Below are 53,284 nucleotides of genomic sequence, written 5' to 3'. Positions count from 1 at the left end.
TAAGCTGCTGGACGAAGGTCGTGCAGGTGAGAACATTGGTGCGCTGCTGCGTGGTACTAAGCGTGATGAAGTTGAGCGTGGTCAGGTACTGTGTAAGCCTGGTTCAATCAAGCCACACACCAAGTTCGAAGCAGAAGTATATGTACTGAGCAAAGACGAAGGTGGCCGTCACACGCCATTCTTCAAAGGCTACCGTCCTCAGTTCTACTTCCGTACCACTGACGTAACTGGTTCTGTCCAGTTGCCAGAAGGTGTTGAAATGGTTATGCCAGGCGACAACCTGAAGTTTGTTGTTGAGCTGATTTGCCCAATCGCCATGGACGAAGGTCTGCGTTTCGCCATCCGTGAAGGTGGTCGTACTGTAGGTGCTGGCGTAGTATCTAAAATCGTTGAGTAATTCTGATTGCTTAAATGATTGAAAAGGCTCCTTCGGGAGCCTTTTTTTTGTGATGGCTAAAAGCGCTAATAGATAAAATAAGCTTTTATGCCGGTTCAAACTTTCGCTGCTGTTGCTCTGCCTTATATTGATGCTCGTGCTGATACCGAAAGTATGTGAATATCAATAACAGCATAGAGCAGAACGACCTGATAAAACAAATGAAAATTGAGCTTTGGTTCCCAACCGCCATCTATCACCATGATCCTGAATTGCAGGAAATTGCTGCGATTCGGGATGAATTGCAGGCCGTGGTTGATAAGGAATACACAGAAATTCTGAGCAGAAGTGACAGCCTGGAAAGATCGTATATTCAATCCAGGCAACCGGAACATCGTCAGGTTATCCAAAAGTATCAGTTACAGCAGTTCCATGATTATCTGGTGAAACATGCTGGCGCATTTCTGAGTAAACTCTATCCGCAGGCGCAGGGGGTAGAAGTGCGCGAGAGCTGGTTTAACTTCTATGCTCCTGGTGATAGCCAGGAAGTGCACAATCATGTGCATGCTATTCATCCCTCTTTCCTTAGCGGCGTGTTTTATTTGTCCGCCCCGCCAGGTTGCGGAGATATCAAGTTCTATCATCCCAATATGCAGACCGCTGTCCCCAACCCTCAGGGCAGTATTGAAAATTATGAAACCAGCTACGCACCGATAGAAAATCGGCTGATGCTGTTCAGGTCGCATGTATCTCATGCTGTGATGCCTAATCGCAGCCAGGCGACCCGCATTTCCGTCAGTTTCAATATCTATGTGAGGTGATCGCCACTATAGCTTCATAATTGCCTGCTAAGCTGTAGCGGGTTGCGTTTTGGAGCCGCTAATGAAGTTAAATTCCATAAAGTATCGCTTGCTGCTGATTATTCTGGTTTGTGTGCTGGGTATGCTGTTGCTGATGATAAGCCAGTTCCATTCAACGCAAAGACTGATTGAACTGAACCAACAACGCCTGCAATTGGTGCAACTCAATAATGAGTTATTGCAAATGCGCCGACATGAGAAGGACTTCTTGTTGCGTTTTGACATGCGCTATGCGGAGCAACTTAATGAACGGGCGGCCAGTCTGGCTGCGCAGCTTGCTGCGCTATCAGAGCAGATGAATTCGCTGACGTTGCCCGTACAACAAGTGCAGGGCATGTTGGACGCTCTGTTTGTCTATCAAAGGCGTTTTGACAAATTGGTAGAACTGCAATCACGTATTGGCTTTGATGAGCAACAAGGTGAGCAGGGACGCTTTCGCCAGGCCATTCATGCACTGGAAACACAATTGAGTGATCAGGCACAGTGGCAGATATTGCTATTGCAAATGCGGCGCAGCGAAAAAGACTTTATGTTACGTAAGCGCATGGAGTATGCCCAGCGGCAGCAGGCTGTTTATGAACAGCTTGAATCTGCCGTCAGCCAAAGCGCCGCGCGTGACACTTTAGTGCCTCTTTTACAACGCTATCAGCAAGGCTTTTTACAATTGGTGGAGTCTAACCGGCAAATTGGTTTAAACCATGAACTAGGTTTAAAAGGGCAGTTTCGTGCTCAGGCTCATTTGCTGGAACAACGACTAACACGTCTGGAATTGGCTTTGCAGCCCATACTGGCAGAGCAGCAACGCGAGGTTGAACGAAACGGCATGCTAATTATGAGCATGACATTGTTCGCTTTACTACTGTTATTAATACAGAGTTTTGTTACCTTTCAGCGGGCTTTCTCGGCATTCATTCAGTTTTTTTATCGATGTAAGCGGGAATATCAACGCCTGGATGAGAGAAAGCTGGGATTTGCTGAATTTCGATCCCTGGCGGCAGTTGCCAATGAGATGGTGGAATCTCGCCTGGAGATGGAGAGAGAGCTTAAAGAAATCAAACAGGAGCTAGCGCGCTTGCGAGAGCAGCAGCATGTCTCAGCGCATTAGTTGAACATCCGCTCGCTGCCCCCAGAGTTGGCTAATGATGGCTGCCGTGTGTGCTGTCAGACTGCTGGAGTAGAAGTGGGTTTGTCCTGAACTACCGCTCACATTCAGCAAGTTGTTGTCATGCAAACGACGCTGCAATTGTCTGGCAACTGCTGGCGCCGGATTAATAATATTCAGCCGACCATTGCTGAGGTCTGTAAGTAATGGGATCAAGAAAGGGTAATGTGTGCAACCCAGCACCAGGGTATCAACTCCCTGGCACAGCATGTCCTGAATAACTGGGCTGGCCAGTGCACGTACTTGCGGACCGTTAAGGTCGCCTCGCTCAATGCACTCAACAAAACCCGGACAGGGAACAGCGAAGACTTTGCATTGGCCAGCCCAAGCCTGTAAAAGCGATTGGAATCTATTACTTTCCAATGTCGCCTGGGTGGCCAGCAGACCTATTTTGCCGCTGCTGCTGGCTAAAGCCGCTGGCTTAATAGCTGGCTCAATACCAATGACCGGGAAGGGACTGGTGGCTCTCAAGGTGTCAATACAGATGGCAGTGGCGGAATTGCAGGCCACCACCATGGCCTTACAGGATTGATGATAAAGAAAATCCCGAATGACAATACAGCGCTTGAGAATGTCCTGTGTGGATCGCCGTCCATAAGGAGCATGGGCGGAATCAGCTACATAAATCAGGTGCTCGGCGGGCAAATGATGCCTGATTTCCTGCAATACCGACAGGCCTCCCAGGCCGGAGTCGAAAACGCCGATGGGGAGATGATTAAGGTCCGGAGCTGGATCTTCGGGCATAGGGTTGAAAGCAAACAAACAAACACAAATGTTATATCCTTCAGGGCTTCAATGCTATCCCTGCCATTGGTCTGTAAATTCACGACATTAATAGATTTACCCTTGGATTTTATTCGAATTGCCACAGAGTAAAGCGGTGGCTAAGCAAAGAGGAAAACAATGCAATTCACCAGATTAGGCAGCAGCAACCTTCAGGTATCCAGAGTGTGTCTGGGAACCATGACCTGGGGGAAACAGAATAATCAGGCTGATGCTGATGAGCAGTTAGACTATGCCGTGGCACAGGGCATCAACTTTATTGATACTGCTGAGATGTATGCGGTACCGCCGACAGCAGAAACCTATGGCAGCACAGAACGTATATTGGGTAACTGGCTGAAGCGACATTCGGCAAAGCGCCAGGAGCTGGTGATTGCCACCAAAATAGCAGGTAACGGCCTGTCTTATATTCGCGGCGGTGGCGATATCAGCGGACGAGCCATTATAGAAGCTGTGGATGCGTCATTGTTAAGACTGCAGACAGACTACATCGACCTATATCAGCTACACTGGCCAAATCGTACGACCCCGCATTTTGGCAAACAATGGCCTGGAAAACTGAAATTTTCAGAAGTGAATGCTGAACAACATAGTGACCAAATGCTGGACATTCTGCAGGCACTGGCGAGCTGTATCCAAGCCGGAAAAATTCGTCACTGTGGTTTGTCAGACGATACCACCTGGGGCATAAGCGAATATCTGCGTCTTAGCGAAAAACATGACTTACCGCGCATGGTCTCCATCCAGAATGAATTCAATTTATTGCACACTAAGGACTGGCCTTACCTGATTGAACACTGCGTGCACGCAGACGTGGCATATCTGCCCTGGTCACCATTGGGTGGGGGTATGTTAAGTGGTAAGTATCTCAAGGGACAGCGCCCACCAGGAAGTCGCTGGACCTTGATGCAGCGAAACGGCTTATTCAGGGACACTGAGCAGTCCAGAGCTGCGATTGCAGAATATGTAGAGCTGGCAGCCTCTTTTGCCATCACCCCAAGTCAGTTGGCGCTGGCCTGGTGTCATCAGGTGGATGGTGTGACATCGACCATCATTGGCGCTACCAGCCTGGCGCAATTACAGGAAGATATCCAGGCGTTTTCGATTCCCCTCAGTGATGAACAAATGGCGGCTATTGATAAAGTACAGAAGCGCTATCCCATGCCTTTTTAACGTCCCTCTAAACAAAAATGCCGTTCACTATGAACGGCATTGGTCTTGTATCTGTAACTGTTACCCGCCGCTTGTGCTCAGCGTATCTGGAGATACGGCCGCTGTAGGGCCCTGGATTAAGTTTTCCAACTGAGTGATACGCAAACCCAGATCCTGAATATGCTGCTGACTGTCACGCAGTTTACCTTTTAGCTCATCCAGTTGACTGTTGAATTTAGGCTGTGCCGAGCTCAGCTTCATCAGACTGGTATGCAAGGTATCATGACTGTTTTGCAGTTTACTGAATTGTTCCTCAATGGCTGCCAATCTGGTGGTACCCAGAGAAATGTCCGACTCCAACAAGCGGGTCTTTTCAAGCGTGCCTTGCTGCTGCTTTTCCAACGCGCTCAGGCTGGTGGACAAGTCTTTGATTTCCGATTGGTTTTTACGCCAGGCTGAGGCCCAGAGTTTATCCATTTGCTGCCAGAGTTCGTCGGTTTTTTCAGTCACGGCTTTCAGCTTGGCCTGCAACGCCACAGTCGATTCGCCCATTTCCTCGCCCGTCGCCGAAAGTTTGCCTTCCAGGTCTTCAATGCGGGCACTGGCACTTTGCAAATGCTGTTTCTCAAGCTGAAGTTGCTGATACAGCCAGCCATTGCCTGCCAATGCTGCTAATGCCAGCAGCAGTACGAAAAATACCAGGCCACGCCCTGCAGCGCTTTTGCCCGCCGGTGCAGCAACCTCCACCGTATTGGCTTTTTCATCTTTGGGCTGCTTGCTGCGTTTATGCAGGTAAGCCTCTCTGTCTTCCTGTTCCAGCTGGATGCTGGGCATATCATCTGTTTTGGACATGGCTCCCCTCTAAGGCAAATCTAGGCACGAATGCCTTATCATACCAATTTTGCTTAAATAGGTAATTGCTTCCCTGCACTTAGCTATTATCCCCGTTTAAAAAGGGCTCCATTACCGCCAGTTTACATCTGGCTCCGGGTAATATTGTATTTGCAGGCGGTCAAGATGCCCCTGCAAGGCTGAAAGGCGTTTGGTAAAAGCCGTATAATTGCGCTGTTGTTTTGGTGTCCAGGTCACTTCAGCAATGGCGGTCAGGCGTGGCCACATACGGTTATCGGCCGTGGCACTGTCCCTGACCAGTTCTGACCACATCGGACCTTCCACCCCGACGGCCTGAGGATAATCCTCCGGGGTCAGACTGTATACTCTCGCCAGAGGAATGCCCTGCTTGGCACACCAGGTATAAGTATTGGGCTGACCGTCGTAATTGCCGTGATCCAGATAGGTATAACTACAAGGCGACAGAACCAGATGAATGCCTTTATCCAGGGCGGGTTGGATGTTGTATTGATCGTTCCACAGTTGCAATAGAGAGGACGCGCGTATATCCCCAACAGAAGCTTCTTCCCAGGCCAATAGTTCCCGGTCCAGAGAGGCAACGATACGGTCTACTTCGGTGATAAAGCCGGCAAAACTGGCCTTTTCTTCGTTTAATACTTCGTCCCCGCCAATATGCAGATATTTAGTCGGAAAGATGGCAGCCACTTCTGTCAGCACATCCCGCACAAACTGGTATGTCAGGTCGGGTTTTTCGCTGGTACATAAGGCGCTGAAGCCCACGCATGTGCCTTCATAAAGCGCCAAACGGGCTGCACCGGTCACATCTGTGCACTGATTCTGTGCCGGGCTGTTAACCACATAGTCGCAGGCCAGTTCGTTGTAAGATGCAATAGCTGCCTGAGTGTGACCGGGAAGATCGATTTCCGGGATAATTTCAACCTGTCTGCGCGCGGCATAATCCACCAGTTCCCGCATTTGTTCCTGTGTGTAGTAACCACCCGGGCCACCGCCCGCCTGCGTTGACCCTCCAACTGTAGCGAGCTTCGGCCAGCTCTTAATCTCCAATCGCCAGCCCTGATCATCGGTAAGATGCAGGTGCAGTTTATTCAGTTTGAAGGCGGCCATGCGATCCACATGCTGTTTCAGGTAGTCCAGGCTAAAGAAATTGCGCGCTACATCCAGCATGCTGCCACGCCAGGCATACTGTGGCTGGTCACTAATAAAAACCTGAGGAAGTGTGTAGCTTGCCTGTGGCACGGCCGGCAGTAACTGGCGCAGGCTCTGTACTCCATAAAAAAGCCCGGTATCTGTGGCCGCTTTAATGGTTACATTTTCTTCAATTGCCAATTGATAGCCTTCTTCACCCAGACTGAGGTTGGGATCAATCACCAGCCGGATGATAGCGTTGTCATTTGGGCTTTGACTTACCCCTAGTTGAGCCAGCAGCTCACCGAGGGCAGCTAGGCTGTCCGGAGCATCAGGCGAGGCACTGACAGAGACGGTGCTGGGCAGAGTGAGTTGACCGGAACCGGGCTTTACCATGGCAGGGTTGGGAACCAATTGTACTTGTTTACCCTGGCTGCCGGTGGAGTGAGAGCCGGTATCCTGTTGTTTTATCTGCTCTGGCTGACAAGCCAGCAGCAGAAAAGCGGCAAAAAAAGTGATAGTGGTTTTTAACATAGGGCTCATCTGCCTCCGGTTCTTTGTATAAGGTCTTGAAATTATTACCCTTCACTACACAAATTACAGCAGCAGACAAACCAGTCAAGGCCAACGGTCGCTTAGCCTGACAGAACCAACGACAACCGGTGGTGTTTAATTGTGATTGCTGGGTCGGTCACTGACTCGCTGGTAAGCACGCAGACCGAAAGCCGGCAGCATGGCCAGGAAGTGATCGAAAATATCCGATTGAATTCCCTCATAACTCACCCAGTTCTTATCTGCGCTAAAACAGTAGACTTCCAGCGGCAGGCCCAGCTCAGTAGGGGCAAGTTGGCGCACCATCAGGGTCATATCCTGATTAAGTTTGGGATGATGTTGCAAATACCTGACCATGTAAGCGCGAAAGGTGCCTATATTGGTTAAACGTCTGGCATTCAGCAGGTCTTGTTCGGTGATACTGTTGTCCTGATTGTACTTGGCCAGCTCGCGCTTTTTCTCGCTGATATAATCTTTGATAAAACGAATTTTTTCCCAGTTATCCAGCATCTCCTGATCACAGAATTTAATGCTTTGTATATCAATATTGATGGCGCGCTTAATTCTGCGCCCACCAGACTCCTGCATGCCACGCCAGTTTTTTACTGAATCGCCAATCAGGGCATAAGTGGGGACAGTGGAGATGGTGTTGTCCCAGTTGCGAACTTTAACCGTGGTCAGCCCCAACTCCAGTACCGTGCCGTCGGCGCCGTACTTAGGCAATTCAATCCAGTCGCCGTTGTTCACCATACGGTTGGCAACAATCTGCACACCAGCCACAAAGCCTAATATGGTATCGCGAAAGACCAACAGCAGAATGGCTGCGGCGGCACCCAGGCCGGAAATAATTAATACCGGTGACTTTTCCAGCAGGTTGGACACGATCAGAATCACAGCGATTAACGCCAGTACCAGCTTGCCCACCTGGATAAAACCGGTAATGGGTACCCGTTGAGACAGTCTGGATGCTTCATAGATATCTTCAATGGTATTCAGAATGGCGCTCAGCAGCATCACCGCTGTCAGCAGGATATAAATGAATGCCAATTTCTGCAGCAGCACCAACAGCATCGGGGTATGGGCAAACAGCAACGGACTGAGCAAATAGAGCAGTACGCCCGGCACCAGATGCGCACCGCGCTTAAAGAAGTTATGCCGCTGCAGCTCATCATCCCAGGTGGCCTTGGTTGCCAGGATAAAACGGGTCAGCTTGCCGCTGAACAAGCGCCGGGTCACCTTGAACGCCAACCAGCAAAGCCCCAGCAGAATCAGCAGAGAGAACAAGGTAAACAAGGGGGAGGCAGAACTGAGATCCAGCCCCCACTCACTAATGCTGTCCAGGATAAGCTGGCTGATTTGCGTTGGTTTTTCTGTCACTTAATTAGCATCCATTAGTTTTTGTATAAGACGGTCCTTGCTTTGCCAAAGACCATTTAGCCAAAGCTGAAAGTTCTCGCGGAATTGCTGATCCGCCTGGTAGTCGCCAAGCAATGCAGACTGCAAGGGAATGGCCCTGGCGCGCAATACCACTTTTGTCAGACGGCCGCTGAGCATATCCATCATGACATGTCGCCGGTTCTGGGGGTAGAGCAGGGTCACATCAATAATATGACTGAATAATTCCCCCATGCTGGCCAGGGTAAAGGCCACGCCGCCAGCCTTAGGGGTGAGTAAATGGTGGTAGGGGCTGTTTTTAGCTCGCTGCTTTTGCTCTGTAAAGCGGGTGCCTTCCACAAAGTTGATCACCGTGGTGGGGATAGTACGGAACTTTTCACAGGAGCGTCGTGTTGCTTCCAAATCTTTGCCTTTTAGATGTGGGTGCCGGCTTAAAAAGTCAGCACTGTAACGTCGCATAAAGGGCATATCCAGCGCCCAGGCACCAAGGCCAATAAAAGGCATCCAAATCAGTTCCTGCTTAATAAAAAACTTGGAGGCAGGAATACGCCCGCAGGAAAAGTGCATCAGCAAAATAATATCCAGCCAACTGATATGATTGGCCATCACCAGATACCAGCTGTGCTTTTGTAATTCACCTTCGATCTGGTAATCCCATTCTACATTGTTGAACAGGTTGATCAGGCCCACCGCACAAAGGGCGAAGCCACTCAAGGCACTATTCAGCATCCTGTTGAGGCTAAAGGTCAACCAACTGAAGGGGCTGATAAGCTTAAGCAGGCCGAGTAAAATGATCAGGGAACCCCACCACCCCAGGTTCAGAATCTGCAGCACAGCATGGATTGGTAAAATCACAAAACCAGGCAGGCGGCTCAGCATTGGCGCTCCATAACAAGTTGCTTGATGGTATCGTCTTTAAGTTGCCAACGGCTGTTCAGCCATTGCTGAAATTGCTGACGTTGTTCAGGGTTGTCAAAATAGCTGGCTGACATCAGATTATCCAGCGACATAATACTCACCCTGACTTGAATCTGTTTGACCTTACCGCAAACAAAGTCCCAGAAACTGGGCACACCTTGTGGATAGTGAATAGTCACATCCAATAACTGATGCAGCTTGTCGCCCATCGCGTTCAGCACAAAAGCAATGCCACCGGCTCTTGGCGTAAGCAAGTGCTGAAATGGACTTTGCTGGGCTTGCTGTTTATTTCTTGTCAGCCGGGTACCTTCAACAAAGTTCATGATGCTCACAGGCTTGTGGCGAAACTTTTCGCAGGCGCGTTTGGTGGTTTCCAAATCTTTGCCTTTTAAATGCGGGTGCTTTTCCAAAAAGGCTTTCTTGTACCTTTGCATAAACGGAAAGTCTAACGCCCACCACGCCAGTCCCAGCACGGGAACCCAAATCAGCTCTTTTTTGAGGAAAAATTTGAGAAAAGGGATGCGCCCACTGAAAATGCGTTGCAATACCAGAATGTCTACCCAGGACTGGTGGTTGGCAATCACCAGATACCATTCCCTGCGCTTGAGGTTGTCCAGTCCCTGAACATCCCAATCAACCTTACTGCACAGATTCTGGTTCAGGCTGTTGACTCTGACCCAGGCCGATGCACAACCGTCCAGAATGCGACTGACCAGGCGCTGCCAACTGGCCAAGGGTATAAGTTTCAGCACAGAAAACAGCATGATGGGAATAAACCACACCAAGGTGTTGACGGTATAACCAATTATCGACAACAAACCTATGAAAATTCGCCACATTTGATATTGCCTTTGACCGAATAAGCAACGTATTTTATGCGCACCCTCGTTATATCTCAAAGTTAATCCGGACAGACCTATGAGTCACAGTATCGAGCAACCCAATTCTTTCACCTGGCAGCGTGCGGTTATCAAGGTTGGCAGTGCACTGATCGCACCGGATGGACAGGGTTGTCGTACCGAGCATTTACTGGCGCTGGCACAGTTTATTAATGCCAGTCGCCGTCAGGGCAAAGAAGTGGTTCTGGTGTCATCCGGTGCGGTGGCCGCTGGCCGCAATGCTATGCCAATTGATGGAAAGCCGACCCTGGCGCAAAAGCAGGCGATGGCGGCGGTGGGGCAAACCCGAATGATGGCTAACTGGGCACGCTTGTTTGACTTTCCTACCGCGCAGATTCTTCTGACTCATGGCGATATTCGCGATCGCGACAGATATCTGAATATCAAAAGCACATTACGCGAGCTACTGGCCCATCAGATAATACCCATTGTTAATGAGAATGACTCGGTGGCCACCGAGGAGTTGAAGTTTGGCGATAATGATAACTTAGGTGCACTGGTAGCACTGGTGGCAGAAGCCGACACCCTGATGATCTGTACTGATGTGGATGGGCTTTACGATGCTGACCCACGTAAAAATCCTGGTGCCCAACTGCTTACATCGGTGAGTGACGTTAGCCGGGATATTATGGCACTGGCCGGTGGCAGTGGTTCCACTGTCGGAACCGGCGGTATGCTGACTAAACTCCAGGCAGCTAAAAAAGCCAGTGCCAATGGTATTCAGACTCTGATTGTTAATGGCCATAAGACCAGCTCTTATGCCGCCTTAGGTCAGGGGCAAGTGCCAGGCACCTTATTTCACCCTGCATTGTCGCGCAGTAAGGCCAAGAAACAATGGCTACGCCACAGCCTCAAAGCGAAAGGCAAATTGCAGATAGATTCAGGCGCGAGGCAAGCCCTGGTGACCCGGGGCGCCTCGTTGTTGCCGGTAGGGATCCTGTCGGTGGAAGGTCATTTTGCAGCAGGTGATGCCCTGGAAATTTGGCATGATTCGGAATTGCTTGCTATCGGCCTGAGCCTGTTTGACGCTGATGATTTAACTAGCATCAAAGGTGCCCAGAGCCAGCAGGTGGAAGCCTTGCTGGGGTATGCCAGCCACGATGTGGCAATACATAGGGACGATCTGGTGCTACTTTGATTACAGCAAGGAATACAGTTTGTAGCCGCTTAAACAAAACAGAAACACCACCACGGCGCCAGCCAAAATGTTAGTACCAGGCCCGTTGGTGTGTTCGCCCAATAAACTGCTGCGGTTCATCAACCATAGCAGGTACAGGGCAATTATTGGTAACAGCAGGCCATTGGTGGCCTGAGCAAACAGAATCAATGCCAATGGGCTAAGCGACAGGCTGGCACCCAATACACCACATAATAAAATCGTCAGCCACACCAGGCGAAAGGGTTTTGAATCCAATGCGGTTGACCAACCCAACATGCCGCACACCGCAAAAGCACCCGCCAGAGGCGCGGTAATGGCGCTGGTCAAGCCTGCTGCAAACAGACCGGTGGCAAAAAAGTACTGGGCTGCCGGCCCCAGAAGCGGCTCCAGTTGGTTTGCCATACTGGCGGCATTGAGTGGGCCTTTGGCCATTTCCTGACCAAAAAAAGCGGCGCTGGCCGTTGCTACAATGGCCAGCGTGACCAGTCCACCCAGACCAATTGACAGGCCACTGTCCAGCTTCATGGCCGGTAACGCCTGTTGCCAGTCTGGTGTGCTGCGCTTGGCCATCAGACTGGCATGTAAAAACAGGTTATAAGGCACAATCGTCGTGCCAACCAGTGCCAGCAATGTGGTCAATGAACCGTCGGGAATCCTTGGCTGCAATAACCCACTAAACATTGCGACAGGATCGGGTTTGGACAACAGCATGGTAGTAATAAAGACCAGGCTCATAATTGCCACTAACAGAATCAACGCTCTTTCCAGCACAACATACTTGCCGCTGTATAGCAGCAATCCCGCCAACAGGGCCAGCAACACCGCCCAAGTCTTTAACGGGCCAGCAAACATCGCGTTCATGCCCAGGGCGGCGCCAGTCAGGTTACCGGCCTCATAGGCAGCACTACCGACACCAATGGCGCTGATCACCAGAACGGTGCTGATTACTCGCGCGGGTCTGAACGGAAGCTGCTCGCGCAGGGATTCGGCCAGACCTTTACCTGTCGCCAGCCCCAGCTTGGCGGCCATGTTTTGCAAAATCAGGGTGGCAAATATGGCAAACAATAACACCCATAACAGACTGAAGCCGTAATTCGCCCCGGCTAAACTGGCCGTGGTAATAGTACCCGGGCCGATAAAGGCTGCGGTGACCAGTAATCCTGCACCAAATCGCATGCAGTCAACCTTGTGATAGAAAAAGACAGAAAGTCAGGATAACAGGGTAAGCAGGGAAGGAAAGTCTGCCGGACAATAACGTCCGGCAGAATCAAAACTTAAAACAACGAATCACCCATCCGCAGGGGTTTCTTTTTCAGTGACACCTCAGTACTCAGTGCGTCATCCGTGTTGCGGAAGTACTTGGTGTTCTTGCCCTTGTCCTGGGCCAGAGAATACAACAACAAAAATATAACAACTGCAAAAAGTAACGTGAGCACTAGCATATACAAATCCTTTCAATACTGTATGCTGTTTCATCAACAGCGGCACTAAGCCTACCTGCGCAGTATTTAACGAGTGTGAAAGTATAGTGAAATTTTCACTAAAGGGGCCGGAGATTTTACGCTTGGATGGTTAAATTTCAACCGGAAAAATCAATTAATTTCCACCCCAGCCGGGCTTGACTTGGTGTTGATCCTGTCCAGCGTTTAAAGGCCCGACGGAAATTAGGAATATCATTAAACGCCATCTCTGCCGCAATCGCTTCATTATTCAGGCCTTTCACATGCAGCAGAAACAAGGCTTGTTGACGATTAACCTCATCCTGTAGCTGACTGAAACTGACGCCATGTTGTTTCAGGCGACGCTTTAACGTTGCTGGACTGATATTGAATATCTCTGCCAGCTCGCTAAGGGCCATGTTCCGATGTTGTTGCAGTTGTCGTTTGACGGCTTCCAAAAAGCCCATGTTTATCTTGCTGCGCTGTGCCCGTAGCTGGCGTAATGCATGCCATTTAAGGGTCTGACTGAACTGGATGCAGGGTTGGCGCAGATATTTCTGCTCAAAACTAATGCAAAGCAGGGGCTGGTTGAATCTCAATCTGATACCCAGATTTTCCTCATATTCCTGAATATGCCTGGGACGGGGGAAGGGAAAGTCAAAATGAAAAGGCACGCGTTGGGCAAACAGCTGACGACTGGCAGCAACCAGCGCCGTGCAATAGGCTTCCAGTACAAACTGAAACTCACCAGCGCAGCCAAATGCGTCATCCAGCAACCAATAACAGCGCTGGTTGTAAATGTGCAGTTGCCCATAAATAAAAGGACAAAGCTGCATTTTAACCAACCCCAGTAACCTGAGGCTGTCACCCAGATCGCGGCAATGCATGAGCAGGTTGGCAGAAGCGGTGTGAGCACCAGGGAATAAGCGCCGTCCCAATAAAAATGCGGCGTCTTTGCCCGGCATCAATTGCCTGGCGTTAGCCATCAGTCGTAATAACTGTGATGCACTGAGCCGGTGTTTTCCGCTGCGGATATCTTCATAGAAAATCCCTGTACCGCGCAGCAGGCGGTTTCGGTCAACGCCCCGGGCGCAGGCCAAATCAATCAGACTGGCGGCCAACTGATGAGCCGGGAGCTGCTTGTCGTCCAATGCGGCAAAGTTGCTCACCTGTCAGCCTGCTCCTCTGCCCAGCTCTAGTTGCCTGTTTAGTCTGTCCAGTAAGGCTTCAGCCTGATCGCTTGCCACCGCACTGACCAATGCACAGCTAAGGGTGTGGAATACGGCTTCACCACTTTCCCGGGTTTTAAAGGCAAAATGGCGCACCGATTCAAGGATCTGCCCGGCCAGGGTCACGGCTTGTGGGCGCTGAGTTTCCGGCAGCAGTACAATAAAGCGGTCGCCAGCATAGCGGCAGGCTAAGTCGGTTTGCCTGATATTCATCAGGATCAGTTCCGACAACTCCCTTAGCAGGCGATCACCTTCCTGATCACCATAACGCCGATTAAACTGGTCAAAGTTATCAATATCCAGCATCAAAACCGACAAACTGCTGACGCCCTCGTCCAGATGTTTTGTGAGCTGCTCACGCAGGTAATCTGCTCCATACAGGCGGGTCACCCAGTCAACCTGATGGTGCTGACGAGACTGCGCTTCCCTGCGGCGCAACTGTTGGTTCAGGGTTAATTGCTCCTGGTGCCATTGGTACAACGCCCAGGTCATCAACACCATGCCGATGGGTGCCGGAATGGACTCCACCAGACTTAACCAGTAGCCACTCTGGTGACGGACAAATTCATCCATCAGGTCAAGCAGGGCAGAAAACATAAAACAGCTCAAGCCCAGTACCAGCAAGTCAGTGACCCGGCCTGGCGGGCGGCTGACAAACAGGAAAAACAGCCATACCAGTGTCAATAGGGCAATGCCGCCTTCCCCCACCACATCCAGCCAGGAAATCACTTGCCAGGCTTTAATCTCACCATGGCTGAAACTCAATAGCAGCGCAGACAGTGCCGTGCAAAGCACCAAAGCGATACGTTTGCTATGTAAGGGTAACAGAGAGTAATTCATTGCGGGTCCAGACAGAAAACCTTGGCCGATGCTAAACCACCAGTAGCAGTTACAGCAGGGTCATTTTGGCTCAGGCATATGACATTTATATGATGCTGGTGGCTGTCATTGGCCTGTACATCAGGTTTGCGAGGCTGCTTCTGTGGTAAAGGCTGGGGGTCAACTCAGCTCATCAAGGACAAAATTGAAGGCCTGATTAACCGAGTTTGGCCCTTAACCAAGGTGGTGGCCGCAACTTTGTCATAAAAGCGTCATGCCTTACCTCTAGCTTGCCATGCGACATCACACACACCGCAATAAGGCTCGCAGATGAACATACATAAAAGCAAACTGGCGCTGGCTTGTCTGGCTGCCCTTTTCAGTCATCAGGCACTGGCAGCAGACGGCAGTTTGTTAGGCAGACTTGGAGACACACAAAACAAGGCATGGTTCGAAGGCGCCAGTGTGCGCCTTAAGGAACTCAATTTATCCACTGTGACCAAAGGGGATGGCTCTTTCCGCTTTAATGCCCTGCCGCCAGGCGACTATACCCTGGAAATTCGTTATCTGGGCGCCCCCAAGACTGAGCATCCAATCCATATTGAGGACGGTAAAACCCTGCAACAACGTTTCACCCTGGGGCTCAAAGAACCCAAGTTGGACGAGTTGATTGTGTACGGGCAACGTGCCGGTCAGGCCGGTGCATTGAATATGCAGCGCAGCGCTGACAATCTTAAATCCATCGTCTCCAGCGACGCTATCGGGCAATTTCCCGATCAGAACGCTGCCGAAGCCTTGCAGCGCCTGCCGGGTTTGTCAATTGAACGCGATCAGGGCGAAGGCCGTTTTGTTGGTATTCGCGGAATCGATCCTAACCTCAACAATGTCACCATTAACGGGATGAATATTCCGTCGCCTGAAGCCGGTGTGCGTTCGGTGGCGCTGGATGTAATTCCTTCCGAATTAATCGAAGGGTTGGAAGTTACCAAGTCTGTAACCCCCGACATGGATGCCGATGCCATCGGTGGTTCGGTAGAAGTAAAAAGCCTGAGTGCCTTTGACCGTGCTGGTCGTAGTGCCAGCCTGACAGTGCAGGCCAGTCGCAACGAACTGCGCAGCGAAACCAGCCCTAAGGTCTCTGGTAGCTATACCGATGTGGTTGATTTTGCCGGGTTGCAGGATTCTTTGGGGGTGGCCGTGGCGCTGTCCTGGTTTGACCGCGATTTCGGCTCGGACAATATTGAAAGCAATGGTGATGATGAAATAGAACAGCGTTACTACGCCATTAACCGTGAACGTATCGGTGCGGCATTAAATCTGGATTTCCGGCCGGATTTCAACAATCAGTACTATCTGCGCACGCTGTACAGCCGTTTTTCTGACGATGAGTATCGCCAGGCCAATACGTTCACTTTCGATGGTGATGACTCAGAAATCGAGCGGGGCAGCAAAGACAGATATGAAGTACAAGAAATACTGTCGCTCACTGCTGGTGCTGAGCATCAACTGCAACAATGGCATTTAAGTTATCAACTTGGCTATGCTGAATCGTCGGAAGACGAGCCTGATGCTTTGTACTACAGCTTTAAGGGCGATGGCTTTGCCATCAGTTCTGACTTCAGCGGGCAAATTCCGGCCATTGTGCAGGATGCTGAAGCAAAATCCCTGTCCAACTATGAAGTGGATGAAATCTCTTTTGAAGATAATCTGGCAGAAGACCAGGAGCTGAGCTTTAAGCTGGATATGAGTCGCGATTTCGATATGGCCGGCCATCCCGCCCAGCTTAAATTCGGTGGTAAGTATCGTAGTCGTGAAAAACAAACCAACGCCAACATCTTTATTTATGAGGGTGATTTTGATGATCTGGATGCCGGGCAGTTTGCTGCTGCGGTACCTGCTTGGGGATTGGGGGATTTTGGCAGCGGTTTGGACCGTCAGGCCATGCGTAACCACTTTAGCAGCAACAGAAGTAGCCTGGAGCTGGCCGCGCTGGATTCTGAGCTTGAGTCCAATGGTGCTTCATATCAAAGTGACGAGGACATCTTTGCCACTTATCTGATGACCAAAGTGGATATCGACAAATTACGTGTAGTGGCGGGGATCCGCTACGAGCGCACCGACTTCTCCACCAGTGGTCAGCGGGTAGAACTGATCGAAGATGAGCAGGCCGATGAAGAAAAGGTGGTCAATACTGCCTGGCAGGGTGAAAAACAATACAGTCACCTTCTGCCCAGCCTCAACCTGCGCTATGAATTTAGTGATCAGTTGATAGGCCGTTTCGCCTACACACAGACCATTGCCAGACCTAAATTTGAAGATTCAGCGGCATTTCAGATTATCGAATCTAAAACCGAAGAAAATGACGATGGCGGCTTCGATACTGAACGTGAAGCCGAAGTGGGCAATCCGGAACTGAAGCCGTTTGAGTCTAACAACATGGACCTGTCCATTGAATATTATCCGGGCAGTATTGGTGTGCTGTCTGCGGGGTATTTCCATAAAGATATCGATAATTTTGTGATTCTGGCAGATGTCTCGCATCTGGATGCCTGGCAGGGCTTTGCAGAAGTCACCCAGCCAATTAACGGCGAAAGCGCCAAAGTTCAGGGCCTGGAATTGTCCTGGGTAAAAAGTTTCGACAACGGTTTGTTGATTGCCGCCAATGCCACCTTGTCCGATTCTGAGGCGGTTACCTTGCTGGATGGTGAGCGCTTTGAAACCAGCCTGCCCAATCAGTCTGACAAAGTGGGCAATCTGACGCTGGGCTATGAGGACAATGACTGGAGTTTACGCCTGACACTCAGCCACAAGAGTGAAAACCTGGAAGAAATTGATGGCGAAATGTTGCGTATGGAAGATGCGCATCAGCAACTGGACTTCAGTGGTAAATATTTCATCAATCCACAGATGCACATCTACTTTAACGCCGTCAACCTCAACGACGAGCCTTACTACCACTACTTTGACCGCCGCAGTATCAACGCGCAGTACGAAGAATACGGTCGTACATTCGAGCTTGGCTTTAACTGGACACTGTAACGTTTAGCAACGGCCGTGCGTTTACACGGCCGTTGCATTAGAGATGGGTAACATATGAAAAAGACGCTTAGTGCACTAATACTGACCATTACGGCTGGTGGTGCGTATGCCGCTGACGCGGTCATTCAGGCCTTGCCTTTTTATCAGGCCGACAAGCTGGAGGGGCAGCAGGTGCAGCCTCTGGTTCGCGATAATGGTCAGTACTGGTTAATCAGCAGTGAAAGCCGTGGTTTGCTGTTGTTGGATGAACAACAGCAGGTCAGGGCCCGTTTTGCCGGAAACTTCGAAACACTGGCCTGGCAACCGTCGGTTAAGCTGAATGGCAAGCTGGTGGATATTGTTGTCAGCATAGACAACGAATCTGCCACGACCAAGCTGTTGGCTCTGGACTGGCAAACGCCGGAATTGCGCCTGTTGCAGGATCTGCCAGCGGATGAAGCGCAACTGGAGACTTTGTGTCTTTACGCACATCCACAAAGCGGTCACTTGTCGTTGTTCAGTGTGGACGTGCAAGGGATGGCACATGAGCGGATTATCTACGACGGCCAGCGTCAGCAACTGGTGAATGTAAAAGTGCGTGATTTTCCAGGTGTGCTGAACGCCAAAGATTGTGTCGCCGATAGCGCCAGTGCCAGCCTGTATATAGCCGAAGAATCGGTAGGCGTATGGCGTTATCCTGCCAGCATGGAGGCCGACCCGGTTCGCGAGCCTGTGGCCATGTTGTCCCCTTTTGGTGATATTCAGGGAGAGATAACCGACTTGGCCTTGCTGGACGATGGCACTTTGCTGGTGGTGAGTCCAAAGGCCAGAAGTTTGTCGGCGTACCGCACTGATACAGACGCCCGTCATTGGCAACTGAAAGGTATGGATGAGCCCGAAGCGCTGGGCGCACAGTTGGATAGTGAAGGATTGACTCTGACCTTTTACGATGAAAGTCAGGACGCCTATTTAGCGGCTAAGGTCGCGGATTACCAGGCTGGCAATACAAGTAAACAGGAATGGATTGCCAATGTCAGTTCGAGCGCACAAACCACCCCGGTTGCCCGCTTTGGCGATGCCGCGGACGATCCGGCAATCTGGTTTAATCGTCAGGCTCCGGCTCAAAGCCGGATTCTCGGCACGGACAAGCGTGTGGGTTTGATGGTGTATGAACTGGATGGCACGTTAGTCCAGCAGTTGCCGGTAGGCCGGCTGAACAATGTGGATATACGTGGTGATTTTGTGGTGGGTGGTAATCGGGTCGACCTGGCGGCGGCCAGCAATCGTACCAACAATAGCATCAGCCTGTTTGCGATTGACCCTGAATCAGGTGGGGTCAGTCATTTGCAGGATATTGCCACCGACCTGAATGAGGTCTATGGGCTGTGTATGTATCAATCAAAGACCGGTCATTATGTCTTTATCAATGATACTGATGGACGTTTTGCCCAGTACCGTATCGAAGGCGATAAACATCACCTGAGTGCCACACTGGTCAGGGAATTTGCCGTCAGCAGTCAGCCGGAAGGCTGTGTGGCCGACGATACAACCGGCGTGTTGTATCTGGGCGAGGAGGCTAAAGGTATCTGGCGAACCCAGGCCGAGCCACAACCGGCGGTTTTGGAACAAGTTGCCCACACCGGCGATCTGCTGCATGCCGATGTGGAAGGCATGGGGATTTACCGCAACGGCAATGACGCCATGTTAATCGTGTCCAGTCAGGGCAATGACAGCTATCTGGCCTTTGGTCTGGACCAGCAGTTCAGTTACCTTGGCCGTTTCCGTATCGCCCTGGACTTGCAGTCGGGAGTGGATGGTGTATCGGAGACGGACGGTTTGGAAGTGACATCCGCCAATCTTGGTGCAGACTATCCAGCGGGATTGCTGGTGGTACAAGATGGTCGCAACCGTATGCCAATCGCCCCGCAAAACTTTAAGTTGGTGGATTGGCGACAGGTTACCGCCGTGCTGGAAAATTAGCGGCAATATGTCAGTCGGGCCCGATTTGTCCTGAGTCCGGCCCTTGCTGATAACTTATCACCCGGTTTCGCCCTGCTTGCTTGGCCTGATACAGGGCGTCATCGGCTTCCAGATAAAGTTGTTCGAAACTGGTGTCGCATTCGCGGGTGGTGACGCCGATAGAGGTGGTGACGCGGATTTGTGCTTGTCCATGATGAATAGTACTGGCCGCCACCGCCTGACAAAGCCGCTGGGCTATCTCCATCGCAGTTTGTGCATCGGTGCTGCCAAGAAATACGGCAAATTCCTCGCCGCCGATGCGGCCAAAAATATCATACTGGCGCAGAGTCTTCTTAATGGTATTGGCGACTTGTTTCAGTACCGCATCGCCGCCCTGGTGACCATATGTGTCGTTAATGTTTTTAAAATGGTCTAAATCCAGTAACAGTTGACTGACCAGCGAGGTATCCCGCCGGCAGCGGCTCAGCTCTGACTCCACCGACTCGACAAAGCTGCGTCTGTTGGCAATACCTGTCAGTGCGTCAGTCAGAGCCATTTGATGCAAGGTATCTACAGAGCGTATTAACTCCGACTCCATCACCTTTTGCTTGGTAATATCCTTAGCCTGTACCAGCAGTGCGCCGTCCTGGCGGATCTGCTCCGAGAGTAGAAACCAGCGGCCGTCCATCATATCCACCTCAAACAGTCGAAACGGCCGTGAACGACGTTTGGCATTGGCCTGGGTCAACCAGACCTCAATATTATCTGTATCCAGCCTGATGCCACGCCCGATGGCATAGGTATGCCGAATCAAATCGGCAAAATTCAGGTGCTGGTAGGCTCCTTCAATGCAGAACATCTCTTTGAAAACGCCGTTGCAATAGCACAGCCGATCATCCACATCGTAAATTGCGTAGCCATCCCGGCTTTGCTGGATAAACTCAAATAGCTGCTGGGCAACACTATGGGCTGTGTCTGTCATCGGATAACATCTCTGCCTGTTTGTGATAAGCATAGCCAAGCGCCTGAAATCTGTATCACAAATCAGACACCTGACGGCTTTGTATGGCGTTTCTGACCGGCGGTGGTCTCAGATGGTCACCCTGTCAGGGCGTAACGGCCTAATAGCGGGCATTCAGGGTAAAATAAGCTTGTGTCGACAGTGTGCTTTATATACAATGCGCGCCCTTGATCAGCCCAACTATTTTAGTTCCTTGTCTTAAGCAGTCTGGCTGAGCTGCAAGAGGCTACAACCGTAAGGAGCACCAATGCGTCATTACGAAATCATTTTTATGGTCCATCCAGACCAGAGTGAACAGGTTCCAGGTATGATCGAGCGTTATACCGGAATCATCAAGAACGATGGTGGACAGATTCACCGTCTGGAAGACTGGGGCCGTCGTCAACTGGCTTACCCCATCGAGAAGCTGCACAAAGCCCATTATGTTCTGATCAATGCTGAAGCATCTGCTGCTGCCATCGAAGAACTGGAAACCGCTTTCCGCTTCAACGACATCGTACTGCGTAATCTGATTATGCGTACTAAGAGCGCTGTGACTGAGCCATCACCTATGGCTAAAGAAGAGCGTCGCGAAAAGCGTGAAGACAGAGCAGCTGTAGAAGCTGACGCGGAATAACAGATTAGGAGACTAGAAGATGGCTCGTTTTTTCAGACGTCGTAAGTACTGCCGCTTCTCGGCAGAAGGCATCCAGCAGATCGATTTTAAAGACACTGGCCTGCTGAAAAACTACATCACTGAGAGCGGTAAGATCGTTCCTAGCCGTATTACCGGTACCAGTGCCAAGTATCAGCGTCAGTTGTCAACTGCCATTAAGCGCGCGCGCTTCCTGGCTCTGTTGCCTTACACTGATTCTCACAAGTAATTGTTGGCGTAACTAAGAGGTAGCAAAGATGGAAATCATTCTACTAGACAAAATCGCCAACCTGGGCGGTTTGGGTGACCAGGTCACCGTAAAATCAGGTTTTGCCCGTAACTTCCTGTTCCCTCAAGGTAAGGCTGTGCCTGCCACTAAGGACAACGTAGAGAAGTTCGAGCAGCGTCGTGCCGAGCTGGAAGCCAAAATTGCTGAGCAATTGTCTGCTGCACAAGCACGTGCCGCCAAACTGGCTGAACTGGCTGAAGTTACTATCGCTGCCCCGGCTGGCGACGAAGGCAAGCTGTTCGGTTCTGTTGGTACTCGTGACATCGCTGACGCCCTGACGGCGGCCGGTGTTGAAGTATCCAAAGCTGAAGTAAAACTGCCGCACGGCACACTGCGTGAATGTGGTGAGTTCGAGGTGGACCTGCAACTTCACTCTGAAGTTATTGCTCAGGTTAAAGTTGTTATCATCGCTGAAGCTTAATCGCTAACGTGCTGATGAGAAAGCCGCCTTTGGGCGGCTTTTTTATTTGTCTGTTTCTGGCTCTGACGGCATGGCAACAATGCTGTTTTGGCCGCGAAATGTGATTGGCACATGCAAGTCTCTGAGTGCCGAAAGCAGTTTTCGTTGGTCGTCCTGATTAAGGTACTCGCCAATCGGTAAACGCTGTTGATTACCTAACAATACCAGCCTGTCTCCACTTAATGAATGTCGGGCTTTTTCCACCAACACTAAGCTGTTTTCACGTGGAAATTGCCAGCGTCTTTTGGGGTAATGTTGGCCCCACTGCACATCAATGCAGTGCGCAGATACCTTGATTACCTGTTGGTGATAGGTGTGTTTACACACCTTGAAGGCCAGTGCCGCCAGCAATGCCACTTCCAGGCCTGCAAAAGGCAGGATCAACCATGCGCCGGCCAGGCTCCAGGCCAGTGCCACTAGAATAGCAACACAGCTCAAGCCGCTAATCAGCCATTTGGTTTGTGACCAGGAAGCGGAACGGTTGGGGCGCAGGCAGATTTGATTCACCCCATTGCGGTGGCTGATTGAGACCATAATTGTTTCGTCAACGCTACCCTGAAAAAGTGTGCAGGCTGTTCAAGTCTTGCACAATCTCTGACATTTTGCTTTAATCCCCATCCCGCCTGACAGGGACGACCCTGTCTGTGATGTTCACGCAAGGCTTATGCAGGGACGACCCTGCCATTGTGGAGGAAACTCTGATGGCATGGTTGATACTGTTTGCCGCTGGTGTGTTAGAAGTAGTCTGGGCTGTCGCCCTTAAGCAATCCAAAGGCTTGTCTGAGCCAAAATCATTAATTATTGCCGTTGTGGCCATGATTCTCAGTCTGGGCCTCTTGGCTATGGCGCTGCGAACGCTGCCTTTAAGTGTGGGCTACGCCGTATGGACCGGAATCGGTGTGCTAGGGGCTTCTCTGGTGGGTATTTTATGCTTGGGAGAGAGCCTGAACGGCACTAAATTACTTGCGTTGCTGCTGCTGGCCAGCGGTATTCTATTGATGAAAATCAGCCACTAGTGGAGGGGCTTATGCAGGCGATTACCAATTTGCAGCAACTAATATGCACGATGCAACCGGTGCTACATGCACCCTGTTATGTATTTGCTACTCTCCCCCCAGACCAGGCCATACCTGTGGGGGTAAAAATGTTGTTCGAAGAAGTGGAAGGCTGGAGCGCCATTTTAACTGAGCAGCAGGCCATGCAATTGGGATTGGCGTATGAGTTTCCCTGCCGCATGATTACCCTGAACGTGCATTCATCTCTTGATGCTGTAGGTTTTCTGGCCCGCATTACCGCGGAGTTAGCCAGCCTGAATATGGGAGTGAATCCAGTCTCAGCGTTTTATCATGACCATCTATTTGTACCGGCCGGGCGAGCGGAGGAAGCGTTAGCGGCCCTGGTTAACTTGAGTCACCAGGGCCAGGTAGTTAGTTAGATACTGGTGCGGCGATATTGCCGGTAAGTGGGCGTCCAGAAGTTAGCTTCAATTTTGCTCAGCAACATTTCATCTGACATTTCCAGTGCCAGGCCTTGTTGCTGGGCAACCTTGCCGACGGCAAAGGCGATATCTTTACTAAGCTGAGCTAGTTCTGTTAAGGGGGGTAATAACGCCCCTTTGCCTTTATTGGCCAGTGGCGAAGCTTCGGCCAATGTGGTACTGGCGGCCATCAGCATTTCATCAGAAATGTGCCGTGCTTTGGTTGCCAGCACACCCAGGCCAATACCAGGGAAAATATAGCTGTTGTTGCACTGGGTAATCGGGAAGGTCTTACCCTTGTATGTCACAGGAGTGAACGGACTGCCAGTGGCGATGATTACTTCGCCATCTGTCCACTCAATAACCTGTTCCGGACGGGCTTCCACTTGTCTGGATGGATTACTCAATGGGAAAATAATGGGCAACTGACAGCCCTGCTTCATGGCCCGGATAACTTGCTCGGTAAACAGCCCGGCCTGACCGGACACACCGATTAGAATATCGGGCTTTGCACAGTGCATCACGTCCAGCAGCGAAGCGAATTCGCCACTGAAATTCCACTCAGCGATATTGTCTTGGGATTGGCATAACGCCTGTTGGAAATCCCGCAACCCTTGCATACCATCGGTAAGCAGGCCGTAGCGATCAATCATAAAGATCTGGCTTCTGGCCTGGGCATCAGAAATGCCTTCGGCACACATTTGCTGAATTACCTGTTCAGCAATCCCGCAACCGGCTGAGCCTGCGCCGACAAATACCACTTTCTGCTCTGACAATTTGGCACCTTTGGTGCGACAAGCGGCCAACAGCGTGCCCACCGTCACGGCTGCCGTGCCCTGGATATCATCGTTGAAACAGCACACTTCATTGCGGTAGCGATTCAGCAGAGGCATGGCATTTTGCTGAGCGAAATCCTCAAACTGGATCATGGCATCCGGCCAGCGGCGCTGCACAGCGCGAATAAAGTCCTCAACAAAAGCGTCATACTCTTCCTGACTGATACGTTTGTGACGGGCCCCCATATACATAGGATCGGCCAGCAATTTTTCGTTGTTGGTGCCTACATCCAGCATCACTGGCAAGGTATAGGCCGGGCTGATACCGCCACAGGCGGTGTACAAAGACAGCTTGCCAATCGGAATACCCATACCGCCGATGCCTTGATCGCCTAAACCAAGAATTCGTTCACCATCGGTCACCACAATGACTTTCACTTTGCGCTTGGTGGCATTATGCAGAATATCGTCCATATGCTGGCGTTCAGCATAGGAGATAAACAGGCCGCGGGAACTGCGGTAAATATCTGAAAACTGCTCACAAGCGTCACCAACCGTTGGGGTATAGATGATGGGCATCATTTCTTCCAAATGGTCAGCAAGCAGCCGGTAAAACAGTGTTTCATTGTTGTCCTGAATGGCGCGCAGATAAATATGCTTGTTCAGCGGCGTGTCAAAGCTGGAATACTGCATGTAAGCGCGGCTGACCTGCTCTTCGATACTTTCGTAGCGCGGTGGCAACAAGCCGTTCAGGTTGAAGGCTTTGCGTTCTTCAGCACTGAAGGCGCTGCCTTTATTGAGTAGCGGCGTTTCCAGCAGGGAAGGGCCGGCGTGGGGAATGTATAAAGGGCGTTTTTTAGATGTCATCAAACCAATCCTGCATACTGGCGCAGCCAGTCTTTGAGTAATTCCTGGATCATCCCCTATCCTGTGCGGGATTTCCAGTAAGACCAGTTTGATTGCCGGAATGGAAAGATAAGGTCAGCAGCGCCTTGCAGTTTGTTATTGGGAAAATATTTTTCTGGGGCTTTAAACCTCTGTCATTTACCCTGCGACATAACCAATAAGAAAACAATAATGGTGGTAGTGCATTGCAAACTCAGGGACAGCTTATCGAAGCAAAGGAACAATTTGCCGAGCGTGGGTTGCACAGCCTGGTGGACGCTGTCAAACAGGGGGATCGTCAGGCTTATCAGACTTTGTATCAGCAGTATCTTGGTCAGGTGTACGCCTTATGTTATCGGCTGACCGCTGACAGAGCACTGGCTGAGGACGTTACTCAGGAGGTCTTTATTCAGCTTTGGCGCAAACTGGACAACTATCGCGGCGACAGCAAATTCAGCACCTGGCTGCATTCTGTTACCTCAAATGTCTGTGTGTCATATATGCGCAAACAGCGCGGCTGGTGGCACAGAATGTTCAATCTTGAGGACAGCGCAGCCATGTATGAGAGTGCAGAAGCGTCGGCAGCCGAGGTGGATCTGGACAGTTATGTGCGGCGTCTGCCACAAAGGGCTCGCATGGTGTTTGTTCTACATGCCATTGAAGGTTATCGCCATGAGGAAATTGCACAGATGCTGGACATGGCCGTGGGCTCAAGCAAAGCGCAGTTTCATCGTGCCAAACAGCTATTGTCGGAGTGGATGGGTTATGAGTAATAAAGAGTTTGAGCAGCAGTTGCAGAATGCCCTGGCCAGTCTACCTAACGAGATCCAGCCCAGGCGCGACCTGTGGCCGGGGATAGAGCATGCATTGAATAGTCAGGCGGCGGAACCTGTTGTCACTTCCAGCAAAGCAAAGCCTTATTGGGGAATGGCGGCGGCCGTTGCCACTGTTGGTCTGCTGGGCTGGTTAGGTTTGACGCAGTTACCTGGTTTATCCGATTCAGCTCAGTTGGCGCAGGTGTTAAGCCAGCAGCATCAGCAACAGAAGCAAGCCTTGCTGGCATCGTTCAGCGGGCAGCCTGCGCTGACAGATAACTGGCAGCAACAAGTGGATGAATTGGACGCTGCGGCACTAGCTATTAAACAAGCGCTAAAAGAAGACCCCAATAATCCGGCCCTGCTGAAAATGCTACAGCAGGTCTACCAGCAACAAATTGATTTAATTGAACGGGTGCACGCCCCCGCATGGCAGAAAATATAGGATGTCACATATGAACAAATTTTTATTTGCAGCAGGATTGTCATTACTCAGCCAACTTTGTCTGGCGGGTGAGAAAGTCGATTTAAGCTTGGATGCCAGGGCCGATGGTCGTATCAGCATTGAACACATTACCGGCAAAGCCGTGATCAAGGGCTGGGACAAGCATCAGGTTAAAGTGACCGGCGAATTGGATGATCGCGCAGAGAAGCTGATTTTCGAACGGGACGGCAATGAAATCATCGTGAAAGTAAAGATGCCACGTAATAGCCGAAATGATTGGAGTAATGACGACGGCGACGACTTACAGATATTTGTGCCGGTGGCCAGCCTGGTTAATTATGAAACCGTCAATGCCGACCTGAGTGCAGAGAATATTTTGGGTGGCACGGAATTGTCGTCAGTTAATGGCAAAGTCAAGGTACATGCACTGGCTGGGCGTATCCGCATTGAGACAGTAAATGGTGATATTCACAGCGCAGGGTTAACAGGCGACATTAAGCTCTCTACGGTGAATGGTCGTATTGTCGATAAGGACTCAAAAGGAGATGAAATACGCTATGAATCCGTTAACGGCGACATTGATGGCAGTACGTCTGCACCCAGAATAAAAGTTGAAAATGTGAACTCAGATGTGAAACTCAGTTTACATAAGGTGGAGCGACTGGCGGTGCAAACTGTTAGCGGTGATACCACCATCAAGCTGACCCTATTGGAGGGCGGTGAAGTGACAGGCAGCACGGTCAGTGGCGGTGTTGACCTGACATTTCAGGACAATGTCTCGGCCCGCTTTGACCTGGAAGGTCATGCCGGAGGGCACTTTGTTAATCGTCTTACCAGCGACAAGATGGACAAAGCCAAGTATGGGCCAAGTCGTTGGCTGAAGTTTCGCACCGGCGATGGTTCGGCCAGGGTGCGGATTTCAACAGTGAGCGGACGCATCTCGCTGGACAGTCAATAACAACAGCCCCTTAGGGGCTTTTTTTTGCGAAATAAAACCCCGGCAGGTCAAGGCACTTCAATACAATAGCGGCTATTGGCTGTGCTTTGGCTTCATTCCATCAGACTCTTCGCGCATAATAGCGTTTATGGTAATTAACCCGGTCGGTGACAAGTGAAAGTTGTATCTCACAAAGAGCGCGACAGCAAAGTCGAAAAACTGAAAATCCCGCCTCATTCCATTGAGGCTGAACAATCTGTTATCGGCAGCATGCTTATTGCACCGGATTGCTGGGACAAAGTAGCCGAAATTCTGATTGAGCAGGATTTTTATAATCGTGCCCATCAAACCATATATAAAACCATTCTTAAACTCTTAGGTGACAGTCAGCCGGTGGATTTGATCACCGTATCCGATGTTCTGGAGCAGCAGGATGAGCTGGAGGGCGTGGGCGGTTTTGCATACCTGGGTGAATTGGCAAAAAACACTCCCAGTGCCGCAAACGTGGTGGCCTATGCACAAATTATCAAGGAAAGGGCAGTCCTGCGCGAGCTTATCGGAGTCGCGCATGAAATTGCCGACACAGGGTACAACCCGGAAGGTCGCAGCAGTGGCGATGTGCTGGACCTGGCGGAAAGCAAGGTGTTTGAGATTGCCGAAAAGCGTTCCGGCAATAATGAGGGCCCGCAAAACGTAGAGACTATCTTAAGTCATACCATTGACCGGCTTGAAGCGCTGATTAAGAACAACAAGGAAGTTACCGGGGTATCGACCGGCTATAAGGATTTGGATAAAAAAACCAGTGGCTTGCAACCATCCGACCTGATAATCGTAGCGGCGCGTCCCTCAATGGGAAAAACCACCTTCGCCATGAACCTGTGCGAAAATGCCATGCTGCTGGAAGAAAAACCTGTCTTGGTATTCAGCCTGGAAATGCCGGCTGAACAGATTATGATGAGGATGCTGGCCTCGCTGAGCCGGGTTGACCAGACCCGTATCCGGACCGCACAGCTGGATGACGAAGATTGGGCCAGAATCTCAAATACCATGGCCATGCTTAAGGACAAAGATAATCTGTTTGTGGATGACTCATCCGGTCTGACGCCAATGGAAGTGCGCACACGGGCGCGCAAGCTGGCGCGTGAGCGCGGTGGTCTGGCCTTGATTATGGTGGACTACCTGCAATTGATGCAGGTGCCTTCTTTAAGTGATAACCGGACCCTGGAGATTGCCGAGATCTCCCGGTCGTTAAAAGCCCTGGCCAAGGAACTGCAAGTGCCGGTGGTGGCGCTCTCACAGTTAAACCGAAGCCTGGAACAGCGGGCTGACAAACGCCCGGTTAACTCTGACTTACGGGAATCGGGCTCTATTGAGCAGGACGCTGACTTGATTATGTTTATCTATCGTGACGAGGTCTATCACGAGAACAGCGAGTACAAAGGTATTGCTGAGATCATTATAGGTAAGCAGCGGAATGGTCCGATTGGAACCTGCCGCCTGACCTTTCAGGGGCAGTTCTCCCGCTTCGACAATTACGCCGGCCCGGAAATTGCCGACGAGTATTGATTGGTCGCGATATCATTAAAAAGGGCGCCATAGGCGCCCTGGCTATTTTGAATTACTTGGTCACTTTAACCTTTTCCATGGCACTGACAGTGGCATGGATGCGGCGGTTACGCTTATGCGCTTCTGCTGTATTAGCCGAATCCAGCGGGCGGCTCTCTCCATAACCTACAGCCTGTAAACGGCCTGCGTCTATACCGTAGCGGTCAATCAACAAGCGGCGCACAGCCTTGGCCCGATTTTCAGACAAGGTCTGGTTGTAGTCATCTTTGCCTGGTGTGGAAGTATGACCTTCAATAACGGCCTGAGTGTTGGGGAAACGGCGCATAAACTCAGCAAATTCAACTATTTGGGCAGCATCTGGATTGCCTACTTCATAACTGTTGTTGGCAAACAGGATATCCAGTTTGGTTTCCACTTTTTCTTCCATAAAAATACTGCAACCGTTGCTATCCACTTTGTCCATTCTTGGCGTATTGGGGCACCGGTCTTTATCGTCGTATACGCCGTCCATATCTGAATCTTTGGGCGCTTGAGTGACCGGCGCCAAAGGTTGTGGTTCAGGTTCAGACACTGGCATCGGTTTGGATTTATGCCCAAAAGTATAAGCCAGGCCCAGTTTGAGGCCATAGTCAGTAAAATCCTGACCAAAGTCATAATAGGCCGCGGCCTCGGTAACCAGCTTCCACTTTTCAGTCAGATCCCAGTGACGACCCACACCCAAGTTCATCATCCGGTAGTTGTCTTCCAGGTTTTGATGCTTAAAACCACCAAACAGGTAGGTTTGCTTTTGGTCTAAGAAGTACAACCCATCGATACCCACTCTGTCGCCTGATTCATCCGCCAATCCAGACTTCGAATCCAGATTCAGGTGGGACCATTCGATTCTGGCTCCCCACTTGGGCGTAAATCTAAAGCCAAGTTCGGCACCAAAGCCAGTGCCATCATCAAGTCCTCCCATTGGCAGAGGCTTGTCACTGTCGGCGTTGTAATATTCACCAAAGCCGGCAACCCAGCCTTCATATTCGGATGGCGTATCAGCCAAAGCCAGGGCAGGAATCAAGCTAAGAACAAGTGCAGAAGCTAAGGTTTTGTTTTTCATAAAGGTCCCTTAATGATAAGTACGCTGTAACAAGCGTAATCAATAATTCAGCAGTTACTAATTATTCCTGAAGGTAAATTGCCATGCTGTTTTGGCAACTTGCCCCACGATACTGCTGGGGGCGGGATTTTTTGATGGGCGAGCTCTAACGGCTGCTGCGTATATTGTATCAAGGGAGCGGGGCTTGGGAAATGGCTTTCTATGCCTGGAACTGACCCTGTATGGTGGCCAGTAACCTTCTGCTGCCACCCTGATTACGATGTTCACACAAATAAATACCCTGCCAGGTACCTAATGCCAGCCTGCCATTGCTAATAGGTAAACTCAACGAGGTTCCCAATATACTGGCTTTAAGATGGGCAGGCATATCGTCTGCACCTTCGTATGTGTGCTCATAGTAAGGGGCATTCTCTGGCACCATTTGATTGAAGTGGCGTTCGAAGTCCTCTCTGACAGTAGGGTCGGCATTTTCATTAACAGTCAGCGATGCACTGGTGTGCTGAATAAACAGATGCAGCAACCCAATCTGGCAATGCCGCACAATGGTCAGTTGTTCCAATACTTCAGATGTCACAAGGTGGAAGCCACGAGGTTTGGGCCGCAACTTAATGTTTTGTTGATGCCATTGGCTCATAGCTTGTCGAAGCAGATCTCCAGATGAGCGTTTCCGGCATCGCTGGTAAAAGGCAAAATAATTTTAGGGCCATCAACCTTGTGGGTAATGGTGTGCTGTTTACCTGATACTACAATCGGCGTGGCCATATCAAAGTCAAAGCCTTTGCTGGATAGCTCGAGCTTGGCACCACCTGTGACCATATTGGTTATTTCACCTACCATGTCGGTGACTTCAGGATTTATTTTGGGCGGCTTTTCGCCCAACATGCGCTGCATAATTTCCAACGCCAATGATTCATCGAAGGAAATAGAAAAAGAGCCTTTGACTTGTGGGCCGACCATTCCAATCAGGCCTGATACATCACCGATAGCCAATTCATCGCCTTTTTTCTTTGGCTTACCTGGCTGCAGTTTTGTTTGCGCCATGGTGTCCAGCACATTAACTAAAGAAGAGATAAATGGATTTATAAATTCAACATTCATGGTTGATATCTAACCTTGTCTATAGACCCTGCCTGGGCCAGGCATTTCTTACTTTCACTGCGCCAACGGCCTGTTCGTCGACGTCTGGTTATTTAACTATGGCTAAGGGGCCAGCCTAAGTCTAGTTAAACCTTAACTTAACAGTTTGTTATTTCTGTCTATTTCTATCAATTTTGGCAACTGGCACAAGTGCCGTGTGCCTCAATAGTCTGAGATTCCACTTTAAAGCCATAGGCCTTAGCCTGATTATCCAGGGTCTCTTTCAGACCTTCAGACTGAATTTCCTGAACTTCGCCACAACTGTCGCAGATCAGAAACTGTACCGGATGGTTGCAACCAAAATGATGGCAGGCAACGAAAGCGTTGTTGGACTCCAGTCTGTGTACCAAACCAAACTCAAGCAAGAAATCCAGGGTACGATATACGGTAGCTGGCTTCGCTGAGCTTTCTGTTTCCTTCAGCTCGTCAAGCAGCTCATAAGCACCTGTTGCGCCTTGCTTTTGCAGCAATAGGCCGTAAACCTTCTCCCTTAACAAGGTAAAACGGGCACCCTTACCTTCACAATATCGTCTGGCTTTTTCAACTAGTTTCTGGTGATTCATATGTTCACATCAGGTAAGCACACTGGCGCTAGTGTAGCACAGTAACCTTGGGTTAAAAGTCTATAACATAAGGGATATTCCACATGTTGTGTCTGCCTGCCCGGCAACGCAAAAACTGATACAATATTCGTTCTGCTTTGTGGTGAAGATGGTTAGCCGACGTAAATGATAAAAAATTCAGTTCCTTGCCAAGTCAGTAAAGACGCTATCAGGTTTAATCGCGCCTTGTCCATCGCGCCCATGCTCGACTGGACAGACCGGCACTACCGCTACTTTATGCGCAAGATCACCCGTCATACTTTGTTGTATACCGAGATGGTGACAACCGGTGCCATTTTGTTCGGTAAAGGTGACTACCTTGGGTTTAATCAAGAAGAACACCCCGTAGCTTTACAATTGGGAGGGTCTGACCCTACTGATATGGCGGAATGTGCCCGACGTGCTGAACAACGTGGCTACGATGAAGTAAACATCAATGTTGGTTGCCCGTCTGATCGTGTGCAAAATGGTCGCTTTGGCGCTTGTCTGATGGCCGAGCCTGACACCGTTGCTGCCTGTGTTACTGCCATGCAAAAGGCCATTGATATCCCTGTCACAGTAAAATGTCGCATCGGCATTGACGATATGGACGAGTATACCCACCTTGATGATTTTATCAGGCGGGTGGCGGATGCTGGCTGTGAGACCTTTATTATTCATGCCAGAAAAGCCTGGTTGCAGGGGCTGAGTCCCAAAGAAAACCGTGAGATTCCACCGTTGATGTATGACAGGGTACATCTGCTTAAACAACATTTTCCGCATCTGCATCTGAGTATTAACGGTGGAATCAAAACCCTGGTTGATGCTCAGTTACATCTGCAGTATCTGGATGGTGTGATGATTGGTCGCGAGGCCTATGCTAACCCCTATATGTTTGCTGAATCAGATCGTCTACTTTTTGCCGACCAGCATGACATTCTCAGTCGTGAAGATATCGTCCGGGCCATGGTTCCCTATGTCAATGAACAGGTCAGCAAAGGAGCTAGAGTCTGGCATATTGCCAGACATATGCTGGGTTTATTTCAAGGACAACCAGGTGGACGCATTTGGCGGCGTTTTCTGAGTGAAAATGGCAGCCAGGCTGTTGATGGTCAGTTGTTACTGCAAGCACTGGCTTGTCGGCAAGAGAGTCTCGAAAAGTCGAGAAATACTGAGGTTGGCTAATTTGACGATACTTTTGCGTCTTTGACCAAACAATGTGCTAGTCGTTCTTCTTGCTACTAATGCTCGAACCGTGCTGTCCTTTTAATTCATTATTTTTCAAAGCTTTAAGTGTTTTCTCCGAGTTGGCACAAGTCTCGCTACAACTATTCTGTCAGTTAATGCGACTTAGTACTTGAACCAACCCGGAGAATATTATGTTTAACAAAGTAAAATTGACCGCCGCCGCTCTGCTTATGACTGCCTCTATGGGAGCCAGTGCACAAACCACAGATGTGTCGTTTCAGGAGTTTGTCTCTCATATGCTGAGCACGGCCATGAGCACAGCCAGCCAGGAAATGCATAGCAACCTTAATGAAGCCGTGAGCCACGCGTTAAATAACCTGATTCAGGAAAACGATGTTGCTGAGTCAGTACAATTGGTTGAACGCAGCCAGAAAGTGGAGCAGGACAAAAACAAGCAGGCCGAATAATGATGTTGGATCAGACTCATTTACTCAGCTTATTACTGCTACCACTCATTACATTCTTGGTCGGGGCGCTGGTTTTTAATGCTGTTGAACGCAAGTTAATTAAAGCCCCGAGCTTTTCCCCCCAAGACGGTCGCTAAAGTAGTACGACCGTCTTTTTTATTTGCACCTACGTCAACTCACTCTAGCCTGCTTTTCAGTCTTTTCAGTCTTTTCAGTCTTTTCAGTCTTTTCAGTCTTTTCAGTCTTTTCAGTCCTTTTAGGGGTCTGTCATCAGCCCTCCGTTTTGAGGATTCTGGTGCTTCAACGTTGAACGTGAATGTCTACCCCTATCTCCGTGTTGGTTAGTTATGCCATGTTGGTGGTCAATTTGACCAAATTGTGTAATTGCGAGATTTCGGAAACCTAACGCGACGCTATTCATGAGAGAAATAATTCATTTAAAACAGTGTGTTAGGTGTTTTCTTGAAGTTGGCACAAGCCTTGTAATAGCTATTTTGAACAATTCGATAATCCCCCATAAATTATGGGCAACAAGCGTGGAGGAACCTGAAATGGGTGTCTTTTCAAGAATGAACGACATAGTACAAGCCAATCTGAATGCTCTGCTGGATAAAGCCGAAGACCCTAAAAAGGTCATTCGTCTTATCGTGCAGGAAATGGAAGAAACCTTGGTAGAACTGAGAGCCATTGCCGCACGTAACCTGGCCGCCAAGAAAGAGTTGCAACGTAAGATTAACCGTTTGAATCAGCAAATCTCTGAATGGCAAAGCAAAGCGGAACTGGCCCTGACTAAGGAACGTGAAGATCTGGCCAAATTGGCACTAAGCGAAAAGCATAAGCTGGAACAGCAAATTGCTGGACTGGACGCAGAAATGCAACAGGCGGACGACGCCCTACAGCAACTGCAACAAGACAGCGCCCGTCTGCAGGAAAAACTGTCTGAGGCCAGAACTAAACAGAAAGCACTGATGATGCGGGAAGAATCCGTTGCCGCCAGACTAAAAGTCAAAGTCAGCAACGACAGTCAGAAAGTTGAACAGGTAATGCAGCGTTTTGATCATTACGAATATCGTGTCGAGCAGTTGGAAGCCCAACTGGAAGCTTACGACATCACGGCGGCACAAAACGGTTTGCATGCCCAGTTCGCTGAGCTTGAAGCCGACGAAAAAATGCAGGCCGAGTTGGAAGAGTTAAAGCAAAAAGTGCAGAAGAAAGTGGCGTAAAGGAGGGCCAGCGTGCCCTCCCACAACAATTCCAGGTTTGAGGAGAAAATCATGAGAACACTGTATGACGATCAACGTATCCGTAAAGATAAGATCCGCGCCAAGCTGTCAGGTGTCTGTGCTGGCTTGGCACAGCATTGGAACACGCAACCCTGGATGATCCGCCTGGCGGCCCTGGTGATCTTCTTTCATTTCCCTGTCGCGATGCTGATTGCCTATGTCGTTGCCGCGATGGTGCTACCTTCAAGGTAAGGAGTCTTGTCATGTTCAAGAACTTTATTATCGCTATATTAATTGCCACATTGCTGGTGTATTGCCTGGGCACGGTTGCAGACTCCTGGGGCAGTGTGCATCTGTACCTGGACGATGATCTACTGTCGCCTGCAATCACGCTGGTGGGCGGAGTTCTTCTGGCTATAGGCTTTATACTGCTGGGGTTGATGTTGGCGGTCAGTTTGTTTGGGGTCCTGGCGTTTGTTTTTATCTGTGTGTTTGGTGCGCTATTGATTGCCGGATTGGGGGCGCTATGGCCTGCATTATTGGGTATTTTGGTGGTGGTTTGGCTGGTCCGGGATGGCAAAGCCAGTCAACCCCAGTAACGCACTGTCACACATAGATCATTGGCAAGGAGACTGATTTACTGAATAATTCCCTTAGGATGACAATGTTCATAGCTCAAACAGGAGTTTCAGTATGCGTTCCTTGCTTTTAGCCTTACTTTTGAGCACTTCTACTTTTGTTACCGCACAACTGCAGGTAGATAACGCCACCATCAGGTTGTTGCCTCCGGGTGTGCTGAATACTGCCGGATACTTTACCTTAGTTAATCATGGCCAACACGACCGCATTCTGGTGGGGGCCCGCTGCTCATTAGTACAGAAAGCTGAACTGCATGATCATCAAATGGTGGACGGTATGATGAAAATGACACAGCAGCAGCGCGTGATCGTTCCGGCCGGTGAACAGGTGGCGTTTCAACCAGGCGGGCTGCATTTAATGCTGTTTGGTCTAAAGTCTCCATTACAGGATGGCCAAAGGGTGCCTCTGACTTTGTTGTTTGCCGATGGTGAAGAGTTGCAGGTTGATGCGGTAGTTGGCAATGCTGTAAAAGTGGAAGACCATTCCCACCATCATCACTAATTTAAGGTATATCTGGAGCCTCCATGTCACAGTACCTAAGTACAAAACGTATACTGCTTGCCCTATTTCTGCTGATACTGTTTTTCTATATTGTCGCGGTTTATTGGAGCAGTGAGCCTGATACCTTTGATGTTAAAGCCAATGCTCAAAATCATGCGCAGCTGCAGGGTCGGCAATTGGTGCCGGGGTATGTCACCACCGCGACCCTGATCCGTGTTAGTCGCACTTTACTGGAAAAGCCTGGCGGCTACTTGTCAAATGATGTGATGCCACCTTCTGTGTTAATGGACAATATGCCAGCCTGGGAATATGGCGTATTGGAAATGATCCGCGATTTAAGTCTGGCCATGCGTAAAGACCTGAGTCGCTCTCAGTCTCAGTCCATGGAAAATCCGGATTTACTGGTTGCACAACCCAAGTTCAACACCGACAGCCGTAATTGGTTGCTACCTCCGGCAGAGTCTGAATACGGCGAGGGGATAGAAGCTCTGGAGCGTTACCTGAATAAACTGTCCAGTCCTGCCGATGATGGTGCGCAATTTTATGCCAGAGCAGATAACCTTCGCGATTGGCTGAAACAGGCGGAAAAGCGTTTGGGCAGTCTATCCCAGAAGCTTAGTGCCAGCGTCGGCCAGGAAAGATTGAACACGGATTTGGCGGGCGATCCCAATGCCAAACAATCCACACCGTCAAGAAGCTCTCAATACCTGAAAACCAGTTGGTGGAAGCTGGACGATGTATTTTACGAAGCACGTGGGGCTAGCTGGGCATTGCTGCATTTCCTCAAAGCGGTGGAAGTGGATTTTGCTGATGTGCTGGAAAAGAAAAACGCCACGGTCAGTCTGCAACAAATTATTCGTGAACTGGAAGCCACGCAACAAACCGTCTGGAGCCCCATGATCTTAAATGGCAGTGGCTTTGGGCTGGTGGCTAACCATTCTCTCGTCATGGCCAACTATATTTCCCGGGCTGATGCGGCCCTGATTGATTTAAATGAACTACTTAGCCAAGGATAATTAATGCTAAAGAAATTATTGCCGTTCACCCTGTTTTCTCTTGCACTGCCGGCCCAGGCCGACACCCTGCTTGGGTTGTATGTAGGTGCTCAGGGCTGGCGTGCTGACAGCCAGGGCGGCTTTGCCAGCAATGCTGATGTGACAGATTTCAACTTCTCGGATGAAACTGTGTCCTCCTTCCATATTGCGCTGGAGCATCCGATTCCTCTGATCCCGAATATCAGAATTGCACGCCAAAGCCTGGATACTGATGGCAGTACTACTCTGGCTTCCAGTTTTCAGTTTGGTGGACAGAACTTCAGTGCTGGTACCCAGGTTATGTCCGGACTGGATATGGACAGCACCGATTATACTTTCTACTACGAAGTGTTCGACAATGATCTGGTCAGTCTGGATCTTGGCTTGACGGGCCGTGATGTAGACGGCCGGTTGACGGCCAGCAGCACTGGTTTAAATGCCGCGCAGTCGTTCTCGGGTATCGTTCCCCTGCTATATGGCAAGGTGGAAATTGGTATGCCACTAACTGGCTTCGGTTTTCAAGCCCAGGGTAACTTTCTGGCCATAGACGACAGTAAGGTGTACGACTATCAAGCCGCACTGACCTACAGTCTGTTAGATAACCTGGCGATAGATCTTACGCTGCAGCTGGGCTATCGCGCGTTTATGCTGGAGTTGGATGACATGGACGACGTTTATACCGACCTGGATTTTAAAGGTCCTTTTGCTGGGGTTGAGTTGCATTTCTGAGTGTTGTGCGGGGTTGAGTTGACCTGCAAAGGCAACTCTCCCTGCATCACAACCTAATCATTTTTTATAGATAAATCTAAAATTAGCACTTTCAGTAATAAAGAATTTGATTTAATTCTTTCCTGTTCGTCTCACACCTCGCTACCCTACACACAATTGCAATAGGGTTAGCATTATTTATGTCTTCATCGAACTCCCAGGCACACTTGCCTGTTTCTTTACTCAGCGATGCACAGTGGTCTGCGCTGCATCAGGCTATCGCGCCGTTAAGTGGTGCTCAGCTTACCTGGGTGAGTGGTTATTTGGCAGGCCTTGCTCAGGCTCAGCAGCCGCTGGCTGCACCTGCCGCCCAAGCGGTAACCTCTGCCAAACTGACGATTCTATACGGCTCACAAACCGGCAATGCTAAAGGAGTCGCTAGCGAGTATAAGGCGATGGCTGAGGCGGCTGGGTTGACGGTTGAGCTGCTGAATATGGCGGACTACAAAAGCAAGCGACTTAAAGATGAAACGCATCTGGTTATCGTGGTCAGTACCCATGGTGAGGGAGAAGCGCCGGATGATGCTGCCGAGTTGCATGAATTCCTGGCCAGTAAAAAGGCGCCCAAGCTGCCGCAACTGAAATACGCCGTATTGGGACTGGGTGACAGCAGCTATGAGTTCTTCTGTCAGACAGCCAAGGACTTTGATCAGCGTCTGGCTGCTCTTGGGGCAAGCCGGCTGGCAGAGCGGGTTGATTGTGATGTGGACTATGATGCCGATGTGGCGACTTGGTCCGGCCGGGTAACTGAACTGCTCAAACAAGAGCTGGCATCTGCTGGGCAGGGACAAGTTGTGGCCATGCCTGGTGTCAATCTGGCCGTCGCTCAGGCAAGCCATTACAGTAAGAAAAATCCCTTTGCCGCTGAGTTGCTGGCCGCACAAAAAATCACCGGACGTGATTCGGTAAAAGACATTCGCCATATCGAGATTTCACTCGAAGGTTCAGGACTTCAGTATCAACCTGGTGATGCGCTGGGCGTATGGTTTAGCAATGATCCTGCGCTGGTGGACGAACTGTTGGGTCTGCTTGAACTCAATGGTGACGCGGAAGTCTCTGTGGGCGATGAGCGTTTGCCGCTGCGTAAGGCATTACTGGAGAAATTTGAGCTTACCCAGAGTTACCCCTCTTTTGCTAAAGGCTATGCTGAATTAACCCACAATGCTCAGCTGTTGCAACTGAGCGAAGACAAAGGGGCGCTGCGCGATTATCTCGCCAGCCACCAGATTGTGGATATTGTGAAAGCCTATCCGGGCAAAGTGAGTGAAGAACAACTTGCGTCCTTGTTAAGAGCGATGACTCCAAGACTTTATTCTATCGCTTCAAGCCAATCTGAAGTGGAAGATGAAGTGCATCTGACGGTGGCGCTGGTGGAATATCAAAAGGATGGCCAACTGCGCCAGGGCGGCGCATCAGGTTTTCTGGCCGGCAGGGTGGAAGAAGGTCAGCAAGTCCGGATTTTTGTTGAATCTAACGACAACTTCAAACTGCCCGCCGACACCAATACACCAGTGATTATGGTGGGGCCGGGTACCGGTATTGCACCGTTCCGTGCTTTTATGCAGGAGCGTGAAGCTCAGGAAGCACAAGGAAATAACTGGCTGTTCTTCGGTAACCCCAATTTTACTCAGGACTTTCTGTATCAGGTGGAATGGCAGCGCTGGGTCAAAGAAGGCTTGCTCAACAAAATCAGTCTGGCCTTTTCCCGTGATCAAGCTGACAAAATTTATGTTCAGCATCGCTTGCTGGAGCAGGGTAAAGAAGTCTTTGAGTGGCTGCAGCAAGGTGCACACTTCTATGTTTGTGGTGACGCCAATCATATGGCTAAAGATGTGCATAACGCATTGCTGACTATTATCAGCGAACATGGCGGCAAAACAGCCGAACAGGCAGAAGAATATTTGAATGACCTGCGCAAATCCAAGCGCTACCAGAGAGATGTGTACTAATGAGTGACAATCAGGAACAAAAGCTTTCCGACAACGAGCGGCTCAAGCGGGAAAGTAATTTCCTGCGCGGTACTATTGCGCAGGATTTGCAAGACGACTTAACTGGCGGCTTTACGGCAGACAATTTCCAGTTGATTCGTTTTCACGGCATGTATCAGCAGGATGACCGGGATATTCGTGCCGAGCGTGCCAAACAGAAGCTGGAGCCACTGCACAATGTGATGTTGCGTTGCCGTTTGCCTGGGGGGATTATCACGCCCAAACAGTGGCTGGCGATTGATGAGTTTGCCGAGCAGCATACTTTGTATGGCAGCATCCGACTGACCACCCGCCAAACCTTCCAGTTTCATGGGGTGTTAAAACCTAATATTAAGCCTATGCATCAGATGCTTAACAGTATTGGGCTGGACTCCATTGCCACGGCGGGTGATGTCAACCGCAACGTGCTTTGTACTTCCAATCCGGTGGAGTCCGAAGTGCATCAGCAGGCCTATGAGTGGGCGGTGAAAATCAGTGAACATCTGCTGCCAAAAACCCGCGCTTATGCGGAAATCTGGATGGATGAGGAAAAGCTGGAAACTACCGACGTTGAGCCCATTCTAGGTAGTACCTACTTACCTCGTAAGTTCAAAACCACAGTGGTGATACCGCCGCAGAACGACGTGGATGTGCATGCCAATGATCTGAACTTTGTTGCCATTGCCGAAGGTGGCAAGCTGGTGGGCTTTAACGTTCTGGTGGGGGGCGGTCTGGCCATGACTCATGGCGACAAAACCACCTATCCACGCAAAGCCGATGATTTTGGCTTTATTCCTCTGGATAAAACCCTGGCGGTAGCGGAAGCCGTGGTCAGCACTCAGCGTGACTGGGGTAACCGCAGCAATCGTAAGAATGCCAAGACCAAATATACCTTGGAACGGGTAGGGGTGGACACCTTTAAAGCCGAGGTGGAAAAACGTGCTGAGGTTACCTTTGCACCAAGTCGGGCCTATGAATTTACTGGCCGTGGTGACCGTTTCGGTTGGGTAGAAGGTGTGGACGGCAAGCACCACCTGACCTTGTTTATTGAGAATGGCCGGATTCTGGATTATCCAGGCAAGCCACTGAAAACCGGTTGTGCAGAGATTGCCAAAATACATCAGGGGGATTTTCGTCTGACCGCTAATCAGAACCTGATTGTGGCGGGGGTGGCGGCTGAGCACAAAGCCAAGATTGAAGAAATCGCCATACAGCATGGCCTGATCCAATCCGATGTGACGGCGCAAAGACAAAACTCTATGGCCTGTGTGTCATTACCAACTTGCCCACTGGCCATGGCCGAAGCGGAACGTTACCTGCCGGATGCGGTAACCGAATTAGAGCAGATCATGGCCAAACACGGTATGGCCGACGAGCATATTATTTTCCGAGTCACCGGCTGTCCAAATGGTTGTGGCCGCGCCATGCTGGCCGAAGTTGGTCTGGTAGGTAAAGGGCCGGGTAAATATAACCTGCACCTGGGTGGCGATCGTAATGGCACCCGTATACCCAGGATGTACAGGGAAAACATCGGTGAGCAGGAAATTATGCAGGAACTGGATGAGCTGATTGGCCAATGGGCCAAGCTCAGGCTGGCTGACGAAGGCTTTGGTGATTTCCTGATCCGTAATGATGTCATCAAACCCGTGGTGAATTCCGCTAAGGATTTTTATGACTGATGCTGCAGTGAATATTAACAGCAGGTTGAGCACCAATATCAGTCAGGAAGAACTGGCTGATATCAATATCATGCTGGAAAGCATGAGCGCGCAGCAAAGAACACAGTGGGCACTGGAAAATTTGCCGGAGCAGGCAGTATTGTCTTCCAGCTTCGGCATACAGGCCGCAGTGATGTTGCATCTGGTCAACCAAGCCAAGCCCGGTATTCCGGTGGTTTTAACCGATACCGGCTATTTGTTTCCGGAAACCTATGACTTTATTGACGAGCTGACCCAGACCCTGGATTTGAATCTTAAGGTCTATAGTGCTGAGATGTCGCCAGCTTGGCAGGAGCGCAAGTTTGGCCAGCTTTGGGAGCAGGGTTTGCCTGGTATCGAAGCCTACAACAAGATGAATAAGGTTGAGCCCATGCAGCGGGCTTTGCGGGAACTGAACGTGGGCACTTGGTTTTCGGGCTTACGCCGCAGTCAGTCCAGCAGTCGTGAAAAACTGCCATATCTGCAACTGACTGGTGGCCGATTCAAAGTGTTTCCAATCCTGGATTGGAGTAACAAGGACGTACATTATTACCTGCAGGAGCATGGTTTGCCCTATCACCCGTTGTGGGAACAGGGCTATGTATCAGTCGGTGACTGGCATACCTCCAGGCCACTGGAAGCCGGTATGACAGAAGAAGAAACCCGCTTTTTTGGCCTTAAACGTGAATGCGGCCTGCACGAGTTTGGTGATGGCATTTAATCAATGCAACTCAAACGCTTTGCTGAGTAACTGTTTCAATGACTGTAAATAAGGGGCCTGCGGCTTTACCGGTACCAGCCGGGAAAGCTCGGCACCTGCCGCAGTAAACTTATAGTAATTCAACAGGGTTCCTCTGTGTCGGGGCGCCAGGTGCAATGGCTCTCCCGCTACCCGCCACTCACTGCGCGTACCGGTATTCAACTCGCCGGACTCTATTTCACTGCTATAGATAAGCCCCAGGTCCATTAACCCAAGCAGATCCGGGTAGGTCAGACCAAACTGCGCCAGATTCAGTTGTGCCCCTCTGGCCAGGGACAATATGGAAAACAGGCTGGGTTTTTGATAGTAACCATAAAGGATACGTGGACTATAGTCTCCGCGTCGCCGACTGGACAGACTGACCGCCAGCGAGAACATTTTTGCGTCCCGTTGAGTCAATTGCTGAAGTATTGCCAAACTGCGTAATGAGAATGATCCTGGCTGACTAATCTCGGTGGCAAATATCTTCGCCCAAAGCTCCTGCATGGCAGGGGAGTGCACATTTTCCGCCATATTAATAAAGCTGAAAAACCAGTCGGGATCTAAGTTCTCTTCGCTTCCCTGAGCGGGGGAAAAGTCCATGGCCTGTTCAAGAATTTTTTCAAGATTATGCAGTTGGCGCTGTGCCTGCATTGCCTTGCGGCGCTGCAATTTCTTACTGGCATCCAAATCCACTCCGCCCGATCTGGCAGGGCTAATGCCTGCCTGAGCAAACCAATGGCGCATGCGATCTTTTAAAGCCTGCACAGAGGTATTGGTGTCGGCCTTGGCGGGCGCCGTGACGGTCTGACTGGGAACTGAAGCTGGCCTGATGCGGGTCACTTGTGGTGAGTGACTAAGGCTGTCTATTTTACTCATCTTCAGAATCTGCATAGATCTGGCAACGCTATCATGCATGCCATCATAGGCCTTAGATAGATGCTTGACCAGCTTTGTGCCGGTGGCCGTTGTACAGTTTATTGCTAAAGTGTCGTCACTCCCACACATTTTGCAGTCTGGTCAGGCTGGAGGATTAAGTTTCTCTTTCATGAATATTAGGATATTGTTAATCAAGAGTGGAAAAGTAGGCCCATTGATTCGGCACAGGTGACGGATAGGCAGATGAGTCCAACAAATTACGACAATGATGAGCTGATTTTTCTGGAAGAAGATGAAAGTCAGGTAGAAGAGCAAGAATCAAGTGAGGCTTGGAATGTCCTGATTGTTGACGATGATGAAGAGATCCACTCGGTAACCCGACTGGCGCTGGCCGATTTAGCCCTGAATGGGCGTCGCCTGCGATTTATGCACGCCTATTCTGGTGAGCAGGCGCTGAATGTGTTGAGTGAACATGGCAGTGATATTGCTATCGTCCTGTTGGATGTGGTGATGGAAAGTGACGATGCCGGTTTACAAGTGGCCAGGCGTATGCGCGAAGAGTTACAGCTCAATGAGCCACGGATTATTCTGCGGACTGGTCAGCCTGGTTATGCACCAGAAGAGAGTGTCATAAAAGAATATGACATTAATGACTACAAGACTAAAACCGAACTTACCCGCAGTAAACTTGTTACTACCATTATTGCTTCACTCCGTTCCTATCAACAAATTCTGACCATTAATCAAAGCCGGGTTGGCCTGGAAAAGATTATTTCATCTGCCGCTAATTTACTCGAAGAACATTCCATCAAAGGCTTTTGCGAAGGGGTGGTGACGCAAATCAGTTCACTTATTGGTCTGGATGCCGGGGGCGTGGTATGCGCCAGAGCGGGTTCAGTATTGGATAAGGATGACGACAGTGTTTATGTGTTGGGGGCGGCGGGTCCTTTTGCCAGCTACATCAATGAGAAGCTGGACAGTATTCATGATGACAAAATTATTGAACAAGTGGCGAGATGCCTGAAGCAAAAAGACCATATCTACGAGAAAGACTTCTCTGTTTTGTATATGAACAGCAGTGGCTACGAAGCGGCGGTATACGTACAGGTAGGCTTTGCCATTAATGTGCTGCATCGGCAATTGCTGGAAGTGTTTATGTCCAGCATTTCGGTGGGTTATGAAAACGTCAATTTATTCCATCAACTGCGTAATGCTGCTTTCCGCGATATGCTGACCAAATTGCCTAACCGCAATGAGTTCATCAATATGCTGGATCAGATGCAGCGTAACAGTCTTGACTTAAATAGTCAGGTAGCGGCATTGGTGGATGTAAATCACTTTTCTGATATTAATGATGGCTTGGGGCAGGATGCGGGTAACCTATTGCTTATTGCCATTGCTGAGCGTTTACACAGTGCCATGGGTGCCGATGTAAAAATGGGGCGCATCGGTGCTGACGTATTTGGTTTGATAGGCGGTGACGACAAAGTTAACCCAGACACTATTGCCAAGGTGTTTAATTCACCCTTTAAAGCGGGCGATCATACGTTGCCTGTCAATGTCACTATTGGATTGTGCAGATTGCTGGATGAAGACAATAACGGCTTGAACATTCTTAAGCAGTCCAATATTGCCCTGAACCGAGCGAAGAAAAGCCTGACAGCAAACTATGAGTACTATGCGCCGGAGATGGAAGAGAAAACCACTTGGCGACTAGGTATGATTCGTCAATTACGTTCTGATTTTGCAGAGCGCAAGCTGGAGCTATGGTATCAGCCGCAGGTGGATCTGGTAAACGAGTCCATTGTGGGAATGGAAGCCTTATTACGTTGGCCTGCCAGTGAAGGTGGCTATGTATCGCCAGCCGTGTTTGTACCTTTGGCTGAATACAGTGGGCTGATTATTGATATTGGTGCCTGGGTATTGGAAGAAGCCTGTCACAAGTTAAGTCTATTGCATGAAAAAGGCTTCCCTCATCTGCGGGTGGCGGTCAATATTTCTATGCCGCAGTTTCGTGATCCGCAATTTATTCCACTGGTCAAAGATTGCCTGATTGCAAGCAAGATCGATCCAAAATCCTTGGAACTGGAGATTACCGAAAGCGTGGTAATGGATGAACCCCAGATTGTTGTCGATTCCCTCAAAGCCTTGAAAGAGTTTGGTGTGACTATCGCGATTGACGATTTTGGTACGGGATTCTCTTCAATGAGCTATCTGCAAAAGCTACCACTCGACAGACTTAAAGTGGACCGTTCTTTTGTGAATGAAGTCACCGCAGGTAAAAGTGCCTTTATTGCCGAAACTATTGTTACCCTGGGCAATAAATTGGGGCTGCAGACCATCGCCGAGGGCGTGGAAAAACGTGAACAGGCCAGTTATATGCTGCGCCTGGGTTGCGACGAAGCGCAGGGCTTTTTGTATGCTAAACCCATGCCTTTCCATGAGCTGACCGAGTTTTTAGATAACTATCAGGCAAGAGCCTAAAGAAAATTCAGCACATAAGAGCCGAGCAGGATCAGCCCATGTTCCTTACATCGACAGAATGTACCTGACTCGCTGACGCAGGTCAGGCAGCAATGTTGTTTCAAACCAGGGATGCTTCTTAAGCCAGATATTGTTCCTTGGCGAGGGGTGGGGCAGTGCAAAGTAGTCTGGCAGGTAGGTCTGATAATTTTTCACTCTTTCTGTCAGGTTTTTGCTATCTGCCAAATAATATTGTTGAGCGTACTGACCAATAAGTAAGGTGAGCTGCAGCTTGGGTAGGGTATCAAGTAAGCGGCGATGCCAGGTTGGCGCGCACTCCTTTCTGGGCGGCAGGTCGCCGCTGTTACCTTTACCCGGATAACAAAATCCCATTGGCATAATGGCTATTTTATCCTGATCATAGAAGACGTCCCTGGAAATCTGCAGCCACTCCCGCAGCCTGTCACCAGAAGCATCATTCCAGGGAATAGAGCTGTGATGCACTTTAGTACCGGGTGCCTGCCCGATAATCATTAGCCTGGCGCCTTGCTTTCCGCGTACCACGGGATTCGCCCCCAAAGGTAAATTGGCTTCACAAAGTCGACATTGCTGAATTTCCTGAATAACAATGCTGGTTTTATCACGCAAAGCTGGATCTTTTTTAATGGTTGTCATATTCCTGTCATAAAAATATGTTTGCAAAGCAGGCGGAATCCTGCAAAAATGTATATACACTCATGTTAGAGTTGTTGTAGGAGTCTGTAATGCGTAAATCTATCATTTTATTTTCGTTGTTGGCTGCCAGCGGCCTGGCGCAGGCTGCCGATGAATCCAATAAGCTATTCGACTGTATGGCTGCCGATACTCTGACGGTCAATAGTGACTGCGTACAATCTAAGATAAGTCAGAACATTCAGTACCGTGATGTACAACAGACTATCTACCAGAGCTCGCAGGTACAAAGTGAAAACGCCATGGCGACTATCAGATTCTATCCGGAAAAGTACCTGATAGAAGTTGTTGCGCACCGAGATGCGCTGGAAAACCCAGCCCTGTTGGCTGCCAATCGCAAGTAACTTGTTGAATTGTTGAGGAAACCGGGTCAAGCCCGGTTTTTTTGTACTTGCTGATCAGCCCCTTCTGAGCTGATGTTTAAAAAATACGATTCAAACCATTAATCGCTGCGACCCGGTACGCTTCAGCCATGGTCGGGTAGTTAAATGTGGTGTTTACAAAGTACTCAATGCTATTTGCACTGCCTTTCTGTTGCATGATCGCCTGGCCGATATGCACAATCTCCGATGCCCGTTCCCCGAAGCAATGGATGCCAAGAATTTCCTTAGTCTCGCGATGGAAAAGAATCTTAAGGCTACCCACTTGTGTATTGGCAATCTGCGCGCGGGCCAGGTGCAGAAACTGTGCACGACCCACTTCATAAGGCACCTTAAGGGCGGTCAGTTCCTGTTCTGTTTTACCCACAGAACTGATCTCGGGAATGGTGTAAATCCCGGTTGGAATATCTTCCACTAAGCTGGAGGGACATTTGCCACTGAGCATGGCCTGTGCCGCAAAACGGCCCTGATTGTAGGCGGCAGACGCCAGGCTGGGATAGCCGATAACATCACCCACCGCATAAATGTTATCCACTTCGGTTTTATAATTTTCGTCAACTCTCACCTGTCCCCGAGAGTCGGCTTTAAGGCCGATGGCCTGCAAATTAAGCATGTCGGTATTGCCGGTTCTGCCGTTGGCAAACAGCAAACAGTCGGCACGCATCTTCTTACCGGACTCCAGATGCAATACTACGGAATCGTCCCTGCCTTCGACACTGGCATAGGTTTCGTTGTGACGTATAACCACGCCGTTATTCCAAAGGTGGTAGCTGAGTGAGTCTGAAATCTCCGCGTCCAGAAAAGACAACAATCTGTCTCGCATATTGACCAAATCCACTTTCACGCCCATACCACGGAAGATACTGGCGTATTCCGACCCTATGACACCAGCCCCATAGATAATAATCGACTTAGGATCGTGTTTAAGGGACAGAATAGAATCGCTGTTGTAGATCCGTGGGTGGTCGAAATCTATATCCGCTGGGGTGTAGGGTCTGGAACCGGTGGCAATGACTACCTGCTTAGTGGTGATCTGGTCAACCGAACCATCTTCCCGGGTAACTTTAATGCTGTGCGCGTCAATAAAGGAAGCTTCACCATGAAAAACCTTTACCCCATTGCGGTCGTAGAATGTGCCCCGTAATCGGCTTTGCTTACGGATCACCGCGCTGGCATGGGTTAGTACGTCACTGAAAGTCAGATGACGACTACGATCACCGTCGTTAAACAAAGGATTGGAATTGTATTCGATAAGGCGGCTGACAGAATGGCGTAACGCTTTTGACGGAATTGTCCCCCAATGCGTACAGCCGCCGCCAACCGATTCGTGGCGCTCTATAACCGCCACTTGCTTGCCGGCTTTCGCCAATTGCATGGCGGCACCTTCGCCACCAGGGCCGGTGCCAATAACAACTGCGTCAAATTGAAATGTCTGTCGCGTCTTGGTGTTTTTCTTGTTGGTAACGGTTGACAACGGAGGACTCCGACAACTGAAATAGAATCATAGCGTTACCGAGTTTTACCGGGAAAGCAAGGCCCCATTTAGTCTCAGACAAACTTGAGGCTATGCACTTCCAGCCAACGTCTTTTCGCCAGCGCTAAGGTTTGCTTGAGTTCCCGGTATCTGAAATCCAGCTCCAGTTTTTCATAGCTGGCCACCAATTGGCGTTTCCTGGCTTCCAGCCGCTGTTTTTTAATCATGTGGTAATCGGCTAATTTCTGCACCAGCAATTCGTACTCATGTTGTACTTTCTGGGCTAAATGCTGTGCATCCGGCCGGCTGGCAATTCTCTGTTGCACTCTTTTTAACTGCATTTCGGCCTTGGCTTTTTCGATGCGTTCTTCTGGGCAGCGCCTCAATCCGCTGGTTAAACCTAACCAGGAAAGTGAGCGTATCAGCCACTTGGTTGGATCGAAATGCCACCATTTCACCCCGTTTCGGTAGTCATATTCGAAGATATGGTGGAAGTTGTGATAACCCTCACCAAAGGTAAACAGGGCGAGGATGCCATTGTCCCTGGCGCTGTTTTGGTCGGTGTAGGTTTGCCGCCCCCAGATATGGGCTAAAGAGTTAATAAAGAAGGTTACGTGATGCACAACCACTAAACGCAATACGCCAGCAATCAACAACATGCCCCAGATATCGCCATTGAACCATCCCAATAGCAGTGGAATACCAAAATTGGCTGACAGGCTGATCAGCAGATAGTGTCGGTGCTGCCACATAACCACCTGGTCTTTTTGCAGATCGCGACAGTTGTTGTAATCACTGTAGCGACTGGCCTGATATTCCCTCAGCATCCAGCCTATATGTGAATACCAGAATCCACGGCCGGCGGAATAGGGATCTTTGTTATCGTCATCCACGTGTTTGTGGTGAATGCGGTGGTCGGACGCCCAGTGCAGAATACTGTTTTGCAGTGCTAAAGCGCCGCCGATGGCCAGTATGACCTTAACCACCGGATGCGCTTCATAGGCTTTATGTGACCAAAGCCTGTGGTAACCAGCCGTGATAGACAGGCCGGAAAACCAGACAAGAAAAATACAGGCGGTCACTTCGACGACATCAAAGCCATGTAGATAAGCTTCCAGTGGCACCAGAATCAGGCTAATGAGTCCGGTTATGGCAAAGACCAGAACATTGGTCAGAATAATTGCGGGTTTTTGCATCAGAAAAAGAGTTGGGCGTACAGTTGTGCGCTAATTTAGCCAGATCATCAGGGCTTGGCAAGGGACTGCTGCGAATTCTATGGCGTGAAGTGCGGTAATATAATGCTACACTCGTCGCGTTTTAAACTCCGGGTAAGCCCATGAGACGTCAGCAACAGAAACTCAAAACCCGACGCGCCATTATTGATGCGGCCTTTAACCTGTTGGACGAACAACGCAGTCTGTCCAGTGTCAGCCTGCGGGAAGTTGCCCGCGCCGCGGGTATTGCGCCAACGTCGTTCTACCGGCATTTTAAGGATATCGATGAACTGGGTCTGACCCTGGTGGATGAAGCTGGCCTGGCGTTGCGCCAATTGATGCGCCAGGCCCGCTCCCGAATCGACGCCGGTGGTGGGGTGATCAGCACCTCGGTCAATACCTTTATGGAGTTTGTGGTGTCCAACAGCAATGAATTCAGGTTGTTGCTGAGGGAGCACTCAGGCACCTCGCCAGCATTTCGTGCGGCGGTTTTAAGAGAAATTCAGCATTTTATCGAAGAACTGACCGACTATACCGCCAATCATACCGGCTTAAATCGTGATTTGGCTGGATTGCAGGCAGAGGCGATGGTGAAGTTGGTGTTCAGCGCCGGGGCCGAGGCTATCGACGCCAATGCTGCGCAGCGTAAGGTGCATGCGCAGCGTTTAAATCAGCAACTTCGTTTTATTGCCAGGGGCGCTGCCTTCTACGCGGGTAAATAAGGTTTCTTCGTCAGCATCACACCGCACTCGGCATGATGGGTATAAGGAAACTGATCAAACAGGGCAAACCGCGTAACGTCATGAGTTTTACTCAGGTGCTGCAAATTGTCTTTCAGGGTTAGCGGGTTGCAAGATATATATAAAATGTTGCGGTAGCCGCTAACCAATTCGCAGGTGTCCGGGTCCAGGCCAGCCCGTGGTGGGTCCACCAATACGGTCTGGCAGTCAAATTCTGACAATTTCACCTCACCCATTCGTTTGAATTCCCGCTTACCTTGCAGGGCTTCGGTGAATTCCTCGCTGGACATGCGCAGCACGGTAACATTCTCGACCTTGTTCAAATGGGCATTGTGATTAGCTGCTTCTACTGACGCTTTGGATATTTCGGTGGCCAGTACGCGCCGGAAATTTTGTGCCAGCGGCAGGGTGAAATTACCCAAGCCACAATAAAGCTCCAGCAGGTCTCCACTGGCATCCTGAGTGGCATCCAGTGCCCATTCGATCATGTTGCAGTTCACCCCGGCGTTGGGTTGGGTAAAGCTATTTTCAATCTGCTTGAACTGATAGGGTCTGGATTTGATGTTCAGCGTTTCAATAACGTGATCGCGATTGAGCAACAGCATTTGCTTGCGGGCGCGACCAACCAGATCCAGTTGGTACGTTTTCCGCAGTGTGTCACGTAACTGCTCTGCTTCTGCCTGCCACTGTGCATCCAGAGGTTTGTGATAGACCAGGGTGACCAAAATTTCGCCACTCAGCGTGCTGAGGTAGTCTATTTGATAGAGTTTTCGTCGCAATATCTGATTGGGTTTGAGCAACACCAATAAGTCCGCCATAACCTGGTTAATCAGTAAACTGGCTGGTGGGAAGTGGTCTACCCGGTACTTTTCCTTGGTCTGGCTGTCAAACATGATGTGATAGAGATCTTCACCCTCATGCCATACGCGAAACTCGGCCCGCATACGATAGTGGAGTGGGGCAGACGGATAGAGCGTCAGTTCCGGCATAGCAAAATCGCTTAACAGGGCTTGCAGTTCAGACGCTTTGTCTGCCAGCTGTGCTTCGTATTGATTACTGTCTATTTCGGTTGGTCGCATGTTACCTCCACTAAAAGGCCGCCGATTGTAAAGCCTTTAGCTAAATGCGCAAATTTTAGAACAGACAAAACTTTTAAACAGTAATGACTAAAACTTGTACTAATTTGGTCGATAATAAGTCGAGAGGTATTGAGGACATTATCATGAATTTAGGCGAACTAAAGGCGCGTCTTGAACAACGCACGCCTCATGTTGGCCGTTCTGAGCCACAAGGACCGTCAAAGGAAGACGGTGTGAGGCAGACGACGGACCAGCAGCAAAATGCGGTGACTCTGACGAATGCTGCGCAGTCGCAGCGTTTTATGAGTCTTAAGATATTCAGTAACGCGTTGAGCCAGTCTTTGTTGTTGGATGATCGTCGTCCCAGCTTGCCTGTGGCGAAGCCGCAGGACAACAAAAGCCTGTTTGATTTTGAAGAGGTGGCTAAAAACGTACTGCGCTTCGTTGGTGGCGCTATCCGCCATGCGCAGTCAAAAGGTATGGATGACGAAAAGCTGACCGAGATGTTTGAACAGGCCAGGAGTGGCGTGCTCAAAGGTGTGCAGATGGCTGAGAAAGATCTGGCCGGTTTTATGAACGAAGAGATCTCCACCGGCATCAAGAAAAGTCGGGAGCTGATAGAAGACGGCATTAAGAATCTGGAAAACGAAATCTTCGGTAATAAAGAAGAGGAAGATGACCAGATTGCTCTGCGCTACAGTGAGTCAGTGAGCTACAGCCGCCAGGACAGCAGTGAGCTGACGGTGCGCACCCGCGATGGTGACGAAGTCACCATCAGTTTTGATGACCTTCGCCAGTTTGAACTGAATCGCAGCTTGGTACTGCGTAGTCAGGCGGAAAAGGAACAAGCCAAAGACAATGCGGATGCAGAAAAGACCAGCAGCACAGAGTCTGATGGGGACGAGTCTTCTACCTTTAATGTGCGCGCCGAGCAGAGCACATTGTTTTACCAGAAGAATGAATATGGCTTCTCAGTAAAAGGCGAGCTGGATGAAGAGGAACTCAAAGCCATAGGGGATCTGGTAGATAAAACGGCGGACCTGGCCGACGAGTTTTTCAACGGTGACGTGGAGAAAGCCTTCGAGCAGGCTTTGAAACTTGGTTTTGATGAAACAGAACTGACCGGCTATGCATTGCAGCTGAGCAGACAAGAGCAGACCCGTGTTACCCAAACCTATGAAGCGGTTCAGCACGGTGACGACAAGTTTAAAGAAATGGAAGGTTATGCCAAACCGGTTTCGCACTATCTGGACAAGATGCTGGATATGGTGGAACAGTCCCGGCAAAAACTGCAGGACGACAATTCTTTCGACAATCTGATTAACGGGCTGGTCAACAGGATGCTGGATGTGGATACGCCGGATTTATTGCAGGCTATCAATAAATTCCACAGTTTTAACCAGCGTCTGCTGGATAACCTGCCAGACTCTCAAGCGACTGCAGACAAAGCCAAGCCAGAGAGTAAAGACGATAAACAATAAGCAAAAGGCCCTTTTCAGGGCCTTTCATTTTTAATGACTACTCGTCGTCTTGCTTGTCCTTGGCCATACGCACTTTAAGTGTTCTGTCCTGAAACTCCGTATCGTTCAGCGTGCTGACAATCAGTTCTGCATCACCCTGCATTTCCACAAAGCCGTATCCCTTGCGTTTGCCTGTACGCCTGTCTTTCATCAGGCGCACTGATACAACTGTCCCATGACTTGAAAAGTGGGCTTTAACATCCTGTTCACTGGCACGGTAGGGAAGGTTACCTACATACAGAGTTTTGCTGTCACTATTGTCATCATTATCTGTGCCACTGGCAGAAGCGTTCTGCTGGCCAAATAAAGTGGCTAATAATGGTGTAGCAATACTGCCGACGATTAATCCCAGGGCAAGCGCCTGGTTTGATGAGACAGCTTGCGCGGGCAGGACAAAATAGCCGAGCACCGCCAGCAATCCGCCGATAACTATATAAAGAAGAACCGGTGATTTCATGTAACTACCTAAATTATAATTAGAAAATGACGTAGCAGAGCTATGTTACCGATTTATTTACATTACGCCAACTAAACTGCTGATACGGTCGTAAGCCCTGCCAAATGGCGTATTATCTATAGTTTTGTTCAATAAACGCGCGAACGAAATGTTTTTTGCAAAAATCCCTTGATCTGTTTTCGCTGGTCTGTAGAATGCGCACCACTTCGACGGGGCAGGCAGAAAGGCCTCCCAGTCAGCCAGGAAGATTCAAGGAGCGGCAAGCAACGAAATTTAAAAAAGT

53 protein-coding genes are annotated in these 53,284 nt (G+C 49.8%); 31 read left to right on the top strand and 22 right to left on the bottom strand.

What is annotated here, in order from left to right; all coding sequences use genetic code 11:
• The 3 genes from ABD028_RS12535 to ABD028_RS12525 form a co-directional block, all read left to right on the top strand.
• On the top strand, nucleotides 1-397 hold a 397-nt coding region (locus tag ABD028_RS12535; RefSeq protein ID WP_486303259.1), incomplete at its 5' end, for an EF-Tu C-terminal domain-related protein.
• 155 nt (nucleotides 398-552) lie between these two features.
• On the top strand, nucleotides 553-1,197 hold the full coding sequence (locus ABD028_RS12530; RefSeq protein ID WP_343845260.1) for a TIGR02466 family protein: 645 nt from the start codon (nucleotides 553-555) through the stop codon (nucleotides 1,195-1,197).
• 61 nt (nucleotides 1,198-1,258) lie between these two features.
• Nucleotides 1,259-2,341: a hypothetical protein gene (locus ABD028_RS12525; RefSeq protein WP_343845259.1), complete on the top strand. Its 1,083-nt coding sequence runs from the start codon at nucleotides 1,259-1,261 to the stop codon at nucleotides 2,339-2,341.
• On the opposite strand, the gene murI is transcribed toward ABD028_RS12525, so the two are convergent.
• On the bottom strand, nucleotides 2,330-3,142 hold the full coding sequence (gene murI / locus ABD028_RS12520; RefSeq protein ID WP_343845257.1) for a glutamate racemase: 813 nt from the start codon (nucleotides 3,140-3,142) through the stop codon (nucleotides 2,330-2,332). The two genes, ABD028_RS12525 and murI, sit on opposite strands and share 12 nt — an antisense overlap.
• A gap of 159 nt (nucleotides 3,143-3,301) precedes the next feature.
• On the opposite strand from murI, the gene ABD028_RS12515 reads away from it, so the two are divergent.
• Entirely contained in the window at nucleotides 3,302-4,354 is a 1,053-nt protein-coding gene (locus tag ABD028_RS12515) for an aldo/keto reductase (protein ID WP_343845256.1), read from the top strand.
• Nucleotides 4,355-4,414: 60 nt separating this feature from the next.
• On the opposite strand, the gene ABD028_RS12510 is transcribed toward ABD028_RS12515, so the two are convergent.
• From ABD028_RS12510 to ABD028_RS12490, 5 genes are all read right to left on the bottom strand, one after another.
• Entirely contained in the window at nucleotides 4,415-5,185 is a 771-nt protein-coding gene (locus ABD028_RS12510) for a hypothetical protein (RefSeq protein WP_343845254.1), read from the bottom strand.
• A 111-nt stretch (nucleotides 5,186-5,296) separates the two neighbouring features.
• Nucleotides 5,297-6,874, bottom strand: coding sequence for a beta-N-acetylhexosaminidase (locus ABD028_RS12505; protein WP_343845253.1), 1,578 nt, complete (start codon nucleotides 6,872-6,874; stop codon nucleotides 5,297-5,299).
• Nucleotides 6,875-7,000: 126 nt separating this feature from the next.
• Entirely contained in the window at nucleotides 7,001-8,260 is a 1,260-nt protein-coding gene (locus ABD028_RS12500; RefSeq protein ID WP_425542103.1) for a mechanosensitive ion channel family protein, read from the bottom strand.
• Nucleotides 8,261-9,157: a 1-acylglycerol-3-phosphate O-acyltransferase, YihG family gene (locus ABD028_RS12495; RefSeq protein ID WP_343845252.1), complete on the bottom strand. Its 897-nt coding sequence runs from the start codon at nucleotides 9,155-9,157 to the stop codon at nucleotides 8,261-8,263.
• Entirely contained in the window at nucleotides 9,151-10,035 is an 885-nt protein-coding gene (locus ABD028_RS12490) for a 1-acylglycerol-3-phosphate O-acyltransferase, YihG family (RefSeq protein ID WP_102798771.1), read from the bottom strand. The genes ABD028_RS12495 and ABD028_RS12490 overlap by 7 nt, the downstream gene beginning before the upstream one ends.
• 79 nt (nucleotides 10,036-10,114) lie before the next feature.
• On the opposite strand from ABD028_RS12490, the gene proB reads away from it, so the two are divergent.
• Nucleotides 10,115-11,233, top strand: coding sequence for a glutamate 5-kinase (gene proB / locus ABD028_RS12485; protein ID WP_343845249.1), 1,119 nt, complete (start codon nucleotides 10,115-10,117; stop codon nucleotides 11,231-11,233).
• On the opposite strand, the gene ABD028_RS12480 is transcribed toward proB, so the two are convergent.
• The 3 genes from ABD028_RS12480 to ABD028_RS12470 all read right to left on the bottom strand — a co-directional run bounded on the left by ABD028_RS12480 (nucleotide 11,234) and on the right by ABD028_RS12470 (nucleotide 14,762).
• Nucleotides 11,234-12,430, bottom strand: a complete 1,197-nt coding sequence (locus ABD028_RS12480) for an Nramp family divalent metal transporter (protein ID WP_343845248.1) — start codon at nucleotides 12,428-12,430, stop codon at nucleotides 11,234-11,236. It abuts the gene before it with no gap.
• A gap of 403 nt (nucleotides 12,431-12,833) precedes the next feature.
• Entirely contained in the window at nucleotides 12,834-13,862 is a 1,029-nt protein-coding gene (locus ABD028_RS12475) for an AraC family transcriptional regulator (protein ID WP_343845247.1), read from the bottom strand.
• Between the two features lie 3 nt (nucleotides 13,863-13,865).
• Nucleotides 13,866-14,762, bottom strand: coding sequence for a GGDEF domain-containing protein (locus tag ABD028_RS12470; protein WP_102798775.1), 897 nt, complete (start codon nucleotides 14,760-14,762; stop codon nucleotides 13,866-13,868).
• Nucleotides 14,763-15,071: 309 nt separating this feature from the next.
• Between ABD028_RS12470 and ABD028_RS12465 the strand changes: the two genes are divergently transcribed.
• Both ABD028_RS12465 and ABD028_RS12460 read left to right on the top strand, forming a co-directional pair.
• Nucleotides 15,072-17,780, top strand: a complete 2,709-nt coding sequence (locus ABD028_RS12465) for a TonB-dependent receptor (RefSeq protein ID WP_343845245.1) — start codon at nucleotides 15,072-15,074, stop codon at nucleotides 17,778-17,780.
• A 54-nt stretch (nucleotides 17,781-17,834) separates the two neighbouring features.
• The gene (locus ABD028_RS12460) at nucleotides 17,835-19,739 is read left to right on the top strand and encodes a phytase (protein ID WP_343845244.1); all 1,905 of its coding nucleotides are present in this window, start codon (nucleotides 17,835-17,837) and stop codon (nucleotides 19,737-19,739) included.
• 10 nt (nucleotides 19,740-19,749) lie between these two features.
• Here ABD028_RS12460 and ABD028_RS12455 read toward each other — a convergent pair whose 3' ends face one another.
• Nucleotides 19,750-20,700 carry a GGDEF domain-containing protein gene (locus tag ABD028_RS12455; protein WP_343845243.1) on the bottom strand — a complete coding sequence of 317 codons (951 nt, stop codon included), beginning with the start codon at nucleotides 20,698-20,700 and terminating at the stop codon, nucleotides 19,750-19,752.
• 286 nt (nucleotides 20,701-20,986) lie between these two features.
• Between ABD028_RS12455 and rpsF the strand changes: the two genes are divergently transcribed.
• The 3 genes from rpsF to rplI are packed head-to-tail and all read left to right on the top strand — an operon-like array spanning nucleotide 20,987 to nucleotide 22,083.
• A complete protein-coding gene (gene rpsF / locus ABD028_RS12450; protein ID WP_102798779.1) occupies nucleotides 20,987-21,355 on the top strand; it encodes a 30S ribosomal protein S6 in 369 nt (122 codons plus the stop codon).
• A gap of 19 nt (nucleotides 21,356-21,374) precedes the next feature.
• Nucleotides 21,375-21,602 (top strand): 30S ribosomal protein S18, encoded by a 228-nt coding sequence (rpsR, locus tag ABD028_RS12445; RefSeq protein WP_102798780.1) that lies wholly within the window; start codon nucleotides 21,375-21,377, stop codon nucleotides 21,600-21,602.
• 28 nt (nucleotides 21,603-21,630) lie between these two features.
• Nucleotides 21,631-22,083, top strand: a complete 453-nt coding sequence (gene rplI, locus ABD028_RS12440) for a 50S ribosomal protein L9 (protein ID WP_102798781.1) — start codon at nucleotides 21,631-21,633, stop codon at nucleotides 22,081-22,083.
• A 42-nt stretch (nucleotides 22,084-22,125) separates the two neighbouring features.
• Here rplI and ABD028_RS12435 read toward each other — a convergent pair whose 3' ends face one another.
• The gene (locus ABD028_RS12435) at nucleotides 22,126-22,656 is read right to left on the bottom strand and encodes a DUF2244 domain-containing protein (protein WP_343845242.1); all 531 of its coding nucleotides are present in this window, start codon (nucleotides 22,654-22,656) and stop codon (nucleotides 22,126-22,128) included.
• 167 nt (nucleotides 22,657-22,823) lie between these two features.
• On the opposite strand from ABD028_RS12435, the gene ABD028_RS12430 reads away from it, so the two are divergent.
• Nucleotides 22,824-23,138, top strand: a complete 315-nt coding sequence (locus ABD028_RS12430) for a DMT family transporter (protein WP_102798815.1) — start codon at nucleotides 22,824-22,826, stop codon at nucleotides 23,136-23,138.
• Between the two features lie 11 nt (nucleotides 23,139-23,149).
• Complete coding sequence (locus ABD028_RS12425) at nucleotides 23,150-23,557, top strand: ACT domain-containing protein (protein ID WP_343845241.1); 408 nt, start codon at nucleotides 23,150-23,152, stop codon at nucleotides 23,555-23,557.
• On the opposite strand, the gene ABD028_RS12420 is transcribed toward ABD028_RS12425, so the two are convergent.
• The gene (locus ABD028_RS12420; RefSeq protein WP_343845240.1) at nucleotides 23,554-25,242 is read right to left on the bottom strand and encodes an NAD-dependent malic enzyme; all 1,689 of its coding nucleotides are present in this window, start codon (nucleotides 25,240-25,242) and stop codon (nucleotides 23,554-23,556) included. The two genes, ABD028_RS12425 and ABD028_RS12420, sit on opposite strands and share 4 nt — an antisense overlap.
• A 224-nt stretch (nucleotides 25,243-25,466) precedes the next feature.
• Here ABD028_RS12420 and ABD028_RS12415 point away from each other — a divergent pair, with 224 nt between their 5' ends.
• From ABD028_RS12415 to dnaB, 4 genes are all read left to right on the top strand, one after another.
• Nucleotides 25,467-26,033, top strand: a complete 567-nt coding sequence (locus tag ABD028_RS12415; protein ID WP_425542102.1) for an RNA polymerase sigma factor — start codon at nucleotides 25,467-25,469, stop codon at nucleotides 26,031-26,033.
• Nucleotides 26,026-26,520 (top strand): hypothetical protein, encoded by a 495-nt coding sequence (locus tag ABD028_RS12410; RefSeq protein WP_343845239.1) that lies wholly within the window; start codon nucleotides 26,026-26,028, stop codon nucleotides 26,518-26,520. The genes ABD028_RS12415 and ABD028_RS12410 overlap by 8 nt, the downstream gene beginning before the upstream one ends.
• Nucleotides 26,521-26,530: 10 nt before the next feature.
• Nucleotides 26,531-27,478: a DUF4097 family beta strand repeat-containing protein gene (locus ABD028_RS12405; RefSeq protein WP_343845238.1), complete on the top strand. Its 948-nt coding sequence runs from the start codon at nucleotides 26,531-26,533 to the stop codon at nucleotides 27,476-27,478.
• A gap of 153 nt (nucleotides 27,479-27,631) precedes the next feature.
• Complete coding sequence (dnaB, locus tag ABD028_RS12400; protein WP_102798788.1) at nucleotides 27,632-29,023, top strand: replicative DNA helicase; 1,392 nt, start codon at nucleotides 27,632-27,634, stop codon at nucleotides 29,021-29,023.
• A 52-nt stretch (nucleotides 29,024-29,075) separates the two neighbouring features.
• On the opposite strand, the gene ABD028_RS12395 is transcribed toward dnaB, so the two are convergent.
• The 4 genes from ABD028_RS12395 to ABD028_RS12380 form a co-directional block, all read right to left on the bottom strand.
• A complete protein-coding gene (locus tag ABD028_RS12395; protein WP_102798789.1) occupies nucleotides 29,076-30,122 on the bottom strand; it encodes an OmpA family protein in 1,047 nt (348 codons plus the stop codon).
• Between the two features lie 199 nt (nucleotides 30,123-30,321).
• Complete coding sequence (locus ABD028_RS12390) at nucleotides 30,322-30,756, bottom strand: secondary thiamine-phosphate synthase enzyme YjbQ (protein ID WP_343845236.1); 435 nt, start codon at nucleotides 30,754-30,756, stop codon at nucleotides 30,322-30,324.
• The gene (locus ABD028_RS12385; protein WP_102798791.1) at nucleotides 30,753-31,220 is read right to left on the bottom strand and encodes a chemotaxis protein CheX; all 468 of its coding nucleotides are present in this window, start codon (nucleotides 31,218-31,220) and stop codon (nucleotides 30,753-30,755) included. Before ABD028_RS12385 ends, ABD028_RS12390 begins: the two co-directional genes overlap by 4 nt.
• 167 nt (nucleotides 31,221-31,387) lie before the next feature.
• Entirely contained in the window at nucleotides 31,388-31,822 is a 435-nt protein-coding gene (locus ABD028_RS12380; RefSeq protein WP_343845234.1) for a transcriptional repressor, read from the bottom strand.
• Between the two features lie 165 nt (nucleotides 31,823-31,987).
• Here ABD028_RS12380 and dusA point away from each other — a divergent pair, with 165 nt between their 5' ends.
• The 11 genes from dusA to ABD028_RS12325 all read left to right on the top strand — a co-directional run bounded on the left by dusA (nucleotide 31,988) and on the right by ABD028_RS12325 (nucleotide 42,045).
• A complete protein-coding gene (dusA, locus tag ABD028_RS12375) occupies nucleotides 31,988-33,025 on the top strand; it encodes a tRNA dihydrouridine(20/20a) synthase DusA (protein ID WP_343845232.1) in 1,038 nt (345 codons plus the stop codon).
• A gap of 194 nt (nucleotides 33,026-33,219) precedes the next feature.
• Nucleotides 33,220-33,495, top strand: coding sequence for a hypothetical protein (locus ABD028_RS12370; protein WP_102798794.1), 276 nt, complete (start codon nucleotides 33,220-33,222; stop codon nucleotides 33,493-33,495).
• Between the two features lie 551 nt (nucleotides 33,496-34,046).
• The gene (gene pspA / locus ABD028_RS12365) at nucleotides 34,047-34,718 is read left to right on the top strand and encodes a phage shock protein PspA (protein WP_343845231.1); all 672 of its coding nucleotides are present in this window, start codon (nucleotides 34,047-34,049) and stop codon (nucleotides 34,716-34,718) included.
• Between the two features lie 51 nt (nucleotides 34,719-34,769).
• Nucleotides 34,770-34,970: a PspC domain-containing protein gene (locus tag ABD028_RS12360; RefSeq protein ID WP_102798796.1), complete on the top strand. Its 201-nt coding sequence runs from the start codon at nucleotides 34,770-34,772 to the stop codon at nucleotides 34,968-34,970.
• A gap of 11 nt (nucleotides 34,971-34,981) precedes the next feature.
• The gene (locus ABD028_RS12355) at nucleotides 34,982-35,317 is read left to right on the top strand and encodes a hypothetical protein (protein ID WP_102798797.1); all 336 of its coding nucleotides are present in this window, start codon (nucleotides 34,982-34,984) and stop codon (nucleotides 35,315-35,317) included.
• Between the two features lie 94 nt (nucleotides 35,318-35,411).
• On the top strand, nucleotides 35,412-35,858 hold the full coding sequence (locus ABD028_RS12350) for a copper chaperone PCu(A)C (RefSeq protein WP_343845229.1): 447 nt from the start codon (nucleotides 35,412-35,414) through the stop codon (nucleotides 35,856-35,858).
• A gap of 23 nt (nucleotides 35,859-35,881) precedes the next feature.
• Nucleotides 35,882-36,874 carry a DUF2333 family protein gene (locus ABD028_RS12345; protein ID WP_343845228.1) on the top strand — a complete coding sequence of 331 codons (993 nt, stop codon included), beginning with the start codon at nucleotides 35,882-35,884 and terminating at the stop codon, nucleotides 36,872-36,874.
• 3 nt (nucleotides 36,875-36,877) lie between these two features.
• Nucleotides 36,878-37,621, top strand: a complete 744-nt coding sequence (locus tag ABD028_RS12340) for a TIGR04219 family outer membrane beta-barrel protein (protein ID WP_102798800.1) — start codon at nucleotides 36,878-36,880, stop codon at nucleotides 37,619-37,621.
• Between the two features lie 179 nt (nucleotides 37,622-37,800).
• Nucleotides 37,801-39,609 (top strand): assimilatory sulfite reductase (NADPH) flavoprotein subunit, encoded by a 1,809-nt coding sequence (locus ABD028_RS12335; RefSeq protein ID WP_343845227.1) that lies wholly within the window; start codon nucleotides 37,801-37,803, stop codon nucleotides 39,607-39,609.
• Nucleotides 39,609-41,306 carry an assimilatory sulfite reductase (NADPH) hemoprotein subunit gene (gene cysI, locus ABD028_RS12330; RefSeq protein ID WP_343845225.1) on the top strand — a complete coding sequence of 566 codons (1,698 nt, stop codon included), beginning with the start codon at nucleotides 39,609-39,611 and terminating at the stop codon, nucleotides 41,304-41,306. The genes ABD028_RS12335 and cysI overlap by 1 nt, the downstream gene beginning before the upstream one ends.
• Complete coding sequence (locus ABD028_RS12325) at nucleotides 41,299-42,045, top strand: phosphoadenylyl-sulfate reductase (RefSeq protein WP_343845224.1); 747 nt, start codon at nucleotides 41,299-41,301, stop codon at nucleotides 42,043-42,045. The genes cysI and ABD028_RS12325 overlap by 8 nt, the downstream gene beginning before the upstream one ends.
• Here ABD028_RS12325 and ABD028_RS12320 read toward each other — a convergent pair whose 3' ends face one another.
• A complete protein-coding gene (locus ABD028_RS12320) occupies nucleotides 42,046-42,942 on the bottom strand; it encodes a TIGR03899 family protein (RefSeq protein ID WP_245921853.1) in 897 nt (298 codons plus the stop codon).
• 243 nt (nucleotides 42,943-43,185) lie between these two features.
• On the opposite strand from ABD028_RS12320, the gene ABD028_RS12315 reads away from it, so the two are divergent.
• Nucleotides 43,186-45,426: a bifunctional diguanylate cyclase/phosphodiesterase gene (locus tag ABD028_RS12315; RefSeq protein WP_102798804.1), complete on the top strand. Its 2,241-nt coding sequence runs from the start codon at nucleotides 43,186-43,188 to the stop codon at nucleotides 45,424-45,426.
• 45 nt (nucleotides 45,427-45,471) lie between these two features.
• Here ABD028_RS12315 and ABD028_RS12310 read toward each other — a convergent pair whose 3' ends face one another.
• Nucleotides 45,472-46,080 carry a uracil-DNA glycosylase family protein gene (locus tag ABD028_RS12310; RefSeq protein WP_343845223.1) on the bottom strand — a complete coding sequence of 203 codons (609 nt, stop codon included), beginning with the start codon at nucleotides 46,078-46,080 and terminating at the stop codon, nucleotides 45,472-45,474.
• Between the two features lie 89 nt (nucleotides 46,081-46,169).
• Here ABD028_RS12310 and ABD028_RS12305 point away from each other — a divergent pair, with 89 nt between their 5' ends.
• On the top strand, nucleotides 46,170-46,481 hold the full coding sequence (locus ABD028_RS12305; protein ID WP_343845221.1) for a hypothetical protein: 312 nt from the start codon (nucleotides 46,170-46,172) through the stop codon (nucleotides 46,479-46,481).
• Nucleotides 46,482-46,557: 76 nt separating this feature from the next.
• Here the strand turns inward: ABD028_RS12305 and sthA are convergent, their stop codons facing one another.
• On the bottom strand, nucleotides 46,558-47,991 hold the full coding sequence (gene sthA / locus ABD028_RS12300) for a Si-specific NAD(P)(+) transhydrogenase (RefSeq protein WP_343845219.1): 1,434 nt from the start codon (nucleotides 47,989-47,991) through the stop codon (nucleotides 46,558-46,560).
• Between the two features lie 74 nt (nucleotides 47,992-48,065).
• Nucleotides 48,066-49,187: an acyl-CoA desaturase gene (locus ABD028_RS12295; protein ID WP_343845217.1), complete on the bottom strand. Its 1,122-nt coding sequence runs from the start codon at nucleotides 49,185-49,187 to the stop codon at nucleotides 48,066-48,068.
• 140 nt (nucleotides 49,188-49,327) lie between these two features.
• On the opposite strand from ABD028_RS12295, the gene fabR reads away from it, so the two are divergent.
• Nucleotides 49,328-49,927: an HTH-type transcriptional repressor FabR gene (gene fabR, locus ABD028_RS12290; protein ID WP_102798809.1), complete on the top strand. Its 600-nt coding sequence runs from the start codon at nucleotides 49,328-49,330 to the stop codon at nucleotides 49,925-49,927.
• Here the strand turns inward: fabR and trmA are convergent.
• Nucleotides 49,912-51,024, bottom strand: a complete 1,113-nt coding sequence (trmA, locus tag ABD028_RS12285) for a tRNA (uridine(54)-C5)-methyltransferase TrmA (RefSeq protein ID WP_343845216.1) — start codon at nucleotides 51,022-51,024, stop codon at nucleotides 49,912-49,914. The genes fabR and trmA overlap by 16 nt on opposite strands.
• 143 nt (nucleotides 51,025-51,167) lie before the next feature.
• On the opposite strand from trmA, the gene ABD028_RS12280 reads away from it, so the two are divergent.
• Nucleotides 51,168-52,505, top strand: coding sequence for a DUF5610 domain-containing protein (locus ABD028_RS12280; RefSeq protein WP_343845214.1), 1,338 nt, complete (start codon nucleotides 51,168-51,170; stop codon nucleotides 52,503-52,505).
• 37 nt (nucleotides 52,506-52,542) lie between these two features.
• On the opposite strand, the gene ABD028_RS12275 is transcribed toward ABD028_RS12280, so the two are convergent.
• Nucleotides 52,543-53,001: an RNA recognition motif domain-containing protein gene (locus tag ABD028_RS12275; protein WP_343845212.1), complete on the bottom strand. Its 459-nt coding sequence runs from the start codon at nucleotides 52,999-53,001 to the stop codon at nucleotides 52,543-52,545.
• Nucleotides 53,002-53,284 lie beyond the last annotated feature (283 nt).

It is taken from the genome of Bowmanella denitrificans, from assembly GCF_039522935.1.
Classification (GTDB): domain Bacteria; phylum Pseudomonadota; class Gammaproteobacteria; order Enterobacterales; family Alteromonadaceae; genus Bowmanella; species Bowmanella denitrificans.
This window is presented reverse-complemented; position numbering and strand designations above follow the sequence as displayed.

Excerpts from the sequence above, each read along its gene's own strand:
- murI (WP_343845257.1), bottom strand. The coding sequence starts at position 3,142 with ATGCCCGAAGATCCAGCTCCGGACCTTAATCATCTCCCCATCGGCGTT.
- ABD028_RS12370 (WP_102798794.1), top strand. The coding sequence starts at position 33,220 with ATGTTTAACAAAGTAAAATTGACCGCCGCCGCTCTGCTTATGACTGCC.
- ABD028_RS12320 (WP_245921853.1), bottom strand. The coding sequence starts at position 42,942 with ATGAGTAAAATAGACAGCCTTAGTCACTCACCACAAGTGACCCGCATC.
- ABD028_RS12510 (WP_343845254.1), bottom strand. The coding sequence starts at position 5,185 with ATGTCCAAAACAGATGATATGCCCAGCATCCAGCTGGAACAGGAAGAC.
- ABD028_RS12425 (WP_343845241.1), top strand. The coding sequence starts at position 23,150 with ATGCAGGCGATTACCAATTTGCAGCAACTAATATGCACGATGCAACCG.
- ABD028_RS12490 (WP_102798771.1), bottom strand. The coding sequence starts at position 10,035 with ATGTGGCGAATTTTCATAGGTTTGTTGTCGATAATTGGTTATACCGTC.
- ABD028_RS12430 (WP_102798815.1), top strand. The coding sequence starts at position 22,824 with ATGGCATGGTTGATACTGTTTGCCGCTGGTGTGTTAGAAGTAGTCTGG.
- rpsF (WP_102798779.1), top strand. The coding sequence starts at position 20,987 with ATGCGTCATTACGAAATCATTTTTATGGTCCATCCAGACCAGAGTGAA.
- ABD028_RS12405 (WP_343845238.1), top strand. The coding sequence starts at position 26,531 with ATGAACAAATTTTTATTTGCAGCAGGATTGTCATTACTCAGCCAACTT.
- ABD028_RS12340 (WP_102798800.1), top strand. The coding sequence starts at position 36,878 with ATGCTAAAGAAATTATTGCCGTTCACCCTGTTTTCTCTTGCACTGCCG.
- ABD028_RS12395 (WP_102798789.1), bottom strand. The coding sequence starts at position 30,122 with ATGAAAAACAAAACCTTAGCTTCTGCACTTGTTCTTAGCTTGATTCCT.
- rplI (WP_102798781.1), top strand. The coding sequence starts at position 21,631 with ATGGAAATCATTCTACTAGACAAAATCGCCAACCTGGGCGGTTTGGGT.
- ABD028_RS12455 (WP_343845243.1), bottom strand. The coding sequence starts at position 20,700 with ATGACAGACACAGCCCATAGTGTTGCCCAGCAGCTATTTGAGTTTATC.
- ABD028_RS12515 (WP_343845256.1), top strand. The coding sequence starts at position 3,302 with ATGCAATTCACCAGATTAGGCAGCAGCAACCTTCAGGTATCCAGAGTG.
- ABD028_RS12385 (WP_102798791.1), bottom strand. The coding sequence starts at position 31,220 with ATGAATGTTGAATTTATAAATCCATTTATCTCTTCTTTAGTTAATGTG.
- rpsR (WP_102798780.1), top strand. The coding sequence starts at position 21,375 with ATGGCTCGTTTTTTCAGACGTCGTAAGTACTGCCGCTTCTCGGCAGAA.
- ABD028_RS12525 (WP_343845259.1), top strand. The coding sequence starts at position 1,259 with ATGAAGTTAAATTCCATAAAGTATCGCTTGCTGCTGATTATTCTGGTT.
- ABD028_RS12495 (WP_343845252.1), bottom strand. The coding sequence starts at position 9,157 with ATGCTGAGCCGCCTGCCTGGTTTTGTGATTTTACCAATCCATGCTGTG.
- ABD028_RS12505 (WP_343845253.1), bottom strand. The coding sequence starts at position 6,874 with ATGAGCCCTATGTTAAAAACCACTATCACTTTTTTTGCCGCTTTTCTG.
- ABD028_RS12420 (WP_343845240.1), bottom strand. The coding sequence starts at position 25,242 with ATGACATCTAAAAAACGCCCTTTATACATTCCCCACGCCGGCCCTTCC.
- ABD028_RS12305 (WP_343845221.1), top strand. The coding sequence starts at position 46,170 with ATGCGTAAATCTATCATTTTATTTTCGTTGTTGGCTGCCAGCGGCCTG.
- ABD028_RS12335 (WP_343845227.1), top strand. The coding sequence starts at position 37,801 with ATGTCTTCATCGAACTCCCAGGCACACTTGCCTGTTTCTTTACTCAGC.
- dusA (WP_343845232.1), top strand. The coding sequence starts at position 31,988 with ATGATAAAAAATTCAGTTCCTTGCCAAGTCAGTAAAGACGCTATCAGG.
- ABD028_RS12380 (WP_343845234.1), bottom strand. The coding sequence starts at position 31,822 with ATGAATCACCAGAAACTAGTTGAAAAAGCCAGACGATATTGTGAAGGT.
- ABD028_RS12345 (WP_343845228.1), top strand. The coding sequence starts at position 35,882 with ATGTCACAGTACCTAAGTACAAAACGTATACTGCTTGCCCTATTTCTG.
- cysI (WP_343845225.1), top strand. The coding sequence starts at position 39,609 with ATGAGTGACAATCAGGAACAAAAGCTTTCCGACAACGAGCGGCTCAAG.
- ABD028_RS12280 (WP_343845214.1), top strand. The coding sequence starts at position 51,168 with ATGAATTTAGGCGAACTAAAGGCGCGTCTTGAACAACGCACGCCTCAT.
- ABD028_RS12480 (WP_343845248.1), bottom strand. The coding sequence starts at position 12,430 with ATGCGATTTGGTGCAGGATTACTGGTCACCGCAGCCTTTATCGGCCCG.
- ABD028_RS12310 (WP_343845223.1), bottom strand. The coding sequence starts at position 46,080 with ATGACAACCATTAAAAAAGATCCAGCTTTGCGTGATAAAACCAGCATT.
- pspA (WP_343845231.1), top strand. The coding sequence starts at position 34,047 with ATGGGTGTCTTTTCAAGAATGAACGACATAGTACAAGCCAATCTGAAT.
- ABD028_RS12350 (WP_343845229.1), top strand. The coding sequence starts at position 35,412 with ATGCGTTCCTTGCTTTTAGCCTTACTTTTGAGCACTTCTACTTTTGTT.
- ABD028_RS12470 (WP_102798775.1), bottom strand. The coding sequence starts at position 14,762 with ATGAATTACTCTCTGTTACCCTTACATAGCAAACGTATCGCTTTGGTG.
- fabR (WP_102798809.1), top strand. The coding sequence starts at position 49,328 with ATGAGACGTCAGCAACAGAAACTCAAAACCCGACGCGCCATTATTGAT.
- ABD028_RS12355 (WP_102798797.1), top strand. The coding sequence starts at position 34,982 with ATGTTCAAGAACTTTATTATCGCTATATTAATTGCCACATTGCTGGTG.
- ABD028_RS12315 (WP_102798804.1), top strand. The coding sequence starts at position 43,186 with ATGAGTCCAACAAATTACGACAATGATGAGCTGATTTTTCTGGAAGAA.
- proB (WP_343845249.1), top strand. The coding sequence starts at position 10,115 with ATGAGTCACAGTATCGAGCAACCCAATTCTTTCACCTGGCAGCGTGCG.
- ABD028_RS12465 (WP_343845245.1), top strand. The coding sequence starts at position 15,072 with ATGAACATACATAAAAGCAAACTGGCGCTGGCTTGTCTGGCTGCCCTT.
- ABD028_RS12410 (WP_343845239.1), top strand. The coding sequence starts at position 26,026 with ATGAGTAATAAAGAGTTTGAGCAGCAGTTGCAGAATGCCCTGGCCAGT.
- trmA (WP_343845216.1), bottom strand. The coding sequence starts at position 51,024 with ATGCGACCAACCGAAATAGACAGTAATCAATACGAAGCACAGCTGGCA.
- ABD028_RS12460 (WP_343845244.1), top strand. The coding sequence starts at position 17,835 with ATGAAAAAGACGCTTAGTGCACTAATACTGACCATTACGGCTGGTGGT.
- ABD028_RS12295 (WP_343845217.1), bottom strand. The coding sequence starts at position 49,187 with ATGCAAAAACCCGCAATTATTCTGACCAATGTTCTGGTCTTTGCCATA.
- ABD028_RS12360 (WP_102798796.1), top strand. The coding sequence starts at position 34,770 with ATGAGAACACTGTATGACGATCAACGTATCCGTAAAGATAAGATCCGC.
- ABD028_RS12390 (WP_343845236.1), bottom strand. The coding sequence starts at position 30,756 with ATGAGCCAATGGCATCAACAAAACATTAAGTTGCGGCCCAAACCTCGT.
- ABD028_RS12435 (WP_343845242.1), bottom strand. The coding sequence starts at position 22,656 with ATGGTCTCAATCAGCCACCGCAATGGGGTGAATCAAATCTGCCTGCGC.
- ABD028_RS12275 (WP_343845212.1), bottom strand. The coding sequence starts at position 53,001 with ATGAAATCACCGGTTCTTCTTTATATAGTTATCGGCGGATTGCTGGCG.
- ABD028_RS12325 (WP_343845224.1), top strand. The coding sequence starts at position 41,299 with ATGACTGATGCTGCAGTGAATATTAACAGCAGGTTGAGCACCAATATC.